Source organism: Micromonospora sp. WMMB482, from assembly GCF_019038635.1.
Taxonomy (GTDB): Bacteria; Actinomycetota; Actinomycetes; order Mycobacteriales; family Micromonosporaceae; genus Micromonospora; species Micromonospora marina.
In genome coordinates this window covers 574,790-630,940 of sequence record NZ_JAHOPD010000020.1, presented here as the reverse complement: position 1 = coordinate 630,940, position 56,151 = coordinate 574,790, and the positions used below count along the sequence as shown (strand labels likewise).

The 56,151-nt window shown below is 73.7% G+C and carries 54 protein-coding genes and 1 other RNA gene (1 of these 55 running past the window's edge); 38 read left to right on the top strand and 17 right to left on the bottom strand.

Annotated features, from left to right (window positions below):
• The first annotated feature begins 55 nt into the window (after positions 1-55).
• Together KSK32_RS03710 and KSK32_RS03705 are read left to right on the top strand one after the other, a co-directional pair.
• Complete coding sequence (locus KSK32_RS03710) at positions 56-634, top strand: TetR/AcrR family transcriptional regulator (protein ID WP_216928480.1); 579 nt, start codon at positions 56-58, stop codon at positions 632-634.
• Between the two features lie 74 nt (positions 635-708).
• Positions 709-1,854, top strand: coding sequence for a polysaccharide pyruvyl transferase family protein (locus KSK32_RS03705; protein WP_216928478.1), 1,146 nt, complete (start codon positions 709-711; stop codon positions 1,852-1,854).
• 10 nt (positions 1,855-1,864) lie between these two features.
• On the opposite strand, the gene KSK32_RS03700 is transcribed toward KSK32_RS03705, so the two are convergent.
• The gene (locus KSK32_RS03700; RefSeq protein WP_216928476.1) at positions 1,865-2,071 is read right to left on the bottom strand and encodes a hypothetical protein; all 207 of its coding nucleotides are present in this window, start codon (positions 2,069-2,071) and stop codon (positions 1,865-1,867) included.
• 86 nt (positions 2,072-2,157) lie between these two features.
• Here KSK32_RS03700 and KSK32_RS03695 point away from each other — a divergent pair, with 86 nt between their 5' ends.
• Positions 2,158-2,679, top strand: coding sequence for a DinB family protein (locus tag KSK32_RS03695; protein ID WP_216928475.1), 522 nt, complete (start codon positions 2,158-2,160; stop codon positions 2,677-2,679).
• 4 nt (positions 2,680-2,683) lie between these two features.
• Here KSK32_RS03695 and KSK32_RS03690 read toward each other — a convergent pair whose 3' ends face one another.
• Positions 2,684-3,544 (bottom strand): carbohydrate kinase family protein, encoded by an 861-nt coding sequence (locus KSK32_RS03690; RefSeq protein ID WP_216928473.1) that lies wholly within the window; start codon positions 3,542-3,544, stop codon positions 2,684-2,686.
• An 83-nt stretch (positions 3,545-3,627) separates the two neighbouring features.
• On the opposite strand from KSK32_RS03690, the gene KSK32_RS03685 reads away from it, so the two are divergent.
• The gene (locus KSK32_RS03685) at positions 3,628-7,029 is read left to right on the top strand and encodes a DEAD/DEAH box helicase (protein WP_216928471.1); all 3,402 of its coding nucleotides are present in this window, start codon (positions 3,628-3,630) and stop codon (positions 7,027-7,029) included.
• Positions 7,026-8,093, top strand: coding sequence for an SWIM zinc finger family protein (locus tag KSK32_RS03680; protein WP_216928469.1), 1,068 nt, complete (start codon positions 7,026-7,028; stop codon positions 8,091-8,093). The genes KSK32_RS03685 and KSK32_RS03680 overlap by 4 nt, the downstream gene beginning before the upstream one ends.
• 46 nt (positions 8,094-8,139) lie before the next feature.
• On the opposite strand, the gene KSK32_RS03675 is transcribed toward KSK32_RS03680, so the two are convergent.
• On the bottom strand, positions 8,140-8,397 hold the full coding sequence (locus tag KSK32_RS03675) for a DUF3040 domain-containing protein (protein WP_013287797.1): 258 nt from the start codon (positions 8,395-8,397) through the stop codon (positions 8,140-8,142).
• A 444-nt stretch (positions 8,398-8,841) separates the two neighbouring features.
• Between KSK32_RS03675 and KSK32_RS03670 the strand changes: the two genes are divergently transcribed.
• From KSK32_RS03670 to KSK32_RS03650, 5 genes are read left to right on the top strand one after another with little or no spacing between them, the layout of a single operon-like run.
• Positions 8,842-10,941, top strand: a complete 2,100-nt coding sequence (locus KSK32_RS03670) for a DUF1800 domain-containing protein (RefSeq protein ID WP_216928468.1) — start codon at positions 8,842-8,844, stop codon at positions 10,939-10,941.
• Between the two features lie 14 nt (positions 10,942-10,955).
• On the top strand, positions 10,956-12,329 hold the full coding sequence (locus KSK32_RS03665; RefSeq protein ID WP_254187456.1) for a DUF1501 domain-containing protein: 1,374 nt from the start codon (positions 10,956-10,958) through the stop codon (positions 12,327-12,329).
• On the top strand, positions 12,326-13,741 hold the full coding sequence (locus KSK32_RS03660) for a ferric reductase-like transmembrane domain-containing protein (RefSeq protein WP_216928464.1): 1,416 nt from the start codon (positions 12,326-12,328) through the stop codon (positions 13,739-13,741). Before KSK32_RS03665 ends, KSK32_RS03660 begins: the two co-directional genes overlap by 4 nt.
• A gap of 13 nt (positions 13,742-13,754) precedes the next feature.
• The gene (locus KSK32_RS03655; protein WP_216928461.1) at positions 13,755-14,354 is read left to right on the top strand and encodes an FMN-binding protein; all 600 of its coding nucleotides are present in this window, start codon (positions 13,755-13,757) and stop codon (positions 14,352-14,354) included.
• Positions 14,355-14,392: 38 nt separating this feature from the next.
• Positions 14,393-15,124, top strand: coding sequence for an FAD:protein FMN transferase (locus tag KSK32_RS03650; RefSeq protein WP_216935777.1), 732 nt, complete (start codon positions 14,393-14,395; stop codon positions 15,122-15,124).
• 425 nt (positions 15,125-15,549) lie between these two features.
• On the opposite strand, the gene KSK32_RS03645 is transcribed toward KSK32_RS03650, so the two are convergent.
• Complete coding sequence (locus tag KSK32_RS03645; RefSeq protein WP_216928459.1) at positions 15,550-16,221, bottom strand: bifunctional DNA primase/polymerase; 672 nt, start codon at positions 16,219-16,221, stop codon at positions 15,550-15,552.
• A 217-nt stretch (positions 16,222-16,438) separates the two neighbouring features.
• Between KSK32_RS03645 and KSK32_RS03640 the strand changes: the two genes are divergently transcribed.
• The 7 genes from KSK32_RS03640 (at position 16,439) to mctP (ending at position 23,125) form a co-directional block, all read left to right on the top strand.
• Entirely contained in the window at positions 16,439-17,668 is a 1,230-nt protein-coding gene (locus tag KSK32_RS03640) for a helix-turn-helix domain-containing protein (RefSeq protein WP_216928456.1), read from the top strand.
• The gene (locus KSK32_RS03635; RefSeq protein WP_216928454.1) at positions 17,665-18,246 is read left to right on the top strand and encodes a flavoprotein; all 582 of its coding nucleotides are present in this window, start codon (positions 17,665-17,667) and stop codon (positions 18,244-18,246) included. The genes KSK32_RS03640 and KSK32_RS03635 overlap by 4 nt, the downstream gene beginning before the upstream one ends.
• Before the next feature lie 92 nt (positions 18,247-18,338).
• Positions 18,339-19,196, top strand: coding sequence for a Nif3-like dinuclear metal center hexameric protein (locus tag KSK32_RS03630; protein WP_216928452.1), 858 nt, complete (start codon positions 18,339-18,341; stop codon positions 19,194-19,196).
• Entirely contained in the window at positions 19,186-19,923 is a 738-nt protein-coding gene (locus tag KSK32_RS03625; protein WP_216928450.1) for a zinc ribbon domain-containing protein, read from the top strand. Before KSK32_RS03630 ends, KSK32_RS03625 begins: the two co-directional genes overlap by 11 nt.
• Before the next feature lie 5 nt (positions 19,924-19,928).
• Positions 19,929-21,101: a bifunctional RNase H/acid phosphatase gene (locus KSK32_RS03620; RefSeq protein WP_216928449.1), complete on the top strand. Its 1,173-nt coding sequence runs from the start codon at positions 19,929-19,931 to the stop codon at positions 21,099-21,101.
• Between the two features lie 126 nt (positions 21,102-21,227).
• Complete coding sequence (locus tag KSK32_RS03615) at positions 21,228-21,470, top strand: DUF3311 domain-containing protein (protein ID WP_216928447.1); 243 nt, start codon at positions 21,228-21,230, stop codon at positions 21,468-21,470.
• A complete protein-coding gene (gene mctP, locus KSK32_RS03610) occupies positions 21,470-23,125 on the top strand; it encodes a monocarboxylate uptake permease MctP (RefSeq protein ID WP_216928445.1) in 1,656 nt (551 codons plus the stop codon). The genes KSK32_RS03615 and mctP overlap by 1 nt, the downstream gene beginning before the upstream one ends.
• Positions 23,126-23,180: 55 nt before the next feature.
• Here mctP and KSK32_RS03605 read toward each other — a convergent pair whose 3' ends face one another.
• Positions 23,181-23,648, bottom strand: a complete 468-nt coding sequence (locus tag KSK32_RS03605) for a MarR family winged helix-turn-helix transcriptional regulator (protein ID WP_216928443.1) — start codon at positions 23,646-23,648, stop codon at positions 23,181-23,183.
• A 56-nt stretch (positions 23,649-23,704) separates the two neighbouring features.
• Here KSK32_RS03605 and KSK32_RS03600 point away from each other — a divergent pair, with 56 nt between their 5' ends.
• Positions 23,705-24,928, top strand: a complete 1,224-nt coding sequence (locus tag KSK32_RS03600; protein WP_216928441.1) for an MFS transporter — start codon at positions 23,705-23,707, stop codon at positions 24,926-24,928.
• A 25-nt stretch (positions 24,929-24,953) separates the two neighbouring features.
• Here the strand turns inward: KSK32_RS03600 and KSK32_RS03595 are convergent, their stop codons facing one another.
• Positions 24,954-25,715, bottom strand: coding sequence for a sulfite exporter TauE/SafE family protein (locus KSK32_RS03595; protein ID WP_216928439.1), 762 nt, complete (start codon positions 25,713-25,715; stop codon positions 24,954-24,956).
• A 171-nt stretch (positions 25,716-25,886) separates the two neighbouring features.
• Between KSK32_RS03595 and rnpB the strand changes: the two genes are divergently transcribed.
• Positions 25,887-26,295: RNase P RNA component class A (rnpB, locus tag KSK32_RS03590), an RNA gene on the top strand.
• A 102-nt stretch (positions 26,296-26,397) separates the two neighbouring features.
• On the top strand, positions 26,398-26,736 hold the full coding sequence (locus KSK32_RS03585) for an immunity 51 family protein (protein WP_216928437.1): 339 nt from the start codon (positions 26,398-26,400) through the stop codon (positions 26,734-26,736).
• Positions 26,737-26,991: 255 nt separating this feature from the next.
• On the opposite strand, the gene KSK32_RS03580 is transcribed toward KSK32_RS03585, so the two are convergent.
• Positions 26,992-27,327: a hypothetical protein gene (locus KSK32_RS03580; protein ID WP_216928435.1), complete on the bottom strand. Its 336-nt coding sequence runs from the start codon at positions 27,325-27,327 to the stop codon at positions 26,992-26,994.
• 64 nt (positions 27,328-27,391) lie between these two features.
• On the opposite strand from KSK32_RS03580, the gene KSK32_RS03575 reads away from it, so the two are divergent.
• Together KSK32_RS03575 and KSK32_RS03570 are read left to right on the top strand one after the other, a co-directional pair.
• The gene (locus KSK32_RS03575; protein WP_216928434.1) at positions 27,392-27,787 is read left to right on the top strand and encodes a VOC family protein; all 396 of its coding nucleotides are present in this window, start codon (positions 27,392-27,394) and stop codon (positions 27,785-27,787) included.
• Between the two features lie 177 nt (positions 27,788-27,964).
• On the top strand, positions 27,965-28,921 hold the full coding sequence (locus KSK32_RS03570) for a threonine/serine dehydratase (protein WP_216928431.1): 957 nt from the start codon (positions 27,965-27,967) through the stop codon (positions 28,919-28,921).
• A gap of 114 nt (positions 28,922-29,035) precedes the next feature.
• On the opposite strand, the gene KSK32_RS03565 is transcribed toward KSK32_RS03570, so the two are convergent.
• The 3 genes from KSK32_RS03565 to KSK32_RS03555 all read right to left on the bottom strand — a co-directional run bounded on the left by KSK32_RS03565 (position 29,036) and on the right by KSK32_RS03555 (position 31,164).
• Positions 29,036-29,521: a roadblock/LC7 domain-containing protein gene (locus KSK32_RS03565; RefSeq protein WP_216928428.1), complete on the bottom strand. Its 486-nt coding sequence runs from the start codon at positions 29,519-29,521 to the stop codon at positions 29,036-29,038.
• On the bottom strand, positions 29,518-29,889 hold the full coding sequence (locus tag KSK32_RS03560) for a hypothetical protein (protein ID WP_216928426.1): 372 nt from the start codon (positions 29,887-29,889) through the stop codon (positions 29,518-29,520). Before KSK32_RS03560 ends, KSK32_RS03565 begins: the two co-directional genes overlap by 4 nt.
• A 207-nt stretch (positions 29,890-30,096) precedes the next feature.
• A complete protein-coding gene (locus KSK32_RS03555; RefSeq protein ID WP_216928424.1) occupies positions 30,097-31,164 on the bottom strand; it encodes a DNA glycosylase AlkZ-like family protein in 1,068 nt (355 codons plus the stop codon).
• Positions 31,165-31,232: 68 nt separating this feature from the next.
• Between KSK32_RS03555 and KSK32_RS03550 the strand changes: the two genes are divergently transcribed.
• From KSK32_RS03550 to npdG, 6 genes are all read left to right on the top strand, one after another.
• Positions 31,233-31,556, top strand: coding sequence for a PadR family transcriptional regulator (locus KSK32_RS03550; RefSeq protein ID WP_216928422.1), 324 nt, complete (start codon positions 31,233-31,235; stop codon positions 31,554-31,556).
• Positions 31,553-32,515, top strand: coding sequence for a hypothetical protein (locus tag KSK32_RS03545; RefSeq protein WP_216928420.1), 963 nt, complete (start codon positions 31,553-31,555; stop codon positions 32,513-32,515). Before KSK32_RS03550 ends, KSK32_RS03545 begins: the two co-directional genes overlap by 4 nt.
• 455 nt (positions 32,516-32,970) lie before the next feature.
• Complete coding sequence (locus KSK32_RS03540) at positions 32,971-33,174, top strand: hypothetical protein (protein WP_018787041.1); 204 nt, start codon at positions 32,971-32,973, stop codon at positions 33,172-33,174.
• A 77-nt stretch (positions 33,175-33,251) separates the two neighbouring features.
• Positions 33,252-33,983 carry a histone gene (locus KSK32_RS03535; protein ID WP_254186930.1) on the top strand — a complete coding sequence of 244 codons (732 nt, stop codon included), beginning with the start codon at positions 33,252-33,254 and terminating at the stop codon, positions 33,981-33,983.
• A 62-nt stretch (positions 33,984-34,045) separates the two neighbouring features.
• A complete protein-coding gene (locus KSK32_RS03530) occupies positions 34,046-35,482 on the top strand; it encodes an RNB domain-containing ribonuclease (RefSeq protein ID WP_216928415.1) in 1,437 nt (478 codons plus the stop codon).
• 66 nt (positions 35,483-35,548) lie between these two features.
• Complete coding sequence (gene npdG, locus KSK32_RS03525) at positions 35,549-36,247, top strand: NADPH-dependent F420 reductase (protein WP_216928414.1); 699 nt, start codon at positions 35,549-35,551, stop codon at positions 36,245-36,247.
• Between the two features lie 113 nt (positions 36,248-36,360).
• Here the strand turns inward: npdG and panB are convergent, their stop codons facing one another.
• Together panB and KSK32_RS03515 are read right to left on the bottom strand one after the other, a co-directional pair.
• Entirely contained in the window at positions 36,361-37,206 is an 846-nt protein-coding gene (gene panB / locus KSK32_RS03520; protein WP_216928412.1) for a 3-methyl-2-oxobutanoate hydroxymethyltransferase, read from the bottom strand.
• Between the two features lie 120 nt (positions 37,207-37,326).
• The gene (locus KSK32_RS03515) at positions 37,327-39,087 is read right to left on the bottom strand and encodes an NAD+ synthase (RefSeq protein WP_216928411.1); all 1,761 of its coding nucleotides are present in this window, start codon (positions 39,085-39,087) and stop codon (positions 37,327-37,329) included.
• 204 nt (positions 39,088-39,291) lie between these two features.
• Between KSK32_RS03515 and glnA (KSK32_RS03510) the strand changes: the two genes are divergently transcribed.
• Both glnA (KSK32_RS03510) and KSK32_RS03505 read left to right on the top strand, forming a co-directional pair.
• A complete protein-coding gene (glnA, locus tag KSK32_RS03510) occupies positions 39,292-40,641 on the top strand; it encodes a type I glutamate--ammonia ligase (RefSeq protein ID WP_018787035.1) in 1,350 nt (449 codons plus the stop codon).
• A gap of 79 nt (positions 40,642-40,720) precedes the next feature.
• On the top strand, positions 40,721-41,146 hold the full coding sequence (locus tag KSK32_RS03505; RefSeq protein ID WP_216928409.1) for a DUF350 domain-containing protein: 426 nt from the start codon (positions 40,721-40,723) through the stop codon (positions 41,144-41,146).
• 205 nt (positions 41,147-41,351) lie between these two features.
• On the opposite strand, the gene KSK32_RS03500 is transcribed toward KSK32_RS03505, so the two are convergent.
• Complete coding sequence (locus KSK32_RS03500) at positions 41,352-41,879, bottom strand: hypothetical protein (RefSeq protein WP_216928407.1); 528 nt, start codon at positions 41,877-41,879, stop codon at positions 41,352-41,354.
• Between the two features lie 181 nt (positions 41,880-42,060).
• Between KSK32_RS03500 and KSK32_RS03495 the strand changes: the two genes are divergently transcribed.
• Positions 42,061-42,957: a virginiamycin B lyase gene (locus tag KSK32_RS03495; protein ID WP_216928405.1), complete on the top strand. Its 897-nt coding sequence runs from the start codon at positions 42,061-42,063 to the stop codon at positions 42,955-42,957.
• A gap of 85 nt (positions 42,958-43,042) precedes the next feature.
• On the opposite strand, the gene KSK32_RS03490 is transcribed toward KSK32_RS03495, so the two are convergent.
• Positions 43,043-43,918, bottom strand: a complete 876-nt coding sequence (locus KSK32_RS03490; protein ID WP_254187442.1) for an LD-carboxypeptidase — start codon at positions 43,916-43,918, stop codon at positions 43,043-43,045.
• A gap of 112 nt (positions 43,919-44,030) precedes the next feature.
• Between KSK32_RS03490 and KSK32_RS03485 the strand changes: the two genes are divergently transcribed.
• Complete coding sequence (locus KSK32_RS03485) at positions 44,031-44,798, top strand: type 1 glutamine amidotransferase (protein WP_216928403.1); 768 nt, start codon at positions 44,031-44,033, stop codon at positions 44,796-44,798.
• A 2-nt stretch (positions 44,799-44,800) separates the two neighbouring features.
• A complete protein-coding gene (locus KSK32_RS03480; protein WP_216928401.1) occupies positions 44,801-47,824 on the top strand; it encodes a bifunctional [glutamine synthetase] adenylyltransferase/[glutamine synthetase]-adenylyl-L-tyrosine phosphorylase in 3,024 nt (1,007 codons plus the stop codon).
• 230 nt (positions 47,825-48,054) lie between these two features.
• Here KSK32_RS03480 and KSK32_RS03475 read toward each other — a convergent pair whose 3' ends face one another.
• Positions 48,055-49,686 (bottom strand): hypothetical protein, encoded by a 1,632-nt coding sequence (locus KSK32_RS03475; protein WP_216928399.1) that lies wholly within the window; start codon positions 49,684-49,686, stop codon positions 48,055-48,057.
• A 36-nt stretch (positions 49,687-49,722) separates the two neighbouring features.
• Between KSK32_RS03475 and mptB (KSK32_RS03470) the strand changes: the two genes are divergently transcribed.
• Together mptB (KSK32_RS03470) and mptB (KSK32_RS03465) are read left to right on the top strand one after the other, a co-directional pair.
• On the top strand, positions 49,723-51,135 hold the full coding sequence (gene mptB, locus KSK32_RS03470; protein WP_254186929.1) for a polyprenol phosphomannose-dependent alpha 1,6 mannosyltransferase MptB: 1,413 nt from the start codon (positions 49,723-49,725) through the stop codon (positions 51,133-51,135).
• An 11-nt stretch (positions 51,136-51,146) separates the two neighbouring features.
• Entirely contained in the window at positions 51,147-52,634 is a 1,488-nt protein-coding gene (gene mptB / locus KSK32_RS03465; protein ID WP_216928398.1) for a polyprenol phosphomannose-dependent alpha 1,6 mannosyltransferase MptB, read from the top strand.
• 58 nt (positions 52,635-52,692) lie between these two features.
• Here mptB (KSK32_RS03465) and glnA (KSK32_RS03460) read toward each other — a convergent pair whose 3' ends face one another.
• Positions 52,693-54,117, bottom strand: a complete 1,425-nt coding sequence (gene glnA, locus KSK32_RS03460; protein WP_216928396.1) for a type I glutamate--ammonia ligase — start codon at positions 54,115-54,117, stop codon at positions 52,693-52,695.
• 129 nt (positions 54,118-54,246) lie between these two features.
• Between glnA (KSK32_RS03460) and KSK32_RS03455 the strand changes: the two genes are divergently transcribed.
• Positions 54,247-54,702, top strand: a complete 456-nt coding sequence (locus KSK32_RS03455; RefSeq protein ID WP_254186928.1) for an RDD family protein — start codon at positions 54,247-54,249, stop codon at positions 54,700-54,702.
• A 60-nt stretch (positions 54,703-54,762) separates the two neighbouring features.
• On the opposite strand, the gene KSK32_RS03450 is transcribed toward KSK32_RS03455, so the two are convergent.
• Positions 54,763-55,452, bottom strand: coding sequence for a DUF4191 domain-containing protein (locus KSK32_RS03450; RefSeq protein ID WP_013287747.1), 690 nt, complete (start codon positions 55,450-55,452; stop codon positions 54,763-54,765).
• A 214-nt stretch (positions 55,453-55,666) separates the two neighbouring features.
• Between KSK32_RS03450 and KSK32_RS03445 the strand changes: the two genes are divergently transcribed.
• Positions 55,667-55,837, top strand: coding sequence for a hypothetical protein (locus tag KSK32_RS03445; protein WP_216928394.1), 171 nt, complete (start codon positions 55,667-55,669; stop codon positions 55,835-55,837).
• A gap of 143 nt (positions 55,838-55,980) precedes the next feature.
• Positions 55,981-56,151, top strand: partial view of a helix-turn-helix transcriptional regulator gene (locus tag KSK32_RS03440; RefSeq protein WP_289256486.1) — the 5' portion only. The gene runs 2,748 nt beyond the window's last position; the window shows 171 of its 2,919 coding nt (coding positions 1-171); the start codon lies at positions 55,981-55,983; its stop codon lies off the right edge, out of view.

Below are 56,151 nucleotides of genomic sequence, written 5' to 3'. Positions count from 1 at the left end.
CGTGGTTCGGCGATGAATGTACAACACCTGTCGTGGTTGTTGCTAGTGTGTTCGCGTGGCCAGGAATCCGGAACGCCGTACCCTGCTCGCCGACGCCGGGCTGCGGGTGCTCGCCGACGCGGGCGCGCGGGGACTGACCCACCGGGCGGTCGACGCCGAGGCGGGCGTGCCCACCGGCACCACCTCGAACTACTTCCCGTCCCGGGCGGCGCTGCTCGCCGGCCTGGCCGAACGGATCTTCGACCGGATCGCGCCCGACCCGGCCGTGCTGGCCGACCTCGGCCGCCGCGAACCGTCACTCGCGCTGATGACCGAATACCTGCGCGACGTCGTCGCGCGCACCACCCGCGAGCCGGGCCTCACCCGGGCGCTGTTCGAGCTGCGGCTGGAGGCCGCGCGCCGCCCGGAACTGCGGGCCGCGCTCGGCGGCGTGCTGCGCCGGGGGTACGCCGACGACGTCGCCCACCACACCGCCGCCGGCCTGCCCGGCGGGGCGTACGAGGTGGCGCTGCTGCACTACGCCGTCGACGGGCTCCTGCTCGACCTGCTCACCACCTCCATCGACGCCGGGTCCGACACCGATCAGGTGGTCTCCGACCTCGTCTCCCGTCTGGTCGGTGACGCCACCGGTTGAGCCGCCTCGCCGTGCGTTAACCCGGGGCGGCCAGCGGGAACGCTGGCGCGGACGCCCCTGGGAAGGAGCAACGGATGAGGGAACGCACCGGACTGACCATCGGCGTGCTCGGCTCCTACGGCGGTCGCAACCTCGGCGACGAGGCGATCCTCACGGGTCTGCTGGACGATCTGCGCCGGCACGAGCCCCATGCCCGGATCATCGTCTTCTCCCGCAACCCGGCCCACACCGCGCTGGCCCACCCCGAGGTCGAGGCGGTGCCGTGGGAGGGCGTCAGCCGGGTCGACTCGTCCCCGGTGCTCAACCAGCTCGACCTGCTCATTCTCGGCGGCGGCGGGATCCTCTACGACAAGGAGGCCCGGCGTTACCTGCGGGTGGTCCGGGTCGCCCAGGAGCGGGGGCTGCCGCTGATCACGTACGCGGTCGGGGTCGGCCCGCTCACCGACACGCTGGACAGCGGCATGGTGCGCGAGACGCTGGCGCAGGCCGTCGAGGTGACAGTGCGCGACCAGGAGTCGCGGATGGTGCTGGAGGAGGCCGGACTGGTGAACCCGATCACCGTGACCGCCGACCCGGCGTTCCTGCTCGAACCGGAGGAGTTCCCCCAGCAGTGGCTGCGCGAGGAGGGCGTACCGGCCGGCTCCCGGCTGGTCGGGCTCAGCGTGCGCGAGCCGGGCCGGGCCGCGGAACGGCTCGACGTGGACGGCTACCACCGCCTGCTCGCCCAGATCAGTGACTTCCTGGTGCACCGGATCGACGCGTACGTGCTGTTCGTGCCGATGGAACGCGACGACATCCGGCACTCCCACGGCGTGCTGTCGCACATGACCGCCGCCGACCGGGGCCGGATCCTGCACGGTGACTACCGTCCGGCGCAGATCCTCGGGCTGATGCGCCACTTCGACCTCGCGGTCGGCATGCGGCTGCACTTCCTGATCTTCGCGGCCATGATGGGCACGCCGTTCCTGCCGCTGCCGTACGCCGGAAAGGTCTTCGACCTGGCCCAGCGGCTCGGTGTGCCGGCGCTGCGCGGCGTGGAACGGGAGGTGGAGGGCCCGTTGCTGGCCGAGGTGGACCGGCTGTGGGACGAGCGGGCGGCCCGGGCAGACGAGACCGCGCGCCGGGTGGCGGAGGTCTGCGAGCAGGCGCGCGGCACCTCGCAGGTGACCCGCAGCGTGCTGGACAGCATCCGGGCCCGCACGCTGACGCACGCGATGTGAGCCGGGCCCGTCAGACCGCCGGGCCGCGCCAGGAGTAGACCCACTCCCGGCCCGGCTGGTCGTCCGACTCCAGCTCGTAGATCTGCGCCTCCGCGAGGCCCTTCGACCCGAGGTGGTGGTGGGTCAGCGGCGGTCGGCCGTTGCTGTCCAGCTCGACCGTGACGGTCTCGCCGTCGGCCGCGCCGCCCACCAGAGGGATGTGCACCGTGGAAGCCATGCGCCCATCCTGCCCCGGACGGCCGGACCGCGCAGGGGGATCACGCGGGGCAGCGGGCCGGACACACCGCGTACTAGGGTCCGGGGATGGCGCACCCGACGATCGATCCGGCACTCGGTCCGGTCCTCGCCCGCACGGGCGACGAACGGGCGATCCTCGACGCGTTCCTCGACTTCCACCGTGCCAACGTGCTGCGCAAGGCGCGCGGCCTGACCGACGCCGACGCCGCCCGCCGTCTGGTGCCCTCGCTGACCACCCTGGCCGGGCTGCTCAAGCACCTGACCCTGGTCGAGGGGAACTGGTTCCGCTGCCTGTTCGACCCCGAGCCGGGCGACGTCTACCTGACCTCCCAGGCCGACGCCGACGCCAGCTTCGCGCTGCGCCCCGGCGAGACGGTCGACGTGCTCGCCGCCGCATACGAGGCGGCCTGCTACCGCTCCCGCCGGGTCGCCGCGCGGTTCGACCTCGGCCACGTGGTGCCGCACCCGCAGCTCGGCGAGGTGTCGCTGCGCTGGGTGCTGGTGCACCTGATCGAGGAGACCGCCCGGCACGCCGGGCACGCCGACATCCTGCGTGAGCTGACCGACGGCGAGACCGGCTCGATCTGACGGCTCACTCGCGGGGCAGCAGCCCGTCCGGGTACTCCATCCCGTCGTAGGTGCACGCGGCGGCGGCCACCCGGGCGGCGTACCGGGCCGCGTCGAGGACGCCCGCGCCGCGCAGCCGGGCGGCGATCACCCCCGCGGCGAAGGCGTCCCCGGCACCGTTGGTGTCCACCACCGGGCCGGGCGGAATGGCCGCGGGCACGTGCGCGGGCGGCGCGCCCGGGGTGTGCAGCGTCGCACCGGCCGCCCCACCGGTGACCAGCACCGTGCGCGGCGCCAGCCCGGCCGCCTCCTTCGCGGCCCGCTCGCCGAGCCGCGTGTCGCTGACGAAGACCAGGTCCGCGATCCGGGCGAACGGCCTGTGGTAGTCGTTCTCGCCGTCCCAGTCGTGCAGGTCGGTGGAGACCGACGTGGCGGCGCGCAGCACCGCCAGTGAGTCCCGGGCCCAATCCATGATCGAAAGATGGACGTGGGTCGCCTCGGCGACGAGCGCGGCCAGCTCCGCCTCGCCGAACGGCGCCGGCCCCGACCAGGGACGCGGGTCGTGCAGCGACATCCGCCGCCCGGCCGGGTCGACCAGGTTCACCGAACGGCGGGTGCCGGCCGGCGCGTCGGCGAGCGTGATCCGGATCGAGGTACGCGCCAGCGCCGCCCGCACCACGTCACCGGCCGGGTCGGCGCCCAGCACGTCGACGAGCGCCACCCGCAGGCCGAGCGCGTGCGCGGCCAGGGCCACCCCGGCGCCGGTGTTGCCGATCCGCAGGTCGATCGGCGGCACCAGTAGCGAGTCGGCGACGGGCGGCGGCAGGGCGGGCACCCGGGCGCGGACGTCCACGCCGAGCCCGCCGATCACGAGCAGGTCGACCATGGCGCCGACGATAGCGGCGTCCGGCGGCCTATCCTGACTCCCCGGGCGTCGTCTTCGGCCCCGGCGTCGGCGAGGGGGGAGCAGTGCTGGTCATCCACGGGTTGTGGCTGCCCGGCGCCGGGCTCGCCCTGTGGGCCGAGGACAGCACGCTTCCGGCTCGCGCGCCCCGCCGCCCCGGCCGCGTTCCGCGTGAGCGCCCGCACCCGTTCGCCGCCGGCCACGCCGCGCTCGCGGCCGCGCTCGACGGCGTGCCGGGCGAACCGATCTCCGTCCTGCTGGACCTGCCGACCCGGGCCGGCTCGCCGCTGGACTCGCCGGAACTGGTCCGGGCCACCGTCGAGGAACCGGTCCGCGGGCCGGTCACCCGCGCCGGATGGCGGGCTCCCGCCCTGGGGTACGCCCCGGACGCCGCGTACGCGCTGCTGCGCGCCCCGATGGCGGGCCCGGTCGGGGCGAGCCTGCGTCACCTGTGCGAGCTGGCCGACCTCGCCGCCGACCTGGTCGTACGCGGCCGGCTGCTGCCGGTCGCGCTGGAGGCGTACCCCGGTGGTGTGCCCGACGGTGGGTCGGCCGCGACCGGCCGGCGGACCTCGGCGCGACGGGTGCCTGCCTCGGGTGCGGCCGGCTCGGGCGTGGCGGGGCCGGTGGGTTCGATCAGGGGCGTCGCAGGCTCCGGGCGGCGGCTGCGGGCCGTGGGGGCCGACGACGTGGCGACCGGGTGGGCGCTCTGGCGGCCGCTGCTCACCGGCACCGACGCGACCTGGGCGCGCGACCTGGCGACGGCGTTGCCACCGGCGGCCCGAGCCGCCCGGGAATGGCGGCCGGAGTCTCCGGCTGCCGTCGCGGCGGCCTTCGGCGGCGAGGGCGAGGGTCCGGGCAGGGCCGTCGACCCGGCGTCCGCGAAAGCACTGATGGGTGCCGGCGGGCCCGCGCCGGGAAGGTCTCCCCGGGGCAGCGGGCGTTCATCGGCAGGGGCCGTCCGGGACAGCGGGGATCGCGGCCCGGCGGTCGACGCGTGGGCCGGGCGGGCGGGCGACATCGGGGCCGGTGCGCTGGTCGCGGACGCGCTGGACGGGCTCGCCGACGCCGCCGCCCGGGTGGCACTGGCCGACACCCGCCTGCACCGGGGGATGCGCCCGGTCGGCGCGGTGCCGCGCTGGCTGGCCGCGCTCACCGGCCCGGAGCGCGCCTTCCCGGCCGAGCCGGCCGCGCTGGCGACGCTGCGCGAGGAACTGGACGCCTGGCAGCGCGACGCCGCGGGCGGCGCGGTACGGGCCACGTTCCGCCTCGTCGAACCGGCCGCCGATCCGGTCGCCGAACTGGTCGAGGACGCCGCCTGGCGGGTCGAGTTCGGCCTGCACCCGGCCGACGAGCCGGGGCTCGTGGTGGACGCCGCGCACATCTGGCAGCGGCCCGCGCCCGCGCTCGCCGCCCGGGGCGTGGAGCCACAGGAGACGCTCCTGGCCGAGCTGGGCCGGGCCAGCCGGCTGTGGCCCGAGGTGGACACCGCGCTGCGTACCGCCGCGCCCGAGGGCATGGAACTGGACGCGGAGGGCGCGCACCGGTTCCTGCGCGAGGGCGCGCCGGTGCTGCACGCGGCCGGGTTCGGGGTGCTGCTTCCGTCGTGGTGGCGGCGTTCCTCGTCCCGGCTGGGCGCGCGGTTGCGGGCGCGCAGCCGTACCGCGCCGGGCGCGGTCGCCACCACCGCCGGGAAGCTGGGACTGGACGCGCTCGTCGACTACCGCTGGGAGCTGGCGCTCGGCGACCAGCCGCTGACCGCCGAGGAACTGGCTTCGCTGGCCGACCTGAAGTCGCCGCTGGTCCGGCTGCGTGGCCGGTGGGTCGAGCTGGACCCGCAGCGGCTGGAGGCCGGGCTGAAGCTGCTGCGGTCCTCCGGCGAGCTGACGGTGGCCGACCTGCTCCGGATGGGACTGTCCGGTGACGACAATGCCGGTGAGCTGCCGGTGCTGGACGTGGTCGCCGACGGCGCGCTGGGCGAGCTGCTGGCCGGTGAGGCCGAACGGCGGCTCACCCCGGCCGACCCGCCGCCGGGCTTCATCGGGACGCTGCGGCCGTACCAGCGGCGGGGGCTGGCCTGGCTGGCGTTCCTCCAGTCGCTCGGGCTCGGCGGGATCCTCGCCGACGACATGGGCCTGGGGAAGACGGTGCAACTGCTCGCGCTGCTCGCCGGTGACCCGCCGGAGGCCGGGCCCACACTGCTGGTCTGTCCGATGTCGCTCGTCGGCAACTGGCAGCGGGAGGCGGCGAAGTTCGCGCCCGGGCTGCGGCTGCACGTGCACCACGGCGCCGAACGTGCCCGGGGCGAGGGCTTCGCCGCCGCCGTGCAGGAGGCGGACCTGGTGCTCACCACGTACTCGGTGGCGGCCCGGGACGCGTTCGAGCTCGCCGGCGTCGACTGGCACCGGGTGGTGGTGGACGAGGCGCAGGCGATCAAGAACGCCGCGACCCGGCAGGCCGAGGCCGTGCGGTCGCTGCCCGCGCGGCACCGGGTCGCGGTCACCGGTACGCCGGTGGAGAACCGGCTCGCCGACCTCTGGTCGATCATGCAGTTCGCGAATCCGGGGCTGCTCGGACCGGCCGCGACGTTCCGCAAGCGCTTCGCCGAACCGATCGAGCGGCACGGCGACGCCGAGGTGGCCGAACGGCTGCGCCGGATCACCGGCCCGTTCGTGCTGCGCCGCCTCAAGACCGACCCGGCGATCATCACCGATCTGCCGGAGAAGCTGGAGATGGAGGTGGTCTGCAACCTCACCGCCGAGCAGGCCGCCCTCTACCGGGCCGTGGTCGACGACATGATGGCGAAGATCGAGTCCAGCGACGGGATCGAGCGGCGCGGGCTGGTGCTGGCCACCATGACCCGGCTCAAGCAGGTCTGCAACCATCCCGCCCAGTTGCTGCACGACGGCTCCGCGCTGGACGGCCGGTCCGGCAAGCTGGAACGCCTCGACGAGATCGTCGACGAAGTACTCGCGGCGGAGGAGAAGGCGCTGCTGTTCACCCAGTACGCCGAGTTCGGCGGCATGCTGCGCGGGCACCTGTCGGCGCGTACCGGCCGGGAGGTGCTGCTGTTGCACGGCGGCGTCGGCAAGGCCGAACGGGACGCCATGGTGACCAGGTTCCAGTCGCCGCAGGGGCCACCGCTGTTCGTCCTGTCGCTCAGGGCCGGCGGCACCGGGCTCACGCTGACCGCCGCGAACCACGTGGTGCACGTGGACCGGTGGTGGAACCCGGCCGTCGAGGACCAGGCCACCGACCGGGCGTTCCGCATCGGACAGCGCCGCCGCGTCCAGGTCCGCAAGTTCGTCTGCGCCGGCACGGTCGAGGAGAAGGTGGCCGCGATGATCGCGGACAAGCGCAGCCTGGCCCGGTCGGTGGTGGGCAGCGGCGAGCAGTGGGTCACCGAGCTGTCCACCGACACGCTGCGCGACCTGTTCCGGCTGGAAGCCGGGGCGGTGGTCGAGTGAGCCCCGGTTTCGACGACTACGGGCCGCCGGTACGCGTCGAGGGCGGCCTGCGGGCGCGCAGCACCCGGGGCGCGATCGGGCAGTCCTGGTGGTCCCGGCGGTTCGTGGAGGTGCTGGAGTCGTTCGCGCTGGGCTCCCGGCTCACCCGCGGGCGGGCGTACGCGCGGCGGGGGCAGGTGCTCCGGCTGGACGTGTCGCCCGGGACGGTCACCGCCGAGGTGCAGGGCTCCCGGCCGCGGCCCTACCCGGTACGGATCGGGCTGGCCGCGTACCCGTCGAAGGTGTGGCGGCGACTGGAGTCGGAGCTGGCCGGGCAGGCGTTCTTCAGCGCCCGGCTGCTCGCCGGTGACCTGCCGGCCGAACTGGAGGAGCTGTTCGCCGAGGCGGGCGCACCGCTGTTCCCCGCCGCGATCGGCGAGCTGGACCAGAGCTGCGGCTGCCCCGACTTCGCGGTGCCGTGCAAACACCTGGCGGCCACGTTCTACCTGCTCGCCGAGGCGTTCGACGCCGACCCGTTCCACCTGCTGCACTGGCGCGGCCGGTCCCGCGCCGACCTGCTCGACCGGCTGCGTACGCTGCGTGGCGCCCACCCGGACGGTACCGACCCAACCCGCGGCGCGAGTGCCGGTCCTGGGTCAGCCGTGGGTGTCGGTCCGGAGTCGGCCGCGAGTGCCGGTCCTGGGTCAGCCGTGGGCGTCGGTCCGGAGTCGGCCGCGGACGTCGGTCCGGAGTCGGCCGCGGACGCGACGAACGGTGTGCCGGTGGTCGGCGCGGCGCGGGCCCTGGCCGGGTTGCCGGCGGTCGAGCCGGACGCCGAGCTGGACCGGTTCTGGCTGGCCCCGGTGGCGCTGCCGGACCGGCCGCCCACGCTCGCCACCGGCCCGGAGCTGCTGCTGCGCCAGCTCGGCCCACCCGGGGCCGCGGTCGGCGGGCCGGGCCTGGCCGAACGGCTGCGCCGGGCGTACCGGGAGTTCGGTCGCGGCGAAGCCGCGTCGCCCAGGGAGTTCGGTCGCGGCGAAGCCGCGTCGCCCAGGGAGTTCGGTCGCGGCGAGGCCGAGCGTTAAGAGGGGGCCCTTCCTCTACCGAATGCGTTAAGAAGGGGCCCTTCCTTCACAGCAAGCGGCGGCGGAAGCGCCACATCACCGCGGCGTTGGCGACGAGCACCACCGCGCAGATCGCCCCGGCCAGCCGCCCGACGAGCACTGTCATGGCCGGCAGCGAGGCCCACAGCACTATCGTCAACAGCATCATGTACCGCCCCCGGCGGCCCTTGATCCGGTTGTCCAACCGGGCGAAGAAGCGTGGATCACTCTCCCGCAGATGACGGGTGATCTGTTCGAACCTGCGCTGATCCTCTTGGCTGAGCATGGCGATGCCTTCCCCTCACGGCTTCAGCGGTTCGGCGGCATACCCGGATCGGAGGGCGGTCACGCGTCGCTGCTGCTGCTGTTTCGGAGGCCGGACAGGTGGAACGAGGTTCTCAGCGCAGGCTTATCCGTACCTTAAGTTTCGGTGAGGCGATGAACGCCCCCGGCGGCGTCGCCGGGGTGCGAAACCTCGCGTCCGGGTGGCGTGCGCCCGGGTCGGCCCTGCTCCGGAGGCCGCCGCGCCCCCGCCGCCGCGACGGGCCCTCCCCGGCGGGCCTGAGCACCGTCTTAAGTGCGCGCACGAGCGCGTCCGGCGTGCCTTGAGCGGCCGGGACCGCATGGTTACTTTCCCGTAGGCAACTCTCCGGCAACCGTCGCCGCCCCTGCGACACCCGACCCCCCGGGTGGCAGGCGTGCCGGCGCTCGAAGAAAACGGGATAGGTACATGGCCGACCTGAACGTGCCACCGCGTCGCCCCCGGGACGACCGCGGCTGGGACGGATACCAGCACCCCCATCCGGACGGGTACCGCGACCCGCACGCCGCGCCGCACGCCGGCGCCCAGCCCGCCGCGGGGCCGCAGTGGGTCGGGCCGAACGGCTTCGCCCCCGCCGCGCCCGCCCCCGCCGGCTACCCCCAGCCCGGCTACGCCCAGCCCGGCGGCTACCCCCAGCCCGGCGGCTACCCCCAGCCCGGCGGCTACGCCCAGCCCGCCGGCGGGTACGGCCCGCCGCCCGGCGGTGGACTGCCCGACCTGGACGACGACGGCGACGAGGCCCCGAAGCGGGGCCGCCGCCGGGCGCTCGCCACCCTCGGGGGTGCCGTGGTGGTCGCCGGTGGCGCCGCCCTGGCCATGTCCCCGCAGGTGCGCGGCCTGTTCGGTGACGCGCCGGCCGGTGACGCCACCGGCACCGTGACCACCGACGGCAACGCCGCCCGGCCCAGCGGCCAGCAGCCGAGCACGGTACGGACCTACACCGAGCAGAACGAGAGCTACATGGGCTCCCGGGCCGGTGAGGCGCTCAAGCGCAACGCGCCGTCCGGCGGCCAGCTCTACGGCAGCCCGGCCGAGGCCGCCGCGGCGACCAAGGTGACTGTGAAGACCGTCCTCGCCAAGGACCCGATCCGGCACCTGCTGAGCCGGACCACCTTCGGTCCGACGTCGAAGATGATGGCCGAGGTCAAGCGCGTCGGCATCGACGACTGGCTGCGGGAGCAGCTCCAGCCGGAGAAGATCACCCCGACCAGGGCCGAGCTGAAGCTGGCCGAGCTGCAGTCGCTCAAGCTCAGCCCGACGCAACTGCGCGACCAGCGCGAGCAGCTCAACGAGAAGGGCGTCGACCCGGCCCGGGAGACGGTGGAAGCGACCATCGCCCGGCAGATCTGGTCCGACCGGCAGCTGTTCGAGGTGATGGTCGACTTCTGGAACGACTTCCTGCACGTCGCCGCGGACTTCGACAGCGGGGAGAACTACCGCAACGCGTTCGACCGGGACGTCATCCGCAAGCACGCGCTCGGCAGCTACCCGGAGATGCTCGTCGCCGCGAACAAGCACCCGGCGCTGCTGCTCTACCTGAACCAGGTCGACTCCCGCAAGGACGCGGTCAACGAGAACCTGGCCCGGGAGAACCTGGAGCTGTACTCGGTCGGCGTCGACGGCGGCTACACCGAGAAGGACGTCCGCCAGGCCGCGCTGCTCCAGACCGGACGCGGTGTCGCCGACGGCAAGTACAAGTTCTTCGCCGAGCGGCACTACCTCGGCAAGGTGAAGATCCTCGGGTTCAGCCACGCCAACAACTCCGACGATCCGGTGGCCGCCGACAAGGTCATCGACTCGTACATCCGCTACATCGCGATGCACCCGTCGACCGCGCGGTACGTGGCACAGAACCTCGCCACCCGGTTCGTCTCCGACACGCCGCCGAAATCCGTGGTGGACCGGCTCGCCAAGGCGTACACCACGAACAAGGGTCAGATCCGCCCGGTGCTGGCGACGCTGTTCAGCTCGTCGGAGTTCTGGGCCGCGATCGGCCAGAAGGTACGCCGCCCGATGGAGTACCTGGTCGCCACGTACCGGGCGCTCGGCGTCTCGCCGGACGCGGCCCCCGGCTTCTCCGGCGACCAGCGGCGCACCCCGTTCGCACAGGGACTGCGGCAGATCCACGACAAGATGCGCGAACTCGGCCAGTACCCGATGGGCAAGCCCACCCCGGACGGCTACGCCGACGTCTACCTGGCCTGGACCTCCGCCGGCACCATGATCGACGGCTGGAACGAGGCGGGCGACCTGATCGCCGGCTGGCGCAAGCAGTTCACCTTCGTCAAGCCGGAGAAGCTGGTGGCCAAGCCGCCGGCCACCGCCGGGGCCTACGTGGACGCGCTGGCCCAGCGGCTGGTGCAGCAGAAGCTCAGCGCCAAGGAGAAGAAGCTCGTGCTCGCCGTGGCCGGCGTGGCCGAGAGCACCAAGGTCGACGCCACCTTCAACGGGGCCATCGCCGCTGTCGCGCGGACGATCCTCGCGTCCCCCCAGCACCACCTCCGGTGAGGCATTCGATGGAGATGACCGTGAACCCGTACCCCCTGCACCCCGAATGCCCCGACCTGCGGCGGCTGGCCGACAACCCGGCCGAGGCGCTGCTGCGCGCCGAGGCGGACATCGTCGCGGCCGAGAACGCGGCCGAGGCCGACCGGTACCGCCGGCTGGAGGAGATCGAGGAGGCGCAGCAGGACGGTCGGGGCGTCACCCGGCGTACCTTCGTCGCCGGCGCCGCCGCGACGGCCACCGCGCTGGCGACCGCCCAGTTCGTCACCACCTCGGCGTCGTTCGCCGCGACCAAGACCGGCACGCTGATCCACGTCTTCCTCTACGGCGGACTGGACGGGCTGAGCCTGGTCGCACCGGCGAACGACCCGGTGCTCGCCAAGGCCCGCCCCGACCTGCTGCTCGGTGAGGACTCGCTCGCGCTGGCCCGCGGCTTCAAGCTCACCAGCGCGTTCGCGCCGCTGGACAAGTGGCTCAAGGCCGGGCAGCTCGGCTTCGTGCCGGCCGTGTCCGACCCGCGGCTGTCCCGCAGCCACTTCCAGGCCGCCGACGCCTGCAACCTGGGCGGTCTGCCCGGTGAGACCGGTGGCCGGGGCTGGCTGGACAGCCTGGTCGACTCGCTCGGCAAGGGCACCGCGTTCCGCAGCGTCGGCATCGGCAGCACGCTGCCGCGCTCGCTGGTCGGCGTGAACGGCGCGATCTCCCTCAACAACGTCGGCGACCTGCGGCTCAACGGCGACGACAAGTACCGGGCGGCCACCGAGAAGGCCATCCGCGGCCTGTTCACCGGCATCAACCACCCGGTCGAGGAGGCGGTGCAGGAGGGCATGGGCGCGCTGGCCACCGCGCAGAAACTCGCCGCCAAGCCGTACGCCGCCGCCGAAGGCGTCGAGTACCAGGGCGTCGGGAACGCGTTCAAGCAGCTCGCCCAGCTCATCAAGGGCGGCGCGAACGTGCGGGTCGCCACCGTCGGCATGGGCGGCTACGACACCCACGAGAACCAGGGCACCCGCGAGGGCGGCCAGCTCTGGCGGCGGCTCAACGAGCTGGCCAACGCGATGGCCGCGTTCTTCACCGACCTGGGCGACCGGGCGGCCGACGTGACCATCATGGTGTCCAGCGAGTTCGGCCGGCGGGTCGGCTCGAACGGCGGCGGCACCGACCACGGGCACGGCGGCGTGGTCACCGTGCTGTCCGGCCGCAAGCTCGCCGGTTCGCTGCTCGGCACCTGGAACGGACTGGACAAGCTGGACAGCGGCGACGTGCCGGAATACAACAACATGTTCAACGTCTACGGATCCGTCGCGCAGGGCCGATTCGGCCTGACCGCCGCCCAGGTGGACCAGGTCTTCCCCCGGCAGAAGTTCACCCCGGTCAAGATCTACGCGTGACGTACCAGGACACCCGCGCCGCCGGCCGCCGTACCGGGCATTCCGCCCCGTACGGCGGCCGTCCGGCTGCCCCCGTACCCCCGGGTCGTCCGCGCCGCGGACCCGGCGGCCGGCGTGCTCTGGCAGTGGTCTTCTGGCTGGGGCTGGTCGCCGCGGTCGTGCCGTGGTGGCTGGACACCCCGGCCGGATCGCTCGCCGACACCGCCGACCTGCTCACCGCCGGTGGCCGGATCACCGGGCTGATCGCCGGCTACCTGCTGCTGGTGCAGGTGCTGATGATGAGCCGGCTGGGCGTGCTGGAACGCGCGCTGGGCGGCGAGCGGATCTCCCGGCTGCACCGGGATCTCGGCGCGACGCTGCTGGTGGCGGTGCTCGCGCACATGTCGCTGGTGGTGGTGGGCTACTCCCGCCAGGAACGCAAGACCGTGCTCGGCGAGGTCGGCGCGCTGCTGACCGACTACGAGGACATGGTCTCCGCGTTCGCCGCCGCGGGCATCCTGGTCACTGTCGCGTTCACCGCGGTACGCGCCGTGCGGCGCCGCCTGCCGTACGAGCTGTGGCGCCTGCTGCACGCCGCGAGCTATCTCACGCTGCTGCTCGGCTACGCGCACCAGTTCAGCAACGGCGCGCAGCTCTACGAGCCCGGCCCGGTACGTACCGGCTGGATCGCCGCGTACCTGCTGGTCGTGGCCGCGCTGTTGTGGGGCCGGGTGCTCGCGCCGCTGGTGTTCAACCTGCGGCACCGGCTGCGTGTCGCCGACGTGGTGGCGGAGAGCCCGGACACCGTCTCGGTCTACCTGACCGGGCAGCGGCTCAACCAGATCGACCTGCTCGGCGGGCAGTTCTTCCGCTGGCGGTTCCTGAACCCCGGCTGCTGGTGGCAGTCGCACCCGTTCTCCGTCTCCGCCGCCGCCAACGACCGCTGGCTGCGGATCACCGTCAAGGTCGTCGGCGGGTACACCGCCGAGCTGCGCGACCTCACGCCCGGCACCCGGGTCTGGGCGCAGGGCCCCTCGGGCACGTTCACCGCCGCGCACCGCACCCGGGAACGGGCGCTGCTCATCGCCGGGGGCAGCGGCATCGCGCCGCTGCGGGCGATGCTGGAGGAACTGCCGCCCGGCGCGGCGCTGATCTACCGGGCGCGTACCCCGGCCGACGTGCTGCTGCACCAGGAGCTGGACTGGCTCGCGCAGGCCCGGCAGACCTCCGTCTGGTACGTCGTCGGCCGCCGCGACGACCCCGGCCCCCGCCAGGTGATGAACCCCGACGGCCTGCGCCGCCTCGTGCCCGACCTGACCCGCCGCGACGTCTACCTGTGCGGTCCCGGCGGCCTGGTCGACGAGGCGGTCGCCGCGCTGCGGGCGGCAGGCGTGCCCCGCCGCCAGATCCACCTGACCGCGTTCGAGCTGTAGGAGAGGCACCGCCATGCGTCGCGCGCTGTTCGCGATCACCGGCCTGGCCGTCGGCACCACCGCGCTGGTGGTGCTCAAGGGCGCGCCGGGCGTCGGCTCGTCCGCCCAGGACGTGCCGGCCGCGCTCGCACCGGTCGCCCCGGGGGGTTCGGCCGCGCCCGAGCCGCCGTCGCCCACCGGCTCCGCGCCCGCTGCCACCCCGACGGGAACGCCCCGGGCCTCGGCGAAGCCGACGGTCAAGCCCAGCGCCGAGCGCAGCGCGGCCAGCCGCGGCGGTACGCGTACCCGCACCACGCCGGCCGCGCCGCGGACCACCACGAGCGCCCCGAAGGTCACCACCCGTACGGTGACCGGGCCGTCGGTCAGCTACGAGTACGGCTCGCTCCAGGTCCGGATCACGCTCAGCGGCAGCCGGATCGTCGACGCCACGGGGATCGGACTGCCGCTGGGCGGGCAGTCCGGGCAGCGCAGCGACGACGTGCAGGCCCGCTACAGCGGCACCTCCGGCGAGGTGGTGGCTCGGCAGAGCGCGAACCTGAGCACCGTTTCCGGGGCCACCTACACCAGCACCGCGTACCAGCAGGCGTTGCAGGCCGCGCTGGACAAGGCGTGACCGCTGTTCGTCCTGGCCTGCGCCGGGTCGCGCACATCATGGGTACGGCGATCAGCCTCGACCTGGCCGACGATCTGCCCCCGGAGTCCCTGCGCGAGCTGGCCGGGGACACGTTCGGCTGGCTGCGCGAGGTGGACGCGCGGTTCAGCACGTACCGCGACGACAGCGAGGTGTGCCGGGTCGACCGGGGCGAGCTGCGGGCCGCCGACGCCTCCGCCGACCTGCAGGCCGTGCTGGCGGCCTGCGCCGACCTGTGGACCGCCACCGACGGGTTCTTCGACGCGTACGCGACGGGCCGCCTGGACCCGTCCGGCTACGTGAAGGGCTGGGCGGCGCAGGTCGCCTCGGATCGGCTGGTGGCCGCTGGCGCGCCGAACCACTGCGTGAACGCGGGCGGCGACGTGCGGGTACGCGGCCACGACGCGACCGGTGAACCGTGGCGGATCGGGGTGCGTCATCCGTGGGACGCGGCGGCGACCTGTCTGGTGCTGACCGCCACCGACCTGGCGGTCGCCACCTCGGGTGTGTACGAGCGCGGCCACCACGTGCTGGACCCGCGCCGGGGCGTACCGGCGACCGGCCTGCGCTCGGTGACTGTGGTGGGCCCGGACCTGGGTGTGGCCGACGCGTATGCGACAGCGGCGGTCGCCATGGGCGAGCCGGGCCTGGCCTGGCTGGATCGCCTACCGTCCCCCTGGCAGCACGCCGTGGTGACGGAGGAGGCCCACCTGCACCACTCCCGCACCCTCCCCACCCTGCCGCCGTCCTGACCTGTCCCGCCTCCGCCGCGCCCTCTTGCCCCGACCCTTGCCCGGTCGATCATGAAGTTGACGGCACCGCCGCCCGGCGTGTCGCACCGCCAACTTCATGATCAACGGCGGTGGGCGGCGGGGAGGGAGGAGGAGAGGCCGGCTGTCAGCGGAGGGGGCGGTGGAGGATGGCGGGGCGGGAACCCGTCGGGCGGGGGCGGCCGGGTCGCACACCCAGGGGGCGGGTGAAGGCCCACGGGTGCAGGCGGCGGCGGGGCCGCGCCGGCTCGGTACCGCCGGTGTGGCGGGCAGCGTCGTCCCTGGACATGGTCAAACCCCCGCTCTGGCGCACACGCGCCCTCGGCAGGTTCAACGAGTCCGGTGCCGGAGAGGTCGCTGTCGGCCACCCGTCCGGGTCATCGGACCGACCATGACCAGGAGAAACGTCAGCGGCCGCGGCGGGGCAGCGGGAGATGACCGGGCAGCAGTTCCGCGCCGAAGGTGACGCCGGCCGCGCGTAACGCGGCGATCAGCGCGTTCTGCACCAGGTAGGAGTCGGGTAGCTGCCAGCGCGCCTGCTCCGGGGCGACCACCCAGCGCACCGTCCCCTCGGGCAGCCGGGTCGGCGGAGCGGGGATCCACGAGCCGGGCCCGTGGCGTACCACGTGGAAGCAGTGCTCCAGCTCGGGCCGCAGCGGGTCGCCGGGCCGGACCAGGAACATCCAGCGGCCGGTCGGGGTGACCAGCGCCGGTCCGCGTACGCCGAAACCGGCGGGATGGGTGGCGACCGCGTCCAGGACCTGGCGGCCCAGGTGGGCGGCGACCTCCAGGACGTCGAAGGCGCGGCCGGTGGGCAGCAGGATGCCGTGCGGGCGGCTGCGCCACCAGGTGGCCACGCGGGCCGGGTCGGCGCTGGCGGCGTGTTCCCAGTCCTCCAGCGCCGGGTGGCAGCCCACCGTCGGGCAGCCGGCCCGGCCGCAGACGAACCGGCTGTTGGCCAGGCATGCACCGGGGGTGACCGGCCAGCCGTGCAGCGCGTACCGCACCGCGACGCGGCGCAGCCGGACCCGTTCCAGCGGCGACAGGTGAGCGACGCGTGGCCGGACGTTCCTCCACATGTCTGCCGTCCCCTCTGGTCCCGCGGAACCGTCCACAAGCCACACGTCGAAAGCCGTCACTGCCGTAACCCACGCTCGTTGAGGTGACTAACGGTCGGTGCAACTTGCACGAAAACTACGAGAACTGGCTGGACGGTGGACGCACAACCTGTGCGATCGGCGCGAGCCTGAGGGACGTGGGGGGACCGGCCGGCGCCGCGAGGGGGAGGGAGCAGGAATGGACGAACTGCCCATAGGCCGGCGGGTGGCGTACTGGCGGAGCCGCCGCAAGATGTCCCAGCAGGTCTTCGCCGACCGGCTCGGCAAGTCCAAGAGCTGGGTGGACAAGGTGGAGCGCGGCGTCCGCCGGCTGGACAAGTTCTCCGTGCTCTACGAGATCGCCGACATCCTCCAGATCGACGTGCAGTTGCTGCACGGCAAGGATCCGGAGCGGCGTACCGACGCGCTCAACTGCATCGACCAGGTCGAGGTGGAGGAGATCCGTACCGCCCTGGAGCGGTACGACTCGATGAGCGCCTACTTCGACGCGGCGCCCTACCCCCCGCCGTTGGCCGACATGCGCAAGGCCGTCAACCACGCCTGGCTCACCTACCAGTACGGCCGGTACGGCATGCTCACCCGCGCGCTGCCCAAGCTGCTGCGCGACGCCCAGGCGGCGGACGCCGGCTACGCCGGTGACGACCAGGTACGCGAGGCGGCCCACCTGCTCGGGCAGGTCTACCAGATCGCCTCCTCGGTGTTGCGCAAGCTCGGCGAGTGCGACCTCGCCTGGCTCGCCGCCGACCGGTCGATGGCGGTGGCCCAGCGGGCCGACGACCCGCTGCTGGCCGGCATCGCCACCACACGGGTGTGCAACGCGCTCGTCGCGATGGGCCGCCCCCGCCCGGCGCTGGAGCTCAACGTCCGCATCGCGGGCCGGCTCGCGCCCGGCGGCGACAACGACGTCGGGCCGGAACGGCTCTCCGTGTACGGCATGCTGCTGCTCCAGGGCGCGATGGCGGCCGCCCGGATCGGCGACTCGGCGACGGTGGACGACCTGCTCACCGGTGCCGACGAGGCGGCCAGGCTGCTCGGTGGCGACCACAACCACTACTGGACCTCCTTCGGCCCGACCAACCTGGAGCTGCACCGCGCGGCGGCGGCGGTCGAGCTGGGCGACGGCGGCCGGGCGGTGGAGACCCACCTGCGGCTGGCCGAGCCCGCGTTCAACGCGCTGCTGCCGGAGCGGCGCGCGCACCACCTGCTCGACCTGGCCCGGGGCTACTCCCAGATCGGTGACGTCGCCAACGCCGGGGACATGCTGCTGCGCGGTGACCGGCTCGCGCCGTCCGAGATCCGGTGCCGGCCGATAGCGCACGAATTGATGTCCGAGATTCTCCGTCGCACACGTGGTGCGCCGCCTCCGCCGATCGCGGAGTTGGCTGAGCACATGGGAGTCGGAGTATGAGCGGTCCGGAGACCGCCAACGGGCACCGGCGGGTGCTCTACGTCATCGCCTGCGGTTCGCCGCTGGCCCGTCACGTCGGCCGGCTGGTCGACCTCGCCCAGCGGGAGGGCTGGACGGTCTGCGTGGTCACCACGCCGGACGGCGCGAAGTTCGTCGACCGGACGGAGCTGGCCCGGCAGACCGGCCATCCGGTCCGTACGCACTACAAGAACCCGGGTGATCCGGACGTACTGCCCCCGGCCGACGCCATGCTGGTGTGCCCGGCCACCGTCAACACGATCAACAAGTGGGCGGTCGGCATCACCGACACCCTGGCGCTGGGCCTGCTGGTCGAGGCGCAGGGGATGGGGGTGCCGATCGCTGCCGTCCCGTACACGAACGAGGCGATGGCCGCGCACCCGGCGTTCCGGGCCGGCCTCGACCGGCTCTCGCAGTGGGGCGTCCGGGTGGTCTTCGGCGACCACGTCGTACGCCTGCACCCGCCCGGCACGGGGGAGCGGCGCGCGGACGCCTTCCCCTGGGACGCCGGCCTGGCCGCCCTGCGCGGCGCGGACCGGCCGGTCGCCCAGGTCGGCTGAGGCACTGTGGGTGCGGCCCCCGGCGGACGCCGGGGGCCTCGCCCCGCGGCGGTCGGCGTGTACCGGCCCGGACGCCGGTAAGCTGGCCGCCCGTGAGCACAACCGTCGCCGGCGTCGTGGCCGCGCTGGACCGCCGTTATCCGCCCGCCTGGGCCGAGGAGTGGGACCGGGTCGGCCTGGTGCTGGGCGAGCCCGACCGCCCGGTGCGCCGGGTCGCCTGCGTGGTGGACGTGGTCCCGGAGACCGTGGACGAGGCGCTCGACGCCGGCGCGGACATGATCGTCGCGCACCACCCGCTGCTGCTGCGCGGCGTCTCGTCGGTGGCCGCCACCACGTACAAGGGCCGGATCGTGCACCGGTTGATCAAGGCGGACGTCGCGCTGCACGTGGCGCACACGAACGCCGACGTGGCCGACCCGGGGGTGTCCGACGCGCTCGCCGCCCGGTTCGGGCTGACCGGGCTGCGCCCGCTGCACCCGCCCCGCCCCGGCTCGCCCGCGGCCGGGCCCGGCCGGGGCATCGGCCGCATCGGCGAGCTGCCCACCCCGATGACGCTCGCCGAGCTGACCCGGCTGGCCGCCGCCGTGCTCCCGGTCACCGCCTGGGGAGTTCGCGCCGCCGGGGATCCCGGGCGTATGGTTCGTACCCTCGCCGTCAGCGGCGGCTCGGGGGACGGCTTCCTCACCGAGGCGACCGCGGCCGGGGTGGACGCGTTCCTCACCGCGGACCTGCGCCACCACCCCGCCGGGGAACACCTCGCCGCCGGTGGCCCGGCGCTGCTGGACGCCGCCCACTGGGCGACGGAGCGACCCTGGCTGGACGACCTGGCCGCCTACCTGGCCGCCGAGCTGGACGTCGAGACCGTGGTGTCCGACCTGGACACCGACCCGTGGACCGTGCACGCCGCCGCGCCCCGGCCGAACGACAAGGAGCCCCGACGTGAAGGCTGACCCGAAGGTGCAGCGCCGCCTGCTCGACCTCCAGGCGATCGACACCGCGCTGGCCCAGCTCGCGCACCGCCGCCGCACCCTGCCGGAGCGCGCCGAGCTGGAGGCCCTGGCGCGTGAGCTGTCCGCGCTGGAGGACGAGCGGGTCCGCGCCCAGGTGGCGGTCGACGACCTGGACCGGGACATCGCCCGGATCGAGAAGGACGTCGACCAGGTGCGCGCGCGCAAGAGCAAGGACGAGGCCCGGCTGGCCTCGGGCAGCGGCCCGGCCCGGGAGCTGGAGGCGCTCCAGCACGAGCTGAACTCGCTGAACCGCCGGCAGAGCGACCTGGAGGACGCCGAGCTGGAGCTGATGGAGCAGCGGGAGACCGCGCAGGGCGTGCTCGACGGCGTCGAGAGCCGGCTCGCGGCGGCCCGCGAGCGCCGCGCCGCGACTGAGCAGCGCCGCGACGAGACCCTGGCGGAGATCGCCAAGGAGGAGGAGTTCAAGCGCACCGCCCGCCAGCCGCTCGCCGGTGACCTCCCGGCGGACCTGATCGGCCTCTACGACAGGATCCGCGAGGACACCGGCATGGGCGCCGCGCTGCTCACCGGTGGTCGCTGCGGCGGCTGCCGGCTGGAGATGTCCGGCGCCGACCTGGCCCGCATCCGCAAGGCCGACCCGGACGACGTGGTCCGCTGCGAGGAGTGCCGGCGGATCATGGTCCGGACCAACGAGTCGGGCCTGTAGCCGCCGTGGCGGTGCGCGCGGTCGTGATCGAGGCCGACGGCGGCTCCCGGGGCAACCCCGGTCCGGCCGGTTACGGCGCCGTGGTCCGGGATCCGGAGACCGGTGAGGTGCTGGCCGAGCGGTCCGAGTCGATCGGTACGGCGACGAACAACGTCGCCGAGTACCGCGGCCTGATCGCCGGACTGGAGGCCGCCGCCGAGCTGGGCGCCGCCGAGGTCGAGGCGCGGATGGACTCCAAGCTGGTGGTCGAGCAGATGTGCGGCCGCTGGCAGATCAAGCACCCCGGGCTGCGTCCGCTCGCGGCCCAGGCGGCCGGGCTGGTCAGCCGCTTCACCGCCGTACGGTTCACCTGGGTGCCCCGCGACCGCAACCGCCACGCCGACGCCCTGGCCAACGCGGCCATGGACGCCGCCGCATCCGGCGCCGCACCGGCCCAGGTCGTGCCGCGTGGCGTCGCCGCGCCCGAGCCGGGCGCACGGGAGGCGGCGGTCGTGCGGGCCACCGGCACCGACCCGGCCACCACGCCGGCCTCCTGGGAGCCGCGCCCGACCGAGGAGGCCACCCGGCTGATCCTGGTGCGGCACGGCGAGACCGAGCGCACCGTGCAGAAGCGCTACTCCGGCCGGGCCGACGTGCCGCTCACCGCGCGCGGCCGGGCCCAGGCCCGGGCCACCGCCGCCCGCGTGGCCGCGCTGGCGCCGTCCGTCGCCGCCGTGGTCAGTTCCCCGCTGTCCCGGTGTACGGCCACCGCCGAGGCGGTCGCCGCGCAGGTCGGCGACCCGCCGGTACGCACCGACGACGACCTGATCGAGTGCGACTTCGGGGTCTGGGAGGGGCACACGTTCGCCGAGGTACGCGAGGGCTGGGCGGCTGAGCTGGACGCCTGGCTCGCCTCCACCCGGGTGGCCCCGCCGCGGGGCGAGTCGTTCGTGACAGTCGCCGAGCGGACCGGACGGGCGGTCGACCGGCTGCGGTCGGCGTACCCGGGGGAGACGGTCGTGGTGGTCTCCCACGTCTCGCCGATCAAGCTGGTGCTGCGCGACGCGCTCGCCGCCGGCGACGCGTTCCTGCACCGGCTCTACCTGGACACGGCGGGCATCTCGGTGCTGGACCTGTACCCGGACGGCGGCGTCGCGGTCCGCTCCGTGAACGACACCTCGCACCTCACGGACGTCTGACGGCCGTTCGGCGCATGCCGGCGGCCGTTCGGCGCATCGACATCACCCGATCGGACGTGACCCCCGTCACAGGGTCGTAGCCTCCGGCCGTCACATGGCCCGCTACGAACGCCTGGAGGGTGTCACATGTCCGAACCGGAACCGGAGGCGCTCGACACGGCGCGATCCAGGGCGAAGGACAAGAGTCCCTGGAACTGGTTGCTCTTCATCCCGATCGTGGTGCCGCTGATCCCGGCACTGTTCAACGCCGACTCGCCCCGCCTGTTCGGGTTCCCGCGTTTCTACTGGCTGCAACTGGTCTGGATCCTGCTGGGCGTCGGCACCACCACGCTGGTCTACCAGATGACCAAGAAGCGGGGTGACCACTGATGTGGCGGGACCACCTCACCGAGATCATCGTCTTCACGCTGCTGTTCCTGCTGGTCAGCGCCATGGGTTTCGTGGCGGCGCGGTGGCGCAGACCGACGGACATGGCCCACCTGGACGAGTGGGGGCTGGGCGGGCGCAGCTTCGGCGGCTGGATCACCTGGTTCCTGGTCGGCGGTGACCTGTACACCGCGTACACGTTCGTGGCCGTCCCGGCGCTGATCTTCGGGGCCGGCGCGGCGGGCTTCTTCGCCGTGCCGTACACGATCGTCATCTACCCGCTGGTGTTCCTGGTGCTGTGCCGGCTCTGGTCGGTCTCGCACCGGCACGGGTTCGTCACCCCCGCCGACTTCGTCCGCAACCGGTTCGGCTCGCCGATCCTGGCGCTGCTGGTCGCGATCACCGGCATCGTCGCCACCATGCCGTACATCGCGCTGCAACTGGTCGGCATCGAGGCGGTGCTCAAGACCATGGGCGTCACCGGGGAGAGCGCGCTGGCCCGGCACCTGCCGATCATCATCGCGTTCGCGATCCTGGCCGCGTACACGTATCAGTCCGGCCTGCGCGCCCCGGCGCTCATCGCGTTCGTCAAGGACTCGCTGATCTACGTCGTGATCCTGGTCGCGGTGATCTGGCTGCCGTACAAGCTCGGTGGCTGGGGCGCCATCTTCGACGCGGCCGACGCGAAGTTCCAGGCGTCACCCGCACCCGGCGACGGCATCCTGCTCAACCAGAACAACCAGATCCAGTACGTGACGCTGGCGTTCGGCTCGGCGCTGGCGCTGTTCCTCTACCCGCACAGCATCACCGGCGTGCTGGCCAGCCGGAACCGCGACGTGATCAAGCGGAACATGTCCGCGCTGCCCGCGTACAGCCTGCTGCTGGGGCTGATCGCGCTGCTCGGTTACATGGCGATCGCAGCGAACGTGCAGCCGCTGCCCGGCGCGAGGGAGGGCACGACCGACGGCAACACGGTGGTGCCGCTGCTGTTCGACCAGCAGTTCCCGGACTGGTTCGCCGGGGTGGCGTACGCCGCCATCGGCATCGGCGCACTGGTCCCCGCGGCGATCATGTCGATCGCGGCGGCGAACCTGTTCACCCGCAACATCTACAAGGAGTACCTGAAGCGGGACGCCACCCCGGCGCAGGAGGCGAACGTCTCGAAGATCACCTCGCTGGTGGTGAAGGTCGGCGCGGTGGCCTGCATCGTCTTCCTCGACCCGCAGTTCTCGATCGACCTCCAGCTCATCGGCGGCGTGATCATCCTCCAGACGCTGCCGGCGGTGGCGCTGGGCCTCTACACCCGCTGGTTCCACCGGGGTGCGCTGATCGCCGGCTGGGCGGCCGGCATGGGCCTGGGCATGTGGATGCTCTACCAGATCGGCAACCCGGCGACCGGGAAGAAACACTTCGCCGGGTCGGCGTTCCCGCTGGAGAAGTTCGGCTTCGACACACCGAAGACCATCTACGTCGGCATCGTCGCGGTGCTGGTGAACCTGGTGGTGGCCGCGCTGCTCACGCTGGTGCTGCGCGCCGCGAAGGTGGCCGACGGCCCCGACCACACCACGCCGGACGACTACTTCGCCGACGAGGGCGACCCGCGCGTCACTCCCGGCGCCGACCGCGACGCGGACTCCGCACGCGAACCCGTGGCATGAAAGGAAGGGCCCCTTATTGACGCATTCTGCATAATAAGGGGCCCTTCCTAACGCCTCAGCGGCGTCGGTTACGCGCGTCGAGCGCCTCGTTGAGGCGGTGCAACATCTCCGCGAGCGTCTCCCGGTCCGCCTCGGGCCAGGCGGCGAGGATGTCGCCGTACAGCCGGGTGCGGGCCGACCGGACGGCGGCCATCCGCTGGAGCCCGGCCGCCGTCGCGGAGATCACCGTGCCGCGCCCGTCGGCCGGGTCGGGGGTACGCGAGATCAGCCCGTCGCGCTGGAGCGCGGAGACCTGCCGGGTGACAGTGGAGCCGTCCAGGTTCAGCCGGGCGGCGAGCGCCGACACGTTCTGCGGGCCGGCCGCGTCGAGATGGCGCAGGATCACGTACGCGGCGCGGTCCAGCAGGCGGTGCTCCGTCGTGCCGGTGCCCCGGCGGGTGGCCTCGCCCAGGCGCATCAGCAGCGCCACCTCGGTTTCGATCCGGCCGAGGGTGACCTCGGCGGCGTGGACGTCCTCGCTCATAGCTGTAGGATACAGGGAAAGTATCTGTACGATACAGCTATCTGGGGGGTTGCGGAGTGGATCGCCGATCCGAGCCCAACCGCAGTGCCGTCTACGCCACCACGCTCGTCGCGTTCCTCGCCATCGCCGGCATCGCCGTGGTCGACCCGATCCTGCCCGCCATCGGCGAGGCGATCGGCGTCACCGCCTGGCAGGTCGAGCTGCTCTTCACCGCGTACATCGCGGTCATGGCCGTCGGCATGATCCCGGTTACGCTCGCCAGCGGGCGGTTCGGTTTCAAGCCGGTGCTCGTCACCGGCGTCTCCGTCGTCGGCCTGGCCGCCATCGGAGCCTCGTTCAGCAACGACATCGTGCAACTGTCGGTGCTGCGCGGCGTCTGGGGGCTGGGGAACGCGATGTTCTTCGCCACCGCCATGGTGGTGCTGGTCAACCTCGCGAACGACAGGGAATGGGTGGTCGGCCTGTTCGAGACCGCCCTCGGGCTCGGCTTCGCGGTCGGCCCGCTGATCGGCGGCCTGCTCGGCGAGGTCAGCTGGCGGCTGCCGTTCTTCGTCTGCGGCGTGTTCATGGTGCTGGCGCTCGGCGTCGCCGCCCGCAAACTGCGCGAACCCGCCCACAAGCAGCCCCCCGTACGCGTCGGCCAGATCTTCGCCACCTACCGCAGGTCCGCGTTCGTGACGCTGTGCGTGGTCACCGCCGCATACAACTTCGTCTTCTTCGTCGTGCTCGGCTACACGCCGCTGTTCCTGCGCCTCGACGTCATCCCGCTGGGCCTGGCGTTCACCGGCTGGGGCCTCGGCCTGGCCGCCGGCATTCTGCTGATCGGGCACCGGCTCGCCCACCGCATCGGCGCGGTGCAGACAGTCGGCGTGGCACTGCTCGGCCTGCTGATCTGCATGGTCCTGTTCGCCACGTCCACCGGCACCGCCATGTCGCTCGTCGTCCTCGTGGTGGCCGGCCTGTTCATGGGCCTCGCCAACGCCAACCTGACCGACCTGGCGCTCGGGCTCGGTTCCGCCGACCGGCGCGTCGCCACCGGCGCGTTCAACCTGGTCCGCTGGGGCGCCGCCGCGCCCGCGCCGATCATCTCCGGCAAGCTGGCCGAGCACTCCCTGGCGCTGCCGTTCTGGGTCGGCTTCGGCGTGCTCGCCGCCGGTGTGGTCGCCTACCTCGCGTTCGGTCACCTCATGGCGACCGGCTACGGCGAACGGGTCATCTGGAACCGGGCCGCCCGCCGGGCCGAGCACGCACCGGAGGAACCGGTGGGGGAGGCGTACTGACCGGGTCTGCCCTGGCCCGTCGGTGTCAGGTCAGCGCGCGCCACAGCAGGTAGAAGCCGATGGTCGTGCCGAACGCCACGATCACCGTCTTCCACACCACCTGCGGGAGCCGGCGGGCCAGCCGCGCGCCCGCGTATCCCCCGAACAGGGTGGCCGGCGCGACCACCGCGACCGCCGCCCAGTTCACCGGACCGAACAGGGCGAACACCACGAGCGTGGTCAGCCCCACCACCGCCGAGAGCAGGTTCTTCACCGCCGACACCCGGGCCAGCGTCGCGTCCAGCACCAGCGCCAGCCCGGCCACCAGCATCACCCCGAGCGCCGCGCCGAAGTAGCCGCCGTACACAGTGCCGACCGCGACCATGGTCTGCACCGTGACGGTACGACGGCGCGCGCCCAACCGTTCCGGATGGCCGACGAGCCGGCGCAGCGGCCCCTGGAACGCGAGCACCGACGTCGCGCCCAGCACGAGGAACGGCACCACCAGCTCGAACGCCCGCGCCGGGGTCGCCAGCAGCAGCACGCATCCAGCGATCGTGCCGAGGACTGCGGTGGGCAGCAGCGACCACAGTTCCCGCCCGCGCGGCAGGTCCACCCGGCTGCCCGCCACGCTCGCCACGTACCCCGGGAAGACCGACACCGAGTTCGAGACGTTGGCCGCCACCGGCGGCAGGCCGGTGGCGATCATCGCCGGGAACGTGATCAGCGAGCCACCACCGGCCACCGCGTTGACAGTGCCCGCGGCGAGACCGGCGGCGATCAGGAGCGCGGCGTCGGAGAGATCCATGGTCCCCCGAGGCTAGTCGGTCGGGCGGGCGAGCGTGCATCGCGCCAGTTCGGGGAAGTGGCGGTGTCCCGGGTCGGTTGATGCCGCCACCTCCCCGAAGTGGTGGACGAGATGGTGGGCGGGGTGGAAATGGGCGCGGCGGGTGCGTCGTTAGGATGAGGGCGCGACGGACGAGTCGGCCGGGCGGTCGCGTCGACGGGCTCCGGCCCGTCGCCGAGGAACGTCCGGACTCCACAGGGCAGGGTGGTTGCTAACGGCAACCCGGGGTGACCCGCGGGACAGTGCCACAGAAAACAGACCGCCGCCCCGTAACGGGACGGTAAGGGTGAAACGGTGGGGTAAGAGCCCACCAGCACCCCGGGTGACCGGGGTGGCTCGGTAAACCCCACCCGGAGCAAGGCCAAGAAAGGGCCGTCACCGCAAGATGACGACCCGCGCAGACGCTTGAGGGCTGCCCGCCCGATGTCTGCGGGTAGGCCGCTGGAGCCTGCCGGCGACGGCAGGCCGAGATGGATGGCCGCCGCCGGCGCGCCTGCGGGCGTGCCGGGCACAGAATCCGGCGTACAGGTCGACTCGTCCGTCGCCCACCAGCTCAGAGCGGTTCCCTCACCAGCTCTGACCGGAACTCACGGGTGATCTCTAGGATCTTGCCACGACCACCGAGCACTGGCAGGCTTCGAAGATGACCTTGCTCAGGCTGATCGAGACCACTCCGGGGCAGTATTCGCTGCTGCTGGATGCCGGGACTACTCCGGTTGACAGTGTGATCGGGGAGCTTGGTCACGAGGCCAACGGCTACTTCTGGGCAGGCGTCGCGGAAGTTCTTGTCAGCACCGAGGCCGCGACGCTCGAAGGTCGTTTCGCCTACGACCCTGAGGCCGGCATGTTCTGCGCCTACGGCACCCATCGAGGCGCGCTGCAAGAGCTGGAGGACTTGATGAACACGGTCGCCACCGACGGCGAGCGCATGCGGCGACTGGTCACCGACGCCGAAGCGCGCGGGTTCGAGTTCGACGACTGACAGCCGAAGGCGGCCGGTCCCGGCCGGTGGAAGCGCGGCTATGGCTGCGGAGTGGCCGCCGAATCCGCAGGAGTGCAAGCCGCCGTGGCGTCTGGCATCGCTACCCGCCACCGTTCGCGGCGGGCTCGGGGAGCAGCGGCGATGGCAGACGAGTCGGTCGAGGTGCCGTCGCCGCTGCGCGAGTGCATCATCTGCGCTCGGGGACCGGAACGATTCGCGCTGGTGAGTGTCACCGCCGACCTCGGACCAGCTCATTCATTCCCGTAATGGCGGGGGCAGCGGTGCTTCTCCCCTCAGTACCAGCCCGGCCAGCTCGACGCGTTCCGGATGGAGGAGGTCGTCGCGGAGCGGGTGACGCGGCACGTTGATGCACCGCTGGCCCGCCACCGCCTCGCAGACCGGGCACCGGAGGAAAAGACCGCACTGCGGCACCAGCTCGCCGCCCTGAGCCAGCGCACCCCGGCCGATCTTGACGATCGCCCGGTACAGGTCGTCGTCCTGATGCCGGGCGGCCCCGGCTGCCACCTCCCGCATGCCCTCCCAGAACAGTTCTGCGGCCATCGGCTCGTCGATGTCGATGTCGATACGCACGATCGGGAGTACCCGTCCTCGACGCGGGGGAACATCCCCCACCAGACCTTGCGATGATCCGGTCATGACCTCGTACGTCTCCCACACCACTGTGGACTGTGCCGACGCCTACGCCCTGTCCCGCTGGTGGGCATCCGTCCTCGACTACCGCGAGGACCCGGACGACCCGAACGAGCCGGGCCACGAGGAGTGCATGATCCACTCGCGGGACGGGCGGCATCGCCTGCTCTTCCTCGAGGTGCCGGACGCCAAGCAGGTCAAGAACCGCATTCACCTCGACCTGCGCCCGGCCGAGGGGACGCGGGACGAGGAGTTGGCCCGGCTGACCGGGCTGGGGGCGGCAGTGGTGGCCGACCGGCGGGAGACCGACGGCACCGGCTGGGTGGTGCTCGCCGACCCGGAGGGCAACGAGTTCTGCATCCTCCGCAGTGACGCCGAGGTGGCCGCCAGCCGATCGTGACCGTGATCGAACGGCCGCCCCCGGCTCCAGCGATCTTGGAGTTGTGGCACCTCACGAACTTCGTGGATGGGGCGTTCTGGGCGCCATAACTCCAAGATCGGCGAGCGCCGGCGAACGAGGGCGGCGTGGGGCACGAGGTCCGTGTGGGGCACGAGGCCGGTGTGGCACGCTTCGGTGGTGATCGAGCTTGCGGACATCCAGGCGGCCGCCGACCGGATCGCCGACGTCGTGGTGCACACTCCGACCCTGCCCAGCCCGGGACTGACCGAGCTGCTCGGCGTACCGGTCACGGCCAAGCTGGAGCTGCTGCAACGTACCGGATCGTTCAAGGCCCGGGGTGCGGCGGCGAAGCTGCTCGCGCTCGACGACGCCGAGCGTGCGGCCGGGGTGGTGGCGGTCAGCGGCGGCAACCACGGCATCGCCGTCGCGGTCATGGCCGGTGCCCTCGGGGTGGCGGCGACGGTGGTCATGCCCCGCACGGCGCCGGCGCGCGCGGTCGAGGTGGCCCGCGCGGCGGGCGCGGACGTGCGCCTGACCGAGGACATGGCCGGCGCGTTCGCGCTGATGAACCGGTTGCGGGACGAAGGCGTGACGCTGCTGCACCCGTTCGACGACCCGATCGTGCTCGCCGGGCAGGGCACTGTCGGCCTGGAGTTCGCCGACGACGCCGGTGAGCTGACCGACGTGCTGGTCAGCATCGGCGGGGGCGCGCTGATCTCGGGCGTGGCGGCGGCGCTGCGGGCGCTGCGGCCGGGGGTACGGATCTGGGGCGTGGAGACCGAGGGCGCGCAGGCGATGTCGCAGGCGATCGCGAAGGGCGGCCCGGTCGAGGTGCCGCTGTCGTCGATCGTGACCACGCTCAGCGCGCCGAGCGTCTCGCAGCTCACCTACGACCACGTGACCGCGCTGGTCAGCGATGTTCTCGTGGTCTCCGACGCCGAGGCGGTGCGGGGCACCGTCGAGTTGGCCGAGCACGCCAAGGTGTGGGCCGAACCGGCCGCTGGGTGCCTGCTGCCTGCCGCCCGCCGGGTGGTCGAGCGGGTGGGCGGCGACGCCCGGCTGGGCCTGGTGGTCTGCGGCGGCAACGCCACCGTGGCCGACGTGACCGCGTGGGCCGGCCGCTTCGGCGCCTGACCCACCGCACCCACCGCCGCGCCGCGCTACCGCCGCGCCACACGGACGGCAGAACCCGGAGGTACGCCGGCCGCCTGCGGTCCGGACGGGTGGGACCGAGACGACCGGCGTACGTCAGGACGTGGCCGGGCTGACGCCGTCGAGCAGTTCGGCGAGCCGGGCCGCTGCGGTCGGGGCGTGCAGGTGCAGCCGCGCCACGTTGATGCTGTCCGTGCCGATCACGGCGAGCAGCGCGTGCCCGTTGATCGCGTACACGCTGAGGTAGCCGCCGGCGTTACGCACCGTGGACTGCTGGAAGTCGCCCTGTCCGAGCCGGAACCCGACCTGACGGCCGAGCCCGTACATGGTGGCGGCGAGCGCGGCCAGGTCGTCCGGGTCGGCGCCGTTCTGCAGGTTGTGCGTGACGAGCAGGCCGTCGACGCCGCCGAGGACGCAGCCGTGCACGCCGGGGATCTGCAACCGCAGCGCGGAGAGTTCCTGACCGATGGCCGGGTACGGCAGCGCCGGGTTGCCGGCCAGCGACTGTGGGAGCGCGCGTGGCGGCGGCAGGGTGCCGGCCTCAGGGCGCGTACGGCGGGGGAGGTCGTCCACCCGGCTCACAGTTCCAGGCTCTCCTCGATCGCGCGCAGCTGGTGTCTGGCCATCGCGAGGTTGGCCCGGCTCTTGCTCACCATCAGGTAGAGGAACAGGCCCTTGCCGGTGCGGTTGCTCAGCGGGCGGATCAGGTGGTACTGGCTGCCGAGCGTGATCAGGATGTCCTCGATCTCGTCGTCGAGCTTGAGCATCTCGATGGTGCGCAGCTTGGCGCGTACGACGTCGGTGTTGCCGGCGGCGGCGACGGTCAGGTCGATCTCGCCGGTGCCTCCGGCGACGCCGAGGGTCATGCCACTGGTGTAGTCGACGAGCGCGGCCCCGATCGCGCCGTCGATGTCCATCGCGTTCTTCAGCGCGATGTCAAGGTTGCCCACGATTCTCTCTCCCCAGCTCGGGCCGCTGTCCACCGGAGCGGGCGGGCAGCGGGTACGGTCCGTCGAGGCTCGCATATGGAGTCGCGTCCTGCATCCGGGCCGTTGATGATCCACCTGAGCAGTCCCTCCCGGACCGGCCACCGGTCCCCGCAAAGGGGACGCGCCGTCCGATGGCCGATTCCCGGCTGGGCTGCTACGACGCGGTCCTCAGCGGGCCGGGAGGCGCAGATCGCGCAGGCCCGACCAGGACGCGAGCGCGGCCATCTCGGCGTGCACGGCGGCGGTCAGCTCCGGGGTGAAGGGCACGTCCGGGTGGATCGCGTCGACCCGCAGCACCGACGCCCTGCGGTCGGCGGTCGCGTCGACCTTGCCCACCAGCCGGTCGTGGTGCAGCACCGGCAGGGCGAAGTAGCCCCAGCGCCGCTGCGTCTTCGGCACGTACATCTCCAGCCGGTAGTCGAAGTCGAACAGCTCCTTGGCGCGGACCCGGTCGTGCACGAGCCGGTCGAAGGGGGAGAGCAATGCGGTGCGGCCGGTGAACGGCGCGTCGTCCAGCGCGGCCGGGGCGACCCGCCAGACGCCGGATGTACCCTCGATCCGCGCCGGCTCGCCCGCGTCGCCGACCACGGCCGCCCGGGCGACGCCGAGCGAACCCAGCCGCCGTTCGGCGCGTCGCCGCGCGGCCTCCTCGGCGGAGACCGCGGCGGTGGCCGGGTAGACCCGTTGAGCCAGGTCCCAGGTACGTTGGCGGCCGGCCCGCCCGGCGACGGCGACCTCGCCCCGGGCGGCGAGGAACTCCAGCATCTGGGTGACGTTGCGGTTGTTCGTCCAGCCGCTGGACGGCCATGGCACGACGCTGCGGTCCTCGATGTCCCGGCTGAGCCGGGGGCCGGCGTCGCGCAGCACGTCCAGCACGTAGCGGCGGAAGCTGTCGTTGGCGGCCAGCCAGTCCCGGCGTCGGGCGTCGGGGGGCCAGGCGGCCATCTCGGCGAGGTGCAGGGCCAGGTCGGCCATCGGCCTGATCATGGCCCGGTGCTCGAAGAGGCTGCGCTCGTGTTCGAGGGCGCGGACCAGGTCGTTCGGGTGGTAGCCGGCGCCCAGGCGGGTCCAGGCCACCAGGTCGGCGTTGGGTGCGACCGCGGCGGTCGGGTCGATCTGTAGGAACGTCAGCCGATCCACAGTCGACAGGAGGTCGGCCGGCCGGTGGGCGTCGAGCAGTTGAGCGCGGACGGCGATCCGGCGGGCGGTGGCGCGGTCGAGCAGGTGCGGGGTCACAGCCGCGAGGCTAGCCCGTCGGCCCGTCGAGGACCGCACCCTATGTAGAGTTCCGATAAAGTGCGCCCGTGCGACTGACCATTCCGGCGGCGAAGGTGCTCTCGGCGCTGCTCGCCGAGCCCGAGGCGCCGCGCTACGGCCTCGACCTGATGCGGCTCACCGGCCTGTCCAGCGGGACGCTCTACCCGGTTCTGCACCGCCTCCAGGCGGCGGGCTGGCTCGCCGCGGACTGGGAGGACGTCGACCCGGTCGCGGCCGGCCGCCCGGCCCGCCGTTACTACCGCCTGACCGGCGAAGGCCTCCGGTCGGCCCGGCTGGCAGTGGCCGAGCTGCGTGCCCTCGTACCCGTTGAGTATCCCGGCGTGGACCCGGCCGGGGCGCCGGCGCGGTGACCCGGCGGGTGGCGGCTCTGCTGCTGCGGGCCGCCGTGCGCCGCTGGCCGGCGGAGCTGCGTGCCGACCTGGCCCGGGAGTGGGCCGCCGAGCTCCACGAGCTGGCCCGCACCGGCCGGCGGTGGCCGATGCTCCGGTTCGCTGCGAGCCTGGCCGCCAGCCGGGCCGCCACGCCACTGACCGGTCGGGCGGCGTCGCGGCGGCTGGGGCGTACCGCGGGGGTGTTGCTGCTCGCGCCGCCGGCCTGCGTCGCCGTCCTCGTGCTCGCCGGAGCGGTGATGGGCCTGACCCACGGGTGGCTGGAGATGCGCGTGCCGTGGGCCGCCGCCGCACAGGTGCCGACCTGGTCGGCGCTCACCGCGCTGCTCGGTGTGGCGCTCGCGCTCGTCGTCGGCCGGGCCGCGCGCCGGACCGTGCGTGTGAGGGCGCTACCCACCGCGCTCGGCGTGGTGCTGCCGATCGCCGCGACGGTGACCGCGACGCTGGCGCTGTTCGCCGCCCGGGGCGAGAGCCGCGTCTGGGAGACGGTGCCCGGGCTGCTGCTGTGGCTGGCGCTGCTCACGGCGGCGCTCTGGGCCGCCGGGGCGCTGGCGCGCCGGGACCGGGTCCGGGCCGCGTGGCTGGCCGGGGTGCTCGGCGCGCTGGTCGCGGCCGACGCGGCGGTGGTGCTCGCGGTGGTCACCTCGATCCCGGCCACCGCACCCGTGGCGGACGGTCTGCCGCCGGACTCGGTGGACCGGATCTCCGCGCCGCTCTGGTTGTTCACCTGCTGGACCGACTCGTCGTTCGGGCTGCCCCGGCCGACGGAGTGGGAACGGTTCCTCATCACCGACCGGGTGCTCGTCGAGCCGATGTTCCACCTGACGTGCACGCCCTACGCCCTGGCGTACGCGATCGCGGCGGCCCGCCCGGCGCCTGCCGCCGTGCCCGGTCCGGAGCCCGTCCCGGCGCCCGCCTGACGGTCAGGCGTGCCAGCTCAGCGCCCGGCCGGCCCGCTCGTAGTGCCGGGCCAGCTCGGCGTCGATCCGCGCGGCCCGCGCCTCGGTGAGCGTCACCGCCTGCAGGAGCAGCACCGAGATACCGGCGACGAGAATGCCGGCGAACCCCGGCCCGGTCGACTCCAGTGACCGGCCGAGCAGGGCGGCCTACTGCTGGCGGGTGAGCCGCGCGGCGAGCCGGTGGGTCCGCCGGTCGACCCAGGACCAGCCGCGTGCCCGTCGTCGTGGTGATCACGAGCGCCGATCCTGGCTGTTTCCCACAGGCGCCGGTACCGGCCGTTCGGACGAGGGCGGGCGTGGCCGCCTCTTCCGCGGTTGCCCGCCGCAACCGCGGTGACCAGGTCTACTGTGGAGAAGAACGTGACTATTTGTGCGTTCCGGTGGCGGCCGGGCGGTTCCCGGTGCACAGTGATCGCATGAGCGACGACGGAAGTGGTGGGCACTACTACTGGTGCACGCGACACCACCGGGTCGAGACCGATGCCGACGTGTGCCCCGCACGGCACGTTCTCGGACCGTACGCCTCAGCCGCCGACGCGGACAACGCCCTGCAGACGGTGCGGGAGCGGAACGACGCGTGGGACGCCGAGGACGCCCGTTGGGCCGGGGAGGGCCGCTAGACGGCGCGGGAGGGCCCGCGTCGAGGTGATCCGTGCTCCGCGAGGGCGAGAGCACGTCCCCAGGAAAGGGAACCGAGATGGCCGAAGCACAGCAGGCCACCCGCCCGGCCGCGAAACGGACGACCGCGAAGAGGACCGCCGCGGGCAGGACGACCACGGTCACCAAGGCGTCGCCGAACGCCTCGGGCGCCGGCGCCGGACGGACACCGGCGAAGAAGGCGGCGGCCAAGAAGGCAGCCGCCAGGAAGGTCGTGTCGGCGGCCCGCAAGGCGCCGGCCACCAAGACCACCACCAGCAGGGCGGCGGCGAAGAAGACCGCGGGCCGGACGGCGCCGGCCGGCCGGGCCACCGCCAAGAGCGCGCCGGCCAAGAAGACCACGGCGAAGAAGACGACCGCGAAGAAGACCACGGCGGCCCAGAAGACGGCGGCGGCGAAGAAGACCACAGCGGCCCGGAAGACCACGACGGCCCGGACCACCGCGACAGCGAAGAAGGCGCCGGCCCGCAAGACGACGGCGGCGAAGAAGACGACGGCGGCCAAGAAGACCACGGGCGCGCGGAAGGTCACCTCGGCGGCGAAGAAGACCACCGCCGCGGCGAAGACGGCGCCGGCGAAGAAGACCACCGCCTCGACGCGTCCCACGGCGCGCAAGGCGGCGGCGAAGAAGGCGCCCGCGCGCAAGGCCACCACCGCGCGCAAGACCACCACCACGGCGAAGAAGACCACCGCCGCGAAGAAGGCGCCGGCCCGCAAGAGCACGGCCGCGAAGACCACCACCGCACGTCAGGCGCCGGCCCGCCGCGCCTGACGCCGCGGACACCGCTCCCTCCCGGGGAGCGGAACGTGCGGGGCGCTGTCAGGATTGACCGCGTGGTGATCCGACGCGTACTGGCGCCCCGTATCGACTTCGGCGCGCTGCGCCGCGAGCTGGGACTGCCCGAGGGCTTCCCGGCCGCGGCGCAGCGCGAGGCCGACCTGGCCGCCGCCGCGCCGCCACCGGCCGTCGCCGACCGGACCGACATCCCGTTCGTCACCGTCGACCCGGCGACCTCGCGCGACCTCGACCAGGCCATGCACCTCACCCGCCGTCCCGGCGGCGGCTTCCGCGTCCGGTACGCGATCGCGGACGTCCTGACCCACGTACGCCTCGGCGGTGACCTGGAGGCCGAGACGTGGCGCCGGGGGCAGACGGTCTACCTGCCCGACGGCAACGTGCCGCTGCACCCGCACACGCTCAGCGAGGGGGCGGCGAGCCTGCTGCCCGACGCCGACCGGGCCGCCGTGCTCTGGACCGTCGACCTGGACGCCGACGGCGGCACCGTCGCGGTCGCGCTGGAGCGGGCGCTGGTGCGCAGCCGGGCCAAGCTCGACTACGTCGGCGTGCAACGCGACGCCGACGCCGGCCGGCTGCCCGAGCCGATCGCCCTGCTGCCCGAGATCGGGGCGCTGCTCACCGCGCGGGGACTGAGCCGGGGCGCGATCAACCTGCCGCTGCCGGAGCAGGACGTCGAGTCCGACGGCGACGGGTGGCGGCTGGTGCTGCGTGGTCCCGTCCCGATGGAGGAGCACAACGCCCAGATCTCGCTGCTGACCGGAATGGCCGCGGCCGACATCATGCTGGCCGGCCGGATCGGGCTGCTGCGCACCATGCCCCGCCCACGCCCGGAGGCGGTCGAACGGCTGCGGCTCGCCGCCGGCCCGCTCGGCGTGCCCTGGCCGGACGGCACGCCCGTGGGTCAGGTGCTCGACGGGCTGGACACCTCCCAGCCCCGGGTGGCGGCCTTCGTCGACCAGGCCGCCGAGCTGATGCGCGGCGCCGCGTACACCGCGTTCGACGGGGAACTGCCCGAGCAGCCCGAGCACGGCGGGGTGGCCGCCGCGTACGCGCACGTGACGGCGCCGCTGCGCCGGCTGGCCGACCGCTACGCCACCGAGGTCTGCCTGGCGCTGCACGAGGGCCGCGAAGTGCCCGAGCAGGTCCGGGCCGCGCTGCCGAAGCTGCCCGAGGTGATGGCCGCGACCGACCGGACCGCGGGTGCGGCCACCCGGGGCGCGGTGGAGCTGGCCGAGGCGGTGCTGCTCGCGCACCGGGTGGGGGAGACGTTCGAGGCGGCGGTGCTCGACGTGGACGAACCGCGCCCGGCGGGCAACGGCCGTCCCGGCCGCCCGCCCGGCGGCACGATCGCGCTCGACGAGCCGCCGGTGCGCGCCCGCTGCACCGGCGATCTGCCGCTGGGCGAACGCGTCCGGGTGCGGCTCACGGTCGCCGACCCGGCCCAGCGCCGGGTCGCCTTCGAACGGGCGTGACCAGCGCGGCGATTGTCACAGCATCGGGATGCACCGCTCGCCGTCCCGCTTTGCGAGGATGAGCCCATGGCTTACGACGCGACCACGCTGCCCGACGTCTCCGGGCTGACCGTCGGCATCATCGGGGGCACCGGCGACCAGGGACGGGGTCTCGCCTACCGGTTCGCCCGGGCCGGGCAGACCGTGCTGATCGGCTCCCGTACCGCCGAGCGGGCCACCCGGGCCGCCGCCGAGATCGCCGCCCTGCCGCACGTACCGGAGGGCGCCGTCGTCTCCGGCGGCGACAACGAGGACGTCGCCCGGCGCAGCGACGTGGTGATCGTGGCGGTGCCGTGGGAGGGGCACGCGGCCACCGTCGCCGCGCTCGCCGGACCGCTGGCCGGCAAGATCGTGGTGGACTGCGTCAACCCGCTCGGCTTCGACAAGCAGGGCCCGTACGCGCTCACCGTCGCCGAGGGCAGCGCCGTGCAGCAGGCCGCCGCCCTGCTGCCCGAGTCCCGGGTCTGCGCCGCGTTCAACCATGTCAGCGCGCCGCTGCTGGCCGACCCGGAGATCGACCGGATCGACCTGGACGTGCTGATCTGCACCGAGGACCGGGAACTCGTGGGCGTGGTCGCCGCGCTGGCCGCGCGGATCCCCGGCATGCGGGGCATCTACGCCGGGCGGCTGCGCAACGCCCACCAGATCGAGGCGTTCACCGCCAACCTGATCGCGATCAACAAGCGCTACAAGGCGCACGCCGGCATCCGGGTCACCGACCTCTGACGCGCTGCCGCCGCGCCCCCGCACGCGGCGCGGGCGGGGCCGCGGCGGCAGCGCGTGTTAAGAAGGGGCCCCTTCTCTGCGCGAGGCGTTAAGAAGGGGCCCTTCCTTGCATCTCAGAAGGTGTGCTCGGCCGCCGGGAACTCGCCGCCACGCACCTCGTCGGCGAACCGGCGGGTGGCGTCGGTGAGCGCGCCGGACAGGTCGGCGTAGCGCTTGACGAAACGCGGCGCCCGGCCGGTCCGCAGCCCGGCCATGTCCTGCCAGACCAGCACCTGCCCGTCGGTGTCCGGGCCGGCCCCGATCCCGACGGTGGGGATGGGCAGCTCGGCGGTGGCCCGCTTCGCCACCTCGCCCGGCACCATCTCCAGCACCACCGCGAACGCGCCCGCCTCGGCCACCGCCCGCGCGTCGGCGAGCACCTCCTCGGCCGCCTCGCCCCGGCCCTGCACCCGGTAGCCGCCGAGCGTGTGCTCGCTCTGCGGGGTGAAGCCGACGTGCGCCATCACCGGGATGCCGGCGCCGGTGATCGCCTCGATCTGGGCGGCGCAGCGCCGCCCGCCCTCCAGCTTCACCGCGTGGCAGCCGCCCTCCTTCATGAACCGCACCGCGGTGCGCAGCGCCTGCGCCGGCCCCTCCTCGTACGAGCCGAACGGCAGGTCACCGACGATCAGCGAGTGCTTCGTGGCCCGTACCACGGCGCGGACCAGCGGCAGCAGCTCCTCGGCGGTCACCGGCAGCGTGGTCTCGTAGCCGAAGACGTTGTTCGCCGCCGAGTCGCCGACCAGCAGCACCGGGATACCCGCCTGGTCGAAGATCGAGGCCGTGTACTGGTCGTACGAGGTCAGCATCGCCCATCGCTCGCCGCGCTCCTTGGCGGCGATCAGGTCGCGGGTGCGTACCCGCCGGGTGGCCGGCCCGCCGTAGAGGGCGGTCACCTCGGCCGGGGTGGACTCCATCATGACAATCTCCTTCCCTCGAGGCCGCGCACGCGGTCCCCGGGTTCCCCGCGATCGTCGCATCGGGCGGCGGGTCGCGGGCAGGTCGGAGTGGAGGATGTCACTCCCCGGCCGGGGGAGCGGTCAGCCGTCCTCGCGCCACCGGTTGGTGATCGGCAGCCGCCGGTCCCGCCCGAACGCCTTCATGGAGATCTTGGTGCCGGGCGCGGACTGCCGTCGCTTGTACTCGGCGGTATCCACCATCCGCAGCACCTTGTCCACCACGGCCGGGTCGTGGCCGGACTCGACCAGGCCGTCGCGGCCCAGGTCGCCGTCGACGTAGCCGATCAGGATCGGGTCGAGCACGTCGTAGTCGGGCAGCGTGTCGCTGTCGAGCTGGCCGGGGCTCAGCTCGGCCGACGGCGGCTTGCCGATCGAGTTCTCCGGGATCGGCGGCGTCTGCCCGCGCCGTACCGCGTCGGCGTTGCGCCACTTCGCCAGCCGCCACACGAGCGTCTTCCAGACGTCCTTGACCGGGTTGTAGCCGCCCACCGAGTCGCCGTAGAGCGTCGAGTAGCCCACCGCCAGCTCGCTCTTGTTGCCGGTGGTGAGCACCAGGTGGCCCTCCTGGTTCGACAGCGCCATGAGGATCACGCCGCGTACCCGGGCCTGGAGGTTCTCCACCGCCACACCGGACAGCGACATGTTCGCCAGGAACGTGTCCACCATCGGCTGGATCGGCTCGACCCGGTAGTCCAGGCCGGTCCGCTTCGCCAGGTCCTCGGCGTCGGTGCGGGAGTGCTCGGAGGAGTGCTGGCTGGGCATCGAGACGCCGACCACGCGGTCCGGCCCGACCGCGTCCACCGCGATCGCCGCCGCCACCGCGGAGTCGATGCCGCCGGACAGGCCGAGCACCACCGACGGGAAGCGGTTCTTGTCGACGTAGTCGCGCAGGCCCAGCACCAGCGCGTGCCACACCTCGGCCTCGTCGGCGACCGGCTCGATGATGCCGCCGTCGGCAGCCGGGCCGGTCGGCGCGGCCGGGATCGCCGGGAGGTCGTGGCGGGCCACGCGCATCCCGTCGGCCGGTGCGCCGGTCCCGCCGGACGCACCTGCGGCCGCCGGCAGCTCCAGGTCGTGCACCAGCAGGTGCTCGACGAACTGCGGCGCCCGGGTCAGCAGCGTGCCGTCCGCGGCGACGATCATGGAGTCACCGTCGTAGACCAGCTCGTCCTGGCCGCCGACCATGTTCACGTACGCGATGGCGGCCCCGGCCTCCGCGGCGCGCCGGCGTACCAGCGGCAGCCGCACGTCGTCCTTGTTCAGCTCGTACGGCGAGCCGTTGATACTCAGCACCAGCCCGACGCCGGCCTCCCGCGCCACCGCGAACGGGCCGCCGGCCTGCCACAGGTCCTCGCAGATGGTCAGCGCCACGTCGATCCCGCCCACGCGCACCACGGTGAGCGTGTCACCGGGGACGAAGTAGCGGTCCTCGTCGAAGACGCCGTAGTTGGGCAGGTGGTGCTTGAAGTAGGTGGCCGCCACCTCGCCCCGGTGCAGCAGCGCCGCCGCGTTGCGGGCGCCCCGGCCCGGCTCGGCGTCCGAGCTGACCTGCGGGGGGCCGTCCGCGTCCAGGTAGCCGACCAGTACCGGCAGGTCACCGAGGCCGTCGGCGGCCAGGTCGGCGGCGAGCCGGTGCAGCGCGGCGCGGGACGCGGCCACGAACGAGCGGCGGAACACCAGGTCCTCGACCGGGTAACCGGTGAGCATCAGCTCGGGGAACAGGACGAGCTGGGCGCCGGCGTCGGCGGCCTGACGGGTCCACGTGCGGACCAGGCCGGCGTTGCCGGCGAGGTCGCCTACCGTCGGGTTGACCTGGCACAGGGCGAGACGCAGGGTGGGCATGCCTCCATCTTCCCTCAGCCGTCCGGGCCGAATCCGACAGGTCGCGGGAGACCGGGGCGGCGCGGTGCGCGTCCCGCCCGGCCGGACACGGCGGGACGGCCGGCCGGGGAAGGCGTAACGTCGGCGTAACGAGCCCGGTGGAGACTGGGCGGTCAGGCCCGGCCGGCCCGACCGGTGCGGACGTACGTGTCACGAGGGGTGGAAGTGGACCGTCAGCAGGAGTTCGTCCTCCGCACGCTGGAAGAGCGGGACATCCGTTTCGTCCGGCTGTGGTTCACCGATGTGCTCGGCACGCTCAAGAGCGTCTCGGTGGCCCCGGCGGAGCTGGAGGCGGCCTTCGAGGAGGGCATCGGCTTCGACGGCTCCGCGATCGAGGGCTTCGCCCGGGTGTTCGAGTCGGACATGGTGGCCATGCCGGACCCGACCACGTTCCAGGTCTTCCCGTTCGAGGGCGGAGTCAGCGGCGAGAGCGCCCGGATGTTCTGCGACATCATGCTGCCCGACGGCAGCCCGTCCTGGGCCGACCCGCGGCACGTGCTGCGCCGGATGCTCTCCCGGGCGGCCGACAAGGGCTTCACCTTCTACACCCACCCGGAGATCGAGTTCTTCCTGCTGGAGAACGGTCCGCAGGACGGCTCGGTGCCCATCCCGGTGGACACCGGCGGCTACTTCGAGCACACCACGCACGCCGTCGCGCGGGACTTCCGCCGCCAGGCCGTGCTGGCGCTGGAGCGGATCGGCATCTCGGTGGAGTACAGCCACCACGAGGTCGCCCCCGGCCAGCAGGAGATCGACCTGCGCTACGCCGACGCGCTCACCACCGCCGACAACATCATGACGTTCCGGCACGTGGTGAAGGAGGTCGCGCTCTCCACCGGCGTGCAGGCCAGCTTCATGCCGAAGCCGTTCACCGACCAGCCGGGCAGCGGCATGCACACGCACCTGTCGCTGTTCGAGGGGGAGCGCAACGCGTTCCACGACGCCGGCGACCCGATGAAGCTCTCCAAGGTCGCGAAGTCGTTCATCGCCGGGCTGCTCACCCACGCCCGGGAGTACACCGCCGTCACCAACCAGTGGGTCAACTCGTACAAGCGGCTGTTCCCGCAGGCGCTGCCGGACCGGATCACCGAGAGCCCGGCGTACGTCTGCTGGGGTCACCTGAACCGGTCCGCGCTGGTGCGGGTGCCCGCGTACGGCAAGCCGAACTCGGCCCGGGTCGAGGTCCGCTCGCTGGACTCCGCGACCAACCCCTACCTCGCGTTCGCGGTGATGCTCGGTGCCGGCCTCAAGGGCATCGAGGAGGGCTACGAGCTGCCCCCCGGCGCCGAGGACGACGTCTGGTCGCTGAGCAGCGCCGAGCGCCGCGCCATGGGCTACGAGGCGCTGCCGGAGAACCTGGCCGAGGCGATCGACGTGATGGCCGGGTCCGAGCTGGTGGCCGAGGTGCTCGGCGAGCACGTCTTCGACTTCTTCCTGCGCAACAAGCGCTCCGAGTGGGAGCAGTACCGCCGCGAGGTCACCCCGTACGAGCGGCAGCGTTACCTCTCGCTCTAGATCACGCTGGCGCGGTGCCGCTATCGTCTGCGGCACCGCCCCGGCACCACCGCCGGGCGGGTGAGCCGGGGAGGCGTTGGTGCTGGGAGATCTGCTCGACGGGGCGTGGCAGAGCATCGTGTTCGGGATCGTCGGGGTGGCGCTGATGGCCGCCGGCTTCCTGCTCGTCGACCTGCTCACCCCGGGCAAGCTGCGGGAGCTGATCTGGGTGCGCCGCAACGGCAACGCCGCGCTGCTGCTCGCCGCCAACCAGCTCGGCATCGCCGGCATCGTCTTCACGGCCATCCTGACCAGCTACAGCTCGTTCACCAAGGGGCTCGCGTCCACAGTGGTGTTCGGGCTGGTCGGCCTGCTGGTGATGGCGCTGGCGTTCCTGGTGCTGGACCTGCTCACCCCGGGCAAGCTGGGTGACGTCATCGCCGCCGAGGAGCCGCACCCGGCGGCCCGGGTCAGCGCCGCCACCCACTTCGGCGCCGCGCTGATCGTCTGCGCCTGCATCGCCTGAAGCGGTGTCGTACTCCCGGGCAACCTGCTCGGCGTCCTCACCCCGTCGGGCGAGGGCTGAGCGCGCCTCGGGTGCCGTCGCCGGACCGAGGCGGACACACCCGTAGCGGCGCGGTGGCGGCGCCCTCTCGGGCACCGCCACCACGCCCCGCCCAGCTCCGGCCAGGAGGAGGGAACGGCCGGTGCGGGGCGGCGGGGTCACCACGTCACTTGCCGCCCTGGCCCTCCTGCCCGGTCTCGGCGCCCTGGCCGGGCTTGTCGCCACCCTTGCCGTGGTGGCCGGGCCTGCCGTCTGGGCCGCCCCTGCCCGGGCCGGGGAACACGCCCGCCTCGGCGGCCTTGAGCACCGCGTCGGCCTGCTCCCGCGTCAGCTTGCCGTCGGTGACGGCCTGGTCCAGCCGCTCCTTCAGCGCGGCCTGCCGGTCCTCCGTCGACGGCCGTTCCGGCCGCTCCGGGCGGTCGCCCTGGCGCTGCTCGTGCAGCTTCTCCAGCGCCGCGGTGACCTTGTCGGCCGGGACGCCCAGCTCCTCGGCGAGCGCCTCGGCGAACTCGGCCTGCCGGTCGGCGTGCTTCTGGCGGCGGTCGTCACCCTGGTCGGTGGTGCTGGCGCTCGAGGACGGGTTCGGGCTCTTGTCGTCGGCGAGCGCCACCGTCGGGGCGGCGATCCCGACGCCGAGCACGCCGGCGGCGGCCAGGCCGACCATCAGGTGCTTCTTCGACATCGTGCGGATCATGCGATTCTCCTGTTCGGTGGTGGTGCGATGACGTCACCGACAGTGGTCGCCGGAACTGAGGGCAACCCGTGGCGAACCTGTCAGCGAGCTGGCAATCCCGTCCGGAAGGCCCGTTTTAATCGTGTTGCCGGGGTGCCGGACCGCCCGCGAGTCTGGTCCAAACCCGACGAAAGGCCACCCGATGACACAGTCCGCCATCCGCGAGATCCCGCTCACCGGGCCGGGCTCCGGCCCGTACTCGATCGCGGTCGGGCCCGACGGCGCGCTCTGGCTGGCGTTGGCCGGCTCCGGCGGCGTCGCCCGGCTCGGTCTCGGCGGTGAGGTACGGACCTACCGCGACGACCCGCCCGGGAGCCGCCCGTTGATCATCGTCGCCGGCCCCGACGGCGCGCTCTGGTACACCCGCTCGGGCGACGACCGGCTCGGCCGGATCACCGTCGACGGCGAGACCGGCTCGGTGGCGCTGCCGCCCGGCTGCGGCCCCTGCGGGCTGGCGGTGGGCGCGGACGGCGCGCTCTGGTACGCCGGCATGAGCGACGACACGGTCGGCCGGGTGAGCGTCGACGGGGAGGTCACGTCGTTCCCGCTTCCGGTGGCCAAGGGCTTCCCGTCGATGCTGGCGGCCGGCCCGGACGACGCGCTCTGGCTCACGCTCAACCAGGGCAACGCGATCGCCCGGGTCGGCCTGGACGGGTCGGTGACAGTGCATCCGCTGCCCACCGAGGCGGCCGGGCCGGTCGGCATCACCCGGGGCGGTGACGGTGCGCTCTGGTTCGTCGAGATCGTCGCCGGGCAGATCGGCCGGATCACGCCGGACGGGCGGATCGACGAGTTCCCGTTGCCGGACCGGACGGCCCGCCCGCACGCGATCGTCGCCGATCCGGCCGGCGGCTGCTGGTTCACCGAGTGGGGCGCCAACCGCATCGGCCACATCGACCCCGACGGCCGCGTCACCGCCCACACCCTGCCCACCCCCGCGTCCGAGCCGCACGGCCTCACGGTCACCCCCGACGGCGCGGTCTGGGCCGCCCTGGAGATCGGCGCGGTGGCCCACCTCGCCCCGCCTTCTCAGGGTTGATCATGAGGTTGGCGGCAGTTGTGGATCTCCGAACTGCCGCCAACCTCATGATCGCCGGGCTCGGCGCCGGGCCTCGGCGCCGGGCTCAGCGGACGGCGGCGGTCACCGTGAGGGTGCCTGCGGTGGCGTCCAGGGTGGCGGGGGTGCTCACCGGGACGGTGAGCTGGCCGGGGCCGTGGCCGACGGGCAGGCCGCCGAGGACCGGTACGCCGAGGTCGCCCAGGCGGTCGGTGAGCACGTCCACGACGGTGGTGTCCCAGCCGTCCGCGCACTCGGTGAACTGGCCGACCGCCACCCCGGCGACCCCGTCCAGCGCGCCGCAGCGGCGCAGGTGGGTGAGCATCCGGTCGATCTTGTACGGCGGCTCCTGCACCTCCTCGACCAGCAGGATCGCCCCGGTCAGGTCGGGCATGTCAGGTGTGCCGACGGAGGCGGTGATCAGGCACAGGTTGCCGCCGAGCAGCCGGCCCTCGGCCCGGCCGGGCACCCGCACCGGGTATGTCTCCTCCGCCTCGACCGCCGTCACCGTCACCGGCTCGGTGCTGGTCAGCGCCGCGTGCAGCGACTCGGCCGAGCGGATCGGCGTGCGCTCGTCCCGCCACGCGGCGCCCGGCCCGTGCACCCCGGCCAGCCGGGCACCCCGCCAGAGCGCGAACTGCAACGCGGTGATGTCGGAGAACCCGGCCACCACCTTCGGATCCCGGCGTACCGCCGCCATGTCGATCAGGTCGACCACCCGCTGCGCGCCGTAGCCGCCCCGGGTGCAGATCACCCCGCGGATCTCCGGGTCGGCGAACGCCGCATTCAGGTCCGCGGCCCGCAGCGCGTCGTCGCCGGCCAGGTAACCCCGCCGGGCGTACGCGTTCGGCGCGGGCACCGGCCGCAGTCCCCAGCCGGTGAGCAGCTCGATGCCGCGGGCCACCCGCTCGGGGCGGGTCGGCCCGGACGGGGACACCAGCATCACCGCGTCGCCGGGACGCAGGGCCGGTGGGCGCAGGCAGTCGTCAGGCACGATCGGAGCCTAGGGCCTGCCGGACCGTGCCCGGTCGGACGCACCGGTTAGCCTCGACGTCGTGGCGACCGCGCTGGTGATCGAGAACGACCCGACCGACGACCTCCGCCGCCTGGGGGAGTGGCTCACCGAAGGGGGCCTGGAGCTGCGCGTGCTACGTCCGCACGCCGGTGACCCGCTCCCCGCCGACCTGGAGGGGTACGCCGCGCTCGTGGTGCTCGGTGGCGACCAGCAGGCGTACCCGGGGCCTGACGGCGGCCCCGGCGCGCCCTGGTTCCCGGCACTTGAGGGGCTGCTGCGCAAGGCGGTCCGCGGGCGGGTGCCCACGCTCGCCGTCTGCCTCGGCGCGCAACTGCTCGCCACCGCGCACGCCGGCCGGGTCGAACGCAGCCCGTCCGGCCCGGAGGTCGGGCCGGCGCTCGTGGGCCGGCGCGACGCCGCCGAGAACGACCCGCTGTTCCGGTACGTGCCGTTGATGCCCGACGTGCTCCAGTGGCACGCCGACGAGATCACCGAGCTGCCGCACGGCGCGACGCTGCTCGCCGCGTCCACCCGCTACCCGCACCAGGCGTTCCGCCTCGGCGACCGGGCCTGGGGGTTGCAGTTCCACATCGAGTGCGACACCGCGATGATCGCCGAGTGGTCCCGCGACTCGGCCGTGCTGGCCGAGCTGGGCTACGACCCGGAGCTGGTGGTGGCCGCCTGCGACCGGGTGATGGCCGACGTCGAGGAGGCGTGGCAGCCGTTCGCGATCCGGTTCGCCGCGCTCGCGCTCGGTGAACTCGGCGACGACAACCCGCGCCGCAGCCTGCCGCTGCTCGGGGCCTGACGGTGACCCGGCCGGTCCGCGGGCGCCTGGCCCGCTACGGATTCGCCGAGGGCGACGGCGCCACCCGCGCCGCGGACCTGCTCGGTCCGGACGGGCTCGCCCTGTGGCGGCCCGACACCCAGGAGCCCGCCGACGACAGCGCCGCCGAGATGCTCGCCGCGCTGTCCCGCGCCGCCGACCCGGACCTGGCCCTGCGTCAGCTGCACCGGCTGGTCGAGTCCGAGCGGCGCTCCGGCGACGAGACCGCCGTACGCGACGCCCTGGCCGCCGACCCCGGGCTGCGCCGCCGGCTGATCGCGGTGCTCGGCGCCTCCTCGGCGCTCGGCGACCACCTGGTGGCCAACCCCGGGCAGTGGGCGGTGCTGGCGACCGAGCCGGACGGGCTCGCCCCCACCGCGGACGGGCGGCTCGACCTGAGCGTCGCGGCCCGGCTGACCGCAGTCACCGGCGCGGTCCCGCTGCTGCGGCAGGCGTACCGGCTCGCGCTGCTGCGGATCGCGGCGGCCGACCTGACCGGCGGGCGCGGCCTGGAGCAGACCATGGCGGCGCTGTCCGGGCTGGCCGACGCGACGCTGGCCGCCGCGTACGACATCGCCGCCGACGAGCTGCCGGAGGGCACGCCGCGCCCCCGGCTGGCAGTGGTGGCCATGGGCAAGTGCGGTGGCGACGAGCTGAACTACGTCTCCGACGTCGACGTCATCTTCGTCTCCGCGACCGACGACGACCTGCCCGCCGCGACCCAGATCGCCACCCGGCTGATCCAGATCTGCGGGCTGGTGGCCTGGCCGGTCGACGCGGCGCTGCGACCCGAGGGCAACCGGGGCCCGCTGGTCCGCACGCTCGCCAGCCACCTCGCCTACTACAGGCGCTGGGCCCGCACCTGGGAGTTCCAGGCGCTGCTCAAGGCCCGCCCGGCGGCCGGCGACCTGGAACTCGCAAAGGAGTGGATCGACGCGTTGGCCCCGCTCGTGTGGACCGCCGCCGAGCGCCCCGAGGCGGTCGAGGACGTCCGGTCGATGCGTCGCAAGATCCTCGACAACGTGCCGCCGAAGGAGCTGGAACGCGAGATCAAGCGCGGTCCGGGCGGGCTGCGCGACATCGAGTTCGCCGTCCAGCTGCTCCAGCTCGTGCACGGCCGGGGCGACGAGTCGCTGCGGGTGCCCGGCACCCTACCGGCGCTGCGCGCGCTCGTCGCCGGCGGCTACGTGGGCCGCGCCGACGGAGAGGCGCTGCTGCGCGGCTACCGCTTCCTGCGCGCCGTCGAGCACCGGCTCCAGCTCCAGGCGCTGCGCCGGACCCACACCGTGCCCACCGAACCGGCCGCGCTGCGCTGGCTCGCCGCCGCGCTCGGCTACGCGGCCACGCCGGGCCGCAGCGCCGTCGAGGAGTTCCGCGCCGAGTGGGTCACCCACGCGACAGAGGTACGCCGGCTGCACGCCAAACTGCTCTACCGGCCGCTGCTGGAAGCCGTGGCCCGGGTACCGGCCGAGGGGCTGCGCCTCACGCCCGAGGCGGCCCGCCACCGGCTGGAGGTGCTCGGCTTCGCCGACCCGGCCGGCGCGCTGCGGCACCTCCAGGCGCTCACCGGCGGGGTCAGCCGAACCGCCGCCATCCAGCGCACGCTGCTGCCGGTGCTGCTCGACGAGTTCGCCGACGCCCCCGAGCCGGACCGCGGTCTGCTCAACTACCGGCAGGTGTCCGACAAGCTCGGCAGCACCCCCTGGTACCTGCGCCTGCTGCGTGACTCCGGCCCGGTGGCGCGCCGGCTGGCCCGGGTGCTGTCGTCCTCCCGGTACGCGGCCGACATGCTGGCCCGCGAACCGGAGGCGCTGCGGCTGCTCGCCGAGGACAGCGAACTGACCCCGCGCCCGCGCGAGACGCTCGTCGAGGGATTCGCCGCCGCCGCCGCCCGGCACGACGACCCGGTCGAGGCGATCCGGGCGGTCCGCGCGCTGCGCCGCCGGGAGCTGGTCCGGATCGCCGCCGCCGACGTGCTCAGCCACGCCGGTTCGCTCGCCCCGCTCACCCCGCGCCCGGTCGGCGGCGGGGAACGCCGGCCCACAGTGGTGGACGTGGCGGCGGTCGGCACCGCGCTTTCCCACGTCGCCGACGCCACGCTGGCCGCCGCGCTGCGCGCCGCCCGTACCGTCCACCCCGGACCGCCCGGCCTGCGCTTCGCGGTGATCGGCATGGGCCGGCTCGGCGGGTACGAGTCGAACTACCTCTCCGACGCCGACGTGCTGTTCGTCTACGACCCGCCGCCCGGGGTGGAGGAGAGCGCCGCCAGCGCAGCCGCGCACGCCATCGCCGAGGAGCTGCGCCGGCTGCTGTCCGCGCCCGCTCCCGACCCGCCGCTGGGCGTCGACGCCGACCTGCGCCCCGAGGGCCGGCAGGGCCCGCTGGTCCGCAGCCTGGCCGCGTACGCCCAGTACTACGCGCGCTGGTCCCGCGTGTGGGAGGCGCAGGCGCTGCTGCGCGCCCGGTTCGTCTGCGGCGACGCGGACCTGGGCGCCGAGTTCGAGGCCATGATCGAGCCGGTGCGCTACCCGGCCGAGGGGCTGAGCCGCGAGCAGGTGGTCGAGATCCGCCGGATCAAGGCGCGGGTGGAGACCGAGCGGCTGCCCCGCGGCGCCGACCCGGCCACCCACACCAAGCTGGGCCGGGGCGGTCTGGCCGACGTCGAGTGGGCGGTGCAGTTGCTCCAGCTCCGGTACGCCGGTCAGGTGCCCGCCCTGCGCGGCACCCGTACGCTCGACGCCCTCGCCGCCGCCCGCGACGCCGGCCTGCTCGACCCCTCCGACGCCGCCGAACTGGCCGCCGGCTGGACGCTCGCCGCCGAGGTGCGCGACGCGCTGATGCTGGTACGCGGCCGGGCCGGGGACCAGTTGCCCCGGCACGGGGTGGAGCTGGCCGGGGTGGTGCGGCTGCTGGGACGCGAGGACCAGGGCGAGTTCCTCGACGAGTACCTGCGCACCGGCCGCCACTCCCGCGCAGTCGTCCAGCGAATCCTGGAGTCCCCCCTCTAGCCCTTCCCCTTCCGCCGCGCCCTCCCACCCCGCCCTCCCACCCCGCCCTCCGCGCCCCCGCACGCCGCCCCGCGCGGCGATCTTGCAGTTGCGGCCCCGCGCAGGCCGGATAGGCCCGATTTGCCGGGGCAGAAAGCGCAAGATCGCCACGCTCACGCCGCGCCCCTGAATGCCCGATCTCGGCGGGATCGGGATCGGGGGAGGGGGAGGGGAGGGGGAGGGGAGGGGGATCAGCTGGTGAGGGTGTAGGTGCCGGGTCGGGGGACCGTCACCGTTGTCCACTTGCCGGTCGGGGTGACTTCGGCGCCGCCTGAGGCGGTCAGCCAGCAGTCGTGGCGCACCCGGATCGGGATGGGGCCGGCGGCGGGAGCGCGGAACGTGATCGAGGCGCCGTCCTGGCGGACCAGCTCGCCCGGCGCGCCGACGAGCGGGGTCGGCTCGGCGACCGCGTACAGCTTCCAGTGCCGGTCCGACCAGACCTCGGCCAGGTACGGCTGGCCCGCCTCCACCAGCTTCGCCTCCGACGCCCCCACCCAGGAGAACTCGGCGTCTGGCACCGCCACGTACTGCACCGCGTTGTCGGCCAGCCAGTCCCGGTAGGTGACAGGGGTCAGCGGGACGCCGGTGCCGTCCGCGCCGGGCACCGTGGTGAAGAACAGCGCGTTGCGGTCGATGTCGGCCTGCCGCAGCCAGCCCCGGGCCAGCGGCACCTCGCCCATGTGGGCCGCCTCCCAGTAGTTGCGGGTCGGCGGCACCTCCACCCGCCCGGTGAGCCCGCGCCGGTCCAGTTCCGCGCGCAGCGGCGCGAAGTACGCCGGGTCGGCCGTCGGGTCGTCGGCGCTGCGCAGGTCGGCGGTGACCACCGGCGGCTGCCACCAGCAGACCACCGCCAGCAGCGCGGCCAGCCCGGCCGCGCCGACGACCCGGGAGCGCCGACCGGCAGGGCGCAGTCGATCGGCGAGCGGGGCGGGGAGCGTCGCGGCGGCGGCCAGCACCGGCAGCGCGAACATCACCACCAGGCGGGTGGCGTTCAGCCCGACCGGCGTGTGCAGCAGCGCCGACGCCAGCACCCCGGCCGCGGACAGCAGCGCGCCTGCCCGCACCGGCCGGTACGCCACGAGCGCCGCCACCACCAGGCTCGTCACCACGGCGTGCACGGTGTCGGCCGTGCTGATGTTCATCCAGCCGCCCTCGCCGAACAGCAGCCCGGTCACCGCCAGCGGCACGGCGGCCGGTACGGCGAGCAGCAGGCCGTCGGCGTACCGGCGGGTCAGCAGCAGCGCGACGCCGGCGAGCCCGACGAACAGCCCGGCCACCGGGCTGGCCGCGGAGGCGACCAGTGCGGCGGCGGCAGCGGCGGCGGCCGCCCAGACGCTCCGGCCGCCGTCGGCAGCGCCGAGACCGGCCGGCTCGGCGGCGGCCGGCCGGGTGCGTCGGGCGGGAACGGTGAGCGCCAGCAGCGCGGCCAGGCCGAACGCGACGCCGAGCGCGTAGGTGACCCGGCCGGAGACCAGGTTGCCGGCGATCGTGACCACACCCACCAGGCTGCCCAGCAGCGGTCGGGGCACCCGGACCCGCACCAGCAGGGCGGCGAACGCGGTGGCGGAGGCGAGCAGGGCGAGCGCGCCGGTGACGCGTACCCCGAGCAGGGCCATCAGCGGCGGCGAGACGAGGCTGTAGCCCCACGGGTGCACGCCGCCGTACCAGCGCAGGTCGACCAGGGCGGCCCCGTGCTCGGCGAAGAAGCCCGCGCGGGCCACCTGCGCCGACAGGTCCGAGCCGGTGGCCGGCAGCGCGAGGTAGAGCACGGCGAGGACGAGCGCCGACACGGCGGAGACCGCCACCACCCGACCGCCCCGCATCCCCACCTCCTGATCGCGAACCACCGTACTGGCAGCATGTCGGACGTGCCTCACCACCTCTCGCGCTGGATCGGCCTGGCGGGCTCCGTGCTGCTCGCCGTGGCCGCGTTCCTCGGCGGCGCCCTGCCCGACGGCGAGTTGCGTCCCACCCCGGTCAGCATCTGGCAGGGCCCGGACGGGCCGCTGATCATCGGGTTGTGGCTGGTCGGCACCGGGCTGCTGGCGTGGGCCTGGTGGTCGCTGCGGGACCGGGTGCCGTCGTCCCGGTGGGTGCTGGTCACCGTCGCGCTCTGGCTGCTGCCGATGCTGGTCGCGCCGCCGCTGGGCAGCCGCGACGTGTACGCGTACGCCTGCCAGGGCGCCAGCTTCTCGGCCGGGATCAACCCCTACGAGCATGGCGTGTCAGCGCTGCCCTGCCCCTGGCTGGACACCATCTCCTACATCTGGCGGGACACCCCGGCGCCGTACGGGCCGCTGTTCGTGCTGCTCGCCGGCGCGGTGGTGGAGGCCACCGGCTCGCTGCTCGGCGCCGTCGTGCTGTTCCGGGCGCTCGCCGTGGCCGGGGTGGCGCTCACCGCGTGGGCCCTGCCGGTGCTGGCCCGCCGCTGCGGGGTGCCGCCGCGGCGGGCGCTCTGGCTGGCGCTGGCCAGCCCGCTGGTCCCCGTGCACCTGGTCTCCGGCGCGCACAACGACGCGCTGATGATCGGCCTGCTCGTGGCCGGTCTCGCGGTGGTGGCGGCCCGTCCGGGCCGGCCCGGACCGCTGCTCGCCGGTGGGGCACTGCTCGGACTCGCCGCCGCCGTCAAGGTCACCGCGCTGGTCGTGATGCCGTTCGCCGCGCTGGCCGCGATCGCCGGGGCGTACCGGATCAGGACGCTCGTGCGCGACGGCGGGTGGGTGGTCGGCGGCTCGCTCGCGGCGCTCGCCGCGGCGACCGTCGCGTCCGGCCTGGGACTGGGGTTCGTCAGCGGGCTGGAACAGGGCGGGCTGGTGGTGGCCTGGACCTCGCCGCCGACCGCGGTCGGGCAGACCGTCGGCTACCTGCTGGCGCCGTTCGGCGTGCACGTCGACGCGCTGCCGGTGACCCGGGCGATCGGCATGGTCGTGCTGATCGCCGTGCTGATCTGGCTGTGGTTCCGGTCGTTCCGTCGCGGTGAACCGTTCTGGCACGCCGGCCTGGCGCTGACCGCCACCATCGCGCTCTCCCCGCTGTTCCACCCCTGGTACTGGCTGTGGCCGCTGGCGGTGCTCGCCGCCACCGCGCGCCGCACGCTCTGGTTCTCGATCGTCACCGTGGTGTCGTCGTTCCTGGTGCTGGCCGACGGCACCGGTTTACCCCGCTACACCAAGATGCCCGGTGCGCCCCTGATGACGCTGTTCGTGATCGGGCTGGTCGTGTGGTTGGTACGGTCGGCTCGCAAGGGCCGGCAGCCGGTTCCCGTGGACTGAGGAGAGCGCCGGTGAGCGAGCCCGACGGACCCGTCCGGCCGGTCGCCGCCGATCTCGCCCGTTACGCCGGCCTCGCCGGGGCCGTGCTGCTCACCGCCGCCGGATGGCTCGGCGGCGCGCTTCCCGGCACGCCGTCGCGCGGCACGCTCGCCGCGATCTGGGCGGCCCCGCACGGGCCGGTGGCGCTCGGCTGCTGGCTGGCCGGGACGTTACTGCTGGTGGGCGCCTGGTGGTCGCTGCGGTGGGGCGCCCCGTCCGGCCGGTGGGCGTACCTGACCGCCGGGCTCTGGTCGCTGCCGCTGCTCGCCGCGCCGCCGATCGGCAGCCGCGACGTCTACTCGTACGCCTGCCAGGGCTGGACGTGGACGCAGGGCCTCAGCCCGTACCGGGTGGGAGTCGCCGGGGCCGGCTGCCCGTGGACCGACTCGGTGTCGCCGATCTGGCGGGACACCCCGGCACCCTACGGGCCGTTCTTCGTGCTGCTGGCCGGGCTCGCAGTCCTCGCCGGTGGCGGCCTGGTCGGGACGATCGTGGCGCTGCGGCTGGTAGCGGTGGCCGGGGTGCTGCTGGCCGCGCTCTGCCTGCCCGGCCTGGCCCGCGCCGCCGGGGTGCCCACCCGCCGGGCCGCCTGGCTGGTGCTCGCCTGCCCACTCGTCGGAATCCACCTGGTGGCGGGCGCGCACAACGACGCGCTCGCGCTGGGGCTGCTCCTGCTCGGCCTGCTGGTGCTGGTCCGCCTGCCGGGCAGGCCGCGCGCGCTGCTGATCGCCGGGGTGCTGCTGGGCCTGGCCGTGGCGGTGAAGGCGGTCGCCGTCGTGGCGCTGCCGTTCGCGGCGCTCGCCGCCGTGCTCGGCCCCTACACGTGGCGGGCGCTGCTGCGCGACGGCGGTCAACTGGCCGCGTCGGTGCTCGGCACGCTGCTGGTCGTCTCGCTCGCCACCGGCCTCGGGCTGGGCTGGGTGGAAGGGCTCGGCCACAGCGGCGACTCGCAGCAGTGGACCTCCCCGCCCACAGCCGTCGGTCTCGTGATCGACTACGCCGGTGAACTGGCCGGGCAGCGGCCGGCAGCGGTGCCGGTGGTCCGGGCGGTCGCGCTGGTGCTGCTGGCCGGAACGCTCGTCGCGCTCTGGTGGCGGGCGTGGACGACGCTACGGCGGCTCGACGACGCCCGGCAGCGGGTGGCCCGGCTGACGCGCGCCCGCCCCCGGGTGGCGCTGCTCGGCGCAGGGCTGGCGCTCGCCGCCACGGTGCTGCTCGCGCCGGTCTTCCATCCCTGGTACGCGATCTGGCCGCTGACCCTGCTCGCGGTCGCGGCGGTGCCGCTGGCCCGGCAGGTCTGGTTCGTGGCGCCCTGCGCGGTCGCGTCGGCGCTCACCCTGCCGGACGGATCCAACCTGGCCCGGTTCAGCAAGGCGCCCGGCGCGGTGCTGATGGCGGTGCTGGTGGTGGTCGTCGCGGTGGCCGGCCTCCGGACCGCGCTGCGCCGCCACACCGCATGAGACGGCCGGGCCGGCTCCGCCGTCGCGGAGCCGGCCCGGCCGGTGCTGACGAGCGTGCTCAGCAGTCGAAGTACATCGCGAACTCGTGCGGGGTCGGGCGCAGACGCACCGGGTCGACCTCGTTGGCCCGCTTCCAGTCGACCCAGGTGGAGATCAGGTCGGGCGTGAACACGCCACCGTCGAGCAGGTAGTCGTGGTCGGCCTCCAGCGCGTTGAGCACCTCCGGCAGCGAGCCCGGGACCTGCTTGACGTCGCCCCACTCCTCCGGCGGGAGGTCGTAGAGGTCCTTGTCGATCGGCGCCGGGGGCTCGATCTTGTTCTTGATGCCGTCCAGGCCGGCCATCATCATGGCCGAGAACGCCAGGTACGGGTTGCTGGACGGGTCCGGGACGCGGAACTCGACGCGCTTGGCCTTGGGGTTGCTGCCGGTGACCGGGATGCGGGTGCAGGCGGAGCGGTTGCGCTGCGAGTAGACCAGGTTCACCGGCGCCTCGAAGCCCGGCACCAGGCGACGGTAGGAGTTGATCGTCGGGTTGGTGAAGGCGAGCAGCGAGGGGGCGTGGTGCAGGAGGCCGCCGATGTACCAGCGGGCGGTGTCGGACAGGCCGGCGTAGCCGGTCTCGTCGTAGAACAGCGGTTCGCCGCCGCGCCAGAGGCTCTGGTGGGTGTGCATGCCGGAGCCGTTGTCACCGAACAGCGGCTTGGGCATGAACGTGGCGGTCTTGCCGGCGGCCCAGGTCTCGTTCTTGACGATGTACTTGAACATCTGGAGCTGGTCGGCGGCGTGCAGCAGGGTGGAGAACCTGTAGTTGATCTCCGACTGGCCGGCGGTGCCGACCTCGTGGTGCGAGCGCTCGACGGTGAAGCCGCCGTCGACGAGGCGCCGCACGATCCGGTCGCGCAGGTCGGCGTAGTGGTCGACCGGGGGCACCGGGAAGTAGCCGCCCTTGTAGGCGGTCTTGTAGCCGCGGTTGCCGCCCTCCTCGATCCGGCCGCTGTTCCAGGCGCCCTCGATCGAGTCGATGTAGTAGAACGACTGGTGCGCCGAGGTCTCGTGGCGGATCGAGTCGAAGATGTAGAACTCCGCCTCGGCGCCGAAGTAGGCGGTGTCGGCGATGCCGCTCGCCGCGAGGTACGCCTCGGCCTTCTTCGCCACGTTGCGCGGATCCCGGGAGTACGCCTCCCGGGTGAACGGGTCGTGGATGAAGAAGTTCAGCGCCAGCGTCTTCTGCGCCCGGAACGGGTCGATGAAGGCGGTGGCGACGTCCGGCAGCAGCAGCATGTCGGACTCGTGGATGGCCTGGAAGCCGCGGATCGAGGATCCGTCGAAGGCGAGGCCGTCGGTGAACACGCTGTCGTCGAACGACTCGACCGGCAGGTTGAAGTGCTGCATCACGCCGGGCAGGTCACAGAAACGTACGTCGACGAACTTCACGTCCTCGTTGGCGAGGTATCGCAGGAGTTCCTCGGAATTGGCGAACACACGTCCTCCTGGCAGGTCCACTCCGGTAGCTGGCTACTGGCGACGCTATGGCCGGGGGGTTGCCCGGCCGTGTCTCGTCTGTTTCCGCCGTGTTACGTCGCTTGCGGAGCGTCATCCCGGCACGCTCTGATGCTGTATGTCGTATTTTTCGCCAGGAGTCGCGGCGGCGCTACCCTGGCCGCTGTGACCGATACCGCCGCCACGCCGGTGCCGCCCGCCACCGACCCCGCCTTCACCCCGCCCAGCCTCGGCCGCCGCTTCGGCGCCCTGATCATCGACTGGGTGCTGTGCCTGATGGTCGCCCGGGCCTTCTCCGACCCGGTCCGCGACGGCTGGCCGCCGGTCCTGGTGCTGATCCTGGAGTACGGCTTCTTCATCGGCCTGTTCGCCCAGACCCCCGGCATGTACCTGACCCGGCTGCGCTGCGTGTCCTGGGCCGACGGCGGCCGGATCGGGCTGCTCCGGGGACTGCTGCGCGGCCTCCTGCTGGCCCTCGTGGTGCCGGCCCTGCTCATGGACGAGCACCGGCGCGGCCTGCACGACCGGCTCGCCGGGTCGGTCGTCACCGACGCCCCGCGCCGCTGACCCGCACGAAGAAGGAGCCGGCCCCGCACGGGACCGGCTCCCTTCCGCGTACGCCGGAGGTCAGCGACCCCGGGTCTGCCGGAACGCGCCACGCGCCGGCCGCATGTTCTTCGGGATCGCGCCCTTGGGCATCTGCGGCCGCGCGGTGAGCGCCTTGAGCCGCTTGTCGAGGGCGTTGACGTCCTTCGGGGACAGGGCACGCGGCAGCCGCATCAGCGTCATCCGCAGCTTGCGGACCGGCAGCTCACCCTCGCCCTGCCCGATCACGTAGTCGTGCAGCGGAGCCGTGCCGATCACCTTCGCCAGGCGGCGCTTCTCCTGGCCGAGCAGGCCGCGGACGCGCTGCGGGTTGCCCTCGGCCAGCAGGATCACGCCCTGCCGGCCCACCACCAGGTGCACCATGTCCATCTGGGTGGTGGAGCTGACCGCCGGAGTGACCCGCCAGTCGCCGCGCATGCTCTCCATGATCTGCGCCGCCGCGCCCGGCTGCCCCTCGGCGGCGTTCATCATCGCCTTGTTGGAGCGCAGGTTGAGCACGATCAGCACGGCGAGCAGGGCGAGCAGGATGCCGATCGGCAGCCAGATCCAGCCCCAGGCGATCACCGCGACCACGGTGAGCGCGAGCGGGATCAGTACCGCCGCGGCGGTCAGCGGCGCGAACCACTTGTCCTGCTTGGCGGTGAACCGGAACACCATCCCGATCTGCTTCAGCCGCTGGCCGAACGAGACCTTCTCCTGGGGCTTTGCCATACCGCAGAGTCTAGTGGTCGGCGCGCATCGCGTTGATCCGTGGCCGCCCCTTCCGCCGGGGCTGAGTACCTTACCGCCGTACCGGGCCGAACCGGCCCACCGGTAAGGAGGCGGAGGGGCCGAAGATCAGGCGGCGTACCCATGCCCCGGGGGCACCTTCGCGCGGAGAGTCGATCTCGACAGGGAACGACACCGCACGACGAGGGAGACCGAGATGTTCGGCAACGACGCGGACTTCATCCTCAGCATCCACCGCAGCCACGCCTCCGAGTTGCAGGCCGACGCCGCGCAGGACCGGCTCGCCCGGTCGCTGCCCCGCCGGCACCCGCGCGGCTGGCTCGGCCGCCGACAGCGCAGCGCCCGCACCACCGACGCCCGCCGGTGACGGCCGTCGTCGGGTTCGTGGGCGCTGCCGGTGCCGTGGGGAAGTTCGCCGGTCCGGCCGTCACGGGGGCGGCCGGACCGGCGGCCTTCCGCGGTCCGATCGGCCCGGCCGGGCCGTCGGGGGGCCGTGGCATGCTCGACGGCGTGACCGTACGCGCCGCCAGCACCGTCCTCGTCGGCCGCCGGCGTGAGCTGACCGCGCTCGGCGACGCGCTGGCCCGATCCCGGTCCGGCGAGCCGGCGACGGTGCTCGTCGGCGGCGAGGCGGGTGTCGGCAAGACCCGGCTGCTGGAGGAGTTCGGCACGCAGGTGGAC

Bases quoted from the DNA above. Each gene is read 5' to 3' on its own strand.
- KSK32_RS03705 (WP_216928478.1), top strand. From the start codon at position 709: ATGAGGGAACGCACCGGACTGACCATCGGCGTGCTCGGCTCCTACGGC.
- KSK32_RS03700 (WP_216928476.1), bottom strand. From the start codon at position 2,071: ATGGCTTCCACGGTGCACATCCCTCTGGTGGGCGGCGCGGCCGACGGC.
- KSK32_RS03695 (WP_216928475.1), top strand. From the start codon at position 2,158: ATGGCGCACCCGACGATCGATCCGGCACTCGGTCCGGTCCTCGCCCGC.
- KSK32_RS03690 (WP_216928473.1), bottom strand. From the start codon at position 3,544: ATGGTCGACCTGCTCGTGATCGGCGGGCTCGGCGTGGACGTCCGCGCC.
- KSK32_RS03675 (WP_013287797.1), bottom strand. From the start codon at position 8,397: ATGCTCAGCCAAGAGGATCAGCGCAGGTTCGAACAGATCACCCGTCAT.
- KSK32_RS03670 (WP_216928468.1), top strand. From the start codon at position 8,842: ATGGCCGACCTGAACGTGCCACCGCGTCGCCCCCGGGACGACCGCGGC.
- KSK32_RS03665 (WP_254187456.1), top strand. From the start codon at position 10,956: ATGACCGTGAACCCGTACCCCCTGCACCCCGAATGCCCCGACCTGCGG.
- KSK32_RS03655 (WP_216928461.1), top strand. From the start codon at position 13,755: ATGCGTCGCGCGCTGTTCGCGATCACCGGCCTGGCCGTCGGCACCACC.
- KSK32_RS03650 (WP_216935777.1), top strand. From the start codon at position 14,393: ATGGGTACGGCGATCAGCCTCGACCTGGCCGACGATCTGCCCCCGGAG.
- KSK32_RS03645 (WP_216928459.1), bottom strand. From the start codon at position 16,221: ATGTGGAGGAACGTCCGGCCACGCGTCGCTCACCTGTCGCCGCTGGAA.
- KSK32_RS03640 (WP_216928456.1), top strand. From the start codon at position 16,439: ATGGACGAACTGCCCATAGGCCGGCGGGTGGCGTACTGGCGGAGCCGC.
- KSK32_RS03635 (WP_216928454.1), top strand. From the start codon at position 17,665: ATGAGCGGTCCGGAGACCGCCAACGGGCACCGGCGGGTGCTCTACGTC.
- KSK32_RS03615 (WP_216928447.1), top strand. From the start codon at position 21,228: ATGTCCGAACCGGAACCGGAGGCGCTCGACACGGCGCGATCCAGGGCG.
- mctP (WP_216928445.1), top strand. From the start codon at position 21,470: ATGTGGCGGGACCACCTCACCGAGATCATCGTCTTCACGCTGCTGTTC.
- KSK32_RS03605 (WP_216928443.1), bottom strand. From the start codon at position 23,648: ATGAGCGAGGACGTCCACGCCGCCGAGGTCACCCTCGGCCGGATCGAA.
- KSK32_RS03595 (WP_216928439.1), bottom strand. From the start codon at position 25,715: ATGGATCTCTCCGACGCCGCGCTCCTGATCGCCGCCGGTCTCGCCGCG.
- KSK32_RS03585 (WP_216928437.1), top strand. From the start codon at position 26,398: ATGACCTTGCTCAGGCTGATCGAGACCACTCCGGGGCAGTATTCGCTG.
- KSK32_RS03575 (WP_216928434.1), top strand. From the start codon at position 27,392: ATGACCTCGTACGTCTCCCACACCACTGTGGACTGTGCCGACGCCTAC.
- KSK32_RS03540 (WP_018787041.1), top strand. From the start codon at position 32,971: ATGAGCGACGACGGAAGTGGTGGGCACTACTACTGGTGCACGCGACAC.
- KSK32_RS03535 (WP_254186930.1), top strand. From the start codon at position 33,252: ATGGCCGAAGCACAGCAGGCCACCCGCCCGGCCGCGAAACGGACGACC.
- npdG (WP_216928414.1), top strand. From the start codon at position 35,549: ATGGCTTACGACGCGACCACGCTGCCCGACGTCTCCGGGCTGACCGTC.
- panB (WP_216928412.1), bottom strand. From the start codon at position 37,206: ATGATGGAGTCCACCCCGGCCGAGGTGACCGCCCTCTACGGCGGGCCG.
- KSK32_RS03515 (WP_216928411.1), bottom strand. From the start codon at position 39,087: ATGCCCACCCTGCGTCTCGCCCTGTGCCAGGTCAACCCGACGGTAGGC.
- KSK32_RS03500 (WP_216928407.1), bottom strand. From the start codon at position 41,879: ATGATCCGCACGATGTCGAAGAAGCACCTGATGGTCGGCCTGGCCGCC.
- KSK32_RS03495 (WP_216928405.1), top strand. From the start codon at position 42,061: ATGACACAGTCCGCCATCCGCGAGATCCCGCTCACCGGGCCGGGCTCC.
- KSK32_RS03490 (WP_254187442.1), bottom strand. From the start codon at position 43,918: ATGCTGGTGTCCCCGTCCGGGCCGACCCGCCCCGAGCGGGTGGCCCGC.
- KSK32_RS03475 (WP_216928399.1), bottom strand. From the start codon at position 49,686: ATGCGGGGCGGTCGGGTGGTGGCGGTCTCCGCCGTGTCGGCGCTCGTC.
- mptB (WP_254186929.1), top strand. From the start codon at position 49,723: ATGTCGGACGTGCCTCACCACCTCTCGCGCTGGATCGGCCTGGCGGGC.
- KSK32_RS03455 (WP_254186928.1), top strand. From the start codon at position 54,247: ATGCTGTATGTCGTATTTTTCGCCAGGAGTCGCGGCGGCGCTACCCTG.
- KSK32_RS03450 (WP_013287747.1), bottom strand. From the start codon at position 55,452: ATGGCAAAGCCCCAGGAGAAGGTCTCGTTCGGCCAGCGGCTGAAGCAG.
- KSK32_RS03445 (WP_216928394.1), top strand. From the start codon at position 55,667: ATGTTCGGCAACGACGCGGACTTCATCCTCAGCATCCACCGCAGCCAC.